Origin of the sequence: Streptomyces sp. JHA26, from assembly GCF_002005565.1 — a bacterium.
Lineage (GTDB): Bacteria > Actinomycetota > Actinomycetes > Streptomycetales > Streptomycetaceae > Streptomyces.
In genome coordinates this window covers 1-57671 of the sequence record NZ_BDJC01000029.1, presented here as the reverse complement: position 1 = coordinate 57671, position 57671 = coordinate 1, and the positions used below count along the sequence as shown (strand labels likewise).

General features: G+C 72.4%; 46 protein-coding genes (1 of these 46 running past the window's edge). 36 read left to right on the top strand and 10 right to left on the bottom strand.

Annotation, left to right across the window (positions count from 1 at the left end; genetic code table 11):
- From JHAT_RS19075 to JHAT_RS19065, 3 genes are all read right to left on the bottom strand, one after another.
- Positions 1-2309 carry the 5' portion of a TIR domain-containing protein gene (locus JHAT_RS19075; protein ID WP_077799418.1) on the bottom strand. The gene continues 643 nt to the left of window position 1, outside the view, so only the first 2309 of its 2952 coding nucleotides appear in the window; the start codon lies at positions 2307-2309; its stop codon lies beyond the left edge, outside the window.
- A gap of 35 nt (positions 2310-2344) precedes the next feature.
- A complete protein-coding gene (locus JHAT_RS19070; RefSeq protein WP_375603573.1) occupies positions 2345-3166 on the bottom strand; it encodes a D-2-hydroxyacid dehydrogenase in 822 nt (273 codons plus the stop codon).
- Between the two features lie 239 nt (positions 3167-3405).
- Positions 3406-3729, bottom strand: a complete 324-nt coding sequence (locus JHAT_RS19065) for a DUF427 domain-containing protein (RefSeq protein WP_077799416.1) — start codon at positions 3727-3729, stop codon at positions 3406-3408.
- Between the two features lie 89 nt (positions 3730-3818).
- On the opposite strand from JHAT_RS19065, the gene JHAT_RS19060 reads away from it, so the two are divergent.
- From JHAT_RS19060 to JHAT_RS19040, 5 genes are all read left to right on the top strand, one after another.
- Positions 3819-4358, top strand: a complete 540-nt coding sequence (locus JHAT_RS19060) for a TIGR00730 family Rossman fold protein (protein WP_077799415.1) — start codon at positions 3819-3821, stop codon at positions 4356-4358.
- A 27-nt stretch (positions 4359-4385) separates the two neighbouring features.
- Positions 4386-5075: an SDR family oxidoreductase gene (locus JHAT_RS19055; protein WP_171990970.1), complete on the top strand. Its 690-nt coding sequence runs from the start codon at positions 4386-4388 to the stop codon at positions 5073-5075.
- Positions 5076-5134: 59 nt separating this feature from the next.
- Positions 5135-6136 carry a methionine synthase gene (locus JHAT_RS19050; RefSeq protein WP_077799413.1) on the top strand — a complete coding sequence of 334 codons (1002 nt, stop codon included), beginning with the start codon at positions 5135-5137 and terminating at the stop codon, positions 6134-6136.
- Positions 6137-6151: 15 nt separating this feature from the next.
- Positions 6152-8344, top strand: a complete 2193-nt coding sequence (gene ligA / locus JHAT_RS19045; RefSeq protein ID WP_077799412.1) for an NAD-dependent DNA ligase LigA — start codon at positions 6152-6154, stop codon at positions 8342-8344.
- A 262-nt stretch (positions 8345-8606) separates the two neighbouring features.
- Positions 8607-10826 (top strand): bifunctional diguanylate cyclase/phosphodiesterase, encoded by a 2220-nt coding sequence (locus JHAT_RS19040; RefSeq protein ID WP_077799411.1) that lies wholly within the window; start codon positions 8607-8609, stop codon positions 10824-10826.
- Positions 10827-10916: 90 nt separating this feature from the next.
- On the opposite strand, the gene JHAT_RS19035 is transcribed toward JHAT_RS19040, so the two are convergent.
- On the bottom strand, positions 10917-11507 hold the full coding sequence (locus JHAT_RS19035) for a TetR/AcrR family transcriptional regulator (RefSeq protein ID WP_077799410.1): 591 nt from the start codon (positions 11505-11507) through the stop codon (positions 10917-10919).
- 84 nt (positions 11508-11591) lie between these two features.
- On the opposite strand from JHAT_RS19035, the gene JHAT_RS19030 reads away from it, so the two are divergent.
- The 5 genes from JHAT_RS19030 to gatB all read left to right on the top strand — a co-directional run bounded on the left by JHAT_RS19030 (position 11592) and on the right by gatB (position 15742).
- Positions 11592-11963: a DUF4267 domain-containing protein gene (locus tag JHAT_RS19030; protein WP_077799409.1), complete on the top strand. Its 372-nt coding sequence runs from the start codon at positions 11592-11594 to the stop codon at positions 11961-11963.
- Between the two features lie 217 nt (positions 11964-12180).
- Positions 12181-12477, top strand: a complete 297-nt coding sequence (gatC, locus tag JHAT_RS19025) for an Asp-tRNA(Asn)/Glu-tRNA(Gln) amidotransferase subunit GatC (RefSeq protein ID WP_003973500.1) — start codon at positions 12181-12183, stop codon at positions 12475-12477.
- Positions 12478-12482: 5 nt separating this feature from the next.
- Entirely contained in the window at positions 12483-13976 is a 1494-nt protein-coding gene (gatA, locus tag JHAT_RS19020) for an Asp-tRNA(Asn)/Glu-tRNA(Gln) amidotransferase subunit GatA (protein WP_077799408.1), read from the top strand.
- Positions 13973-14212 (top strand): hypothetical protein, encoded by a 240-nt coding sequence (locus tag JHAT_RS19015; RefSeq protein WP_043504295.1) that lies wholly within the window; start codon positions 13973-13975, stop codon positions 14210-14212. The genes gatA and JHAT_RS19015 overlap by 4 nt, the downstream gene beginning before the upstream one ends.
- Before the next feature lie 15 nt (positions 14213-14227).
- Complete coding sequence (gatB, locus tag JHAT_RS19010) at positions 14228-15742, top strand: Asp-tRNA(Asn)/Glu-tRNA(Gln) amidotransferase subunit GatB (RefSeq protein WP_077799407.1); 1515 nt, start codon at positions 14228-14230, stop codon at positions 15740-15742.
- Between the two features lie 77 nt (positions 15743-15819).
- Here the strand turns inward: gatB and JHAT_RS19005 are convergent, their stop codons facing one another.
- On the bottom strand, positions 15820-16623 hold the full coding sequence (locus JHAT_RS19005; RefSeq protein WP_077799406.1) for a cyclopropane-fatty-acyl-phospholipid synthase family protein: 804 nt from the start codon (positions 16621-16623) through the stop codon (positions 15820-15822).
- A gap of 400 nt (positions 16624-17023) precedes the next feature.
- On the opposite strand from JHAT_RS19005, the gene JHAT_RS19000 reads away from it, so the two are divergent.
- The 6 genes from JHAT_RS19000 to JHAT_RS18975 all read left to right on the top strand — a co-directional run bounded on the left by JHAT_RS19000 (position 17024) and on the right by JHAT_RS18975 (position 24296).
- Positions 17024-19270: an MMPL family transporter gene (locus JHAT_RS19000; protein ID WP_077799405.1), complete on the top strand. Its 2247-nt coding sequence runs from the start codon at positions 17024-17026 to the stop codon at positions 19268-19270.
- Positions 19248-19823, top strand: a complete 576-nt coding sequence (locus JHAT_RS18995; RefSeq protein WP_077799404.1) for a GNAT family N-acetyltransferase — start codon at positions 19248-19250, stop codon at positions 19821-19823. The genes JHAT_RS19000 and JHAT_RS18995 overlap by 23 nt, the downstream gene beginning before the upstream one ends.
- Positions 19824-19858: 35 nt before the next feature.
- Positions 19859-20452: a hypothetical protein gene (locus JHAT_RS18990; RefSeq protein ID WP_077799403.1), complete on the top strand. Its 594-nt coding sequence runs from the start codon at positions 19859-19861 to the stop codon at positions 20450-20452.
- A gap of 193 nt (positions 20453-20645) precedes the next feature.
- A complete protein-coding gene (locus JHAT_RS18985) occupies positions 20646-20831 on the top strand; it encodes a hypothetical protein (protein ID WP_077799402.1) in 186 nt (61 codons plus the stop codon).
- Positions 20832-20935: 104 nt separating this feature from the next.
- The gene (locus JHAT_RS18980; RefSeq protein ID WP_171990969.1) at positions 20936-24052 is read left to right on the top strand and encodes an AAA family ATPase; all 3117 of its coding nucleotides are present in this window, start codon (positions 20936-20938) and stop codon (positions 24050-24052) included.
- 37 nt (positions 24053-24089) lie between these two features.
- Positions 24090-24296 carry a DUF6191 domain-containing protein gene (locus JHAT_RS18975; RefSeq protein ID WP_077799400.1) on the top strand — a complete coding sequence of 69 codons (207 nt, stop codon included), beginning with the start codon at positions 24090-24092 and terminating at the stop codon, positions 24294-24296.
- Between the two features lie 10 nt (positions 24297-24306).
- On the opposite strand, the gene JHAT_RS18970 is transcribed toward JHAT_RS18975, so the two are convergent.
- Both JHAT_RS18970 and JHAT_RS18965 read right to left on the bottom strand, forming a co-directional pair.
- The gene (locus JHAT_RS18970) at positions 24307-25503 is read right to left on the bottom strand and encodes a sorbosone dehydrogenase family protein (RefSeq protein WP_077799399.1); all 1197 of its coding nucleotides are present in this window, start codon (positions 25501-25503) and stop codon (positions 24307-24309) included.
- Between the two features lie 55 nt (positions 25504-25558).
- On the bottom strand, positions 25559-26557 hold the full coding sequence (locus tag JHAT_RS18965; protein ID WP_077799398.1) for an aldo/keto reductase: 999 nt from the start codon (positions 26555-26557) through the stop codon (positions 25559-25561).
- 75 nt (positions 26558-26632) lie between these two features.
- On the opposite strand from JHAT_RS18965, the gene JHAT_RS18960 reads away from it, so the two are divergent.
- From JHAT_RS18960 to serA, 6 genes are all read left to right on the top strand, one after another.
- Complete coding sequence (locus JHAT_RS18960; RefSeq protein WP_077799397.1) at positions 26633-27574, top strand: 2-hydroxyacid dehydrogenase; 942 nt, start codon at positions 26633-26635, stop codon at positions 27572-27574.
- Positions 27575-27963: 389 nt separating this feature from the next.
- Complete coding sequence (locus JHAT_RS18955) at positions 27964-31047, top strand: bifunctional diguanylate cyclase/phosphodiesterase (RefSeq protein WP_171990968.1); 3084 nt, start codon at positions 27964-27966, stop codon at positions 31045-31047.
- A gap of 242 nt (positions 31048-31289) precedes the next feature.
- On the top strand, positions 31290-33134 hold the full coding sequence (locus tag JHAT_RS18950) for an acetolactate synthase large subunit (protein WP_107481958.1): 1845 nt from the start codon (positions 31290-31292) through the stop codon (positions 33132-33134).
- Positions 33135-33166: 32 nt separating this feature from the next.
- Positions 33167-33691: an acetolactate synthase small subunit gene (ilvN, locus tag JHAT_RS18945; RefSeq protein WP_055421816.1), complete on the top strand. Its 525-nt coding sequence runs from the start codon at positions 33167-33169 to the stop codon at positions 33689-33691.
- Positions 33692-33810: 119 nt separating this feature from the next.
- Positions 33811-34809 (top strand): ketol-acid reductoisomerase, encoded by a 999-nt coding sequence (ilvC, locus tag JHAT_RS18940; protein ID WP_019329769.1) that lies wholly within the window; start codon positions 33811-33813, stop codon positions 34807-34809.
- A 430-nt stretch (positions 34810-35239) separates the two neighbouring features.
- Complete coding sequence (gene serA / locus JHAT_RS18935; RefSeq protein WP_077799394.1) at positions 35240-36829, top strand: phosphoglycerate dehydrogenase; 1590 nt, start codon at positions 35240-35242, stop codon at positions 36827-36829.
- Between the two features lie 2 nt (positions 36830-36831).
- Here serA and JHAT_RS18930 read toward each other — a convergent pair whose 3' ends face one another.
- A complete protein-coding gene (locus tag JHAT_RS18930; RefSeq protein ID WP_171990967.1) occupies positions 36832-38385 on the bottom strand; it encodes an MFS transporter in 1554 nt (517 codons plus the stop codon).
- A gap of 83 nt (positions 38386-38468) precedes the next feature.
- Here JHAT_RS18930 and JHAT_RS18925 point away from each other — a divergent pair, with 83 nt between their 5' ends.
- Complete coding sequence (locus tag JHAT_RS18925; RefSeq protein ID WP_077799392.1) at positions 38469-39074, top strand: TetR/AcrR family transcriptional regulator; 606 nt, start codon at positions 38469-38471, stop codon at positions 39072-39074.
- On the opposite strand, the gene JHAT_RS18920 is transcribed toward JHAT_RS18925, so the two are convergent.
- Complete coding sequence (locus JHAT_RS18920; protein ID WP_077799391.1) at positions 39055-40317, bottom strand: CdaR family transcriptional regulator; 1263 nt, start codon at positions 40315-40317, stop codon at positions 39055-39057. The two genes, JHAT_RS18925 and JHAT_RS18920, sit on opposite strands and share 20 nt — an antisense overlap.
- Positions 40318-40482: 165 nt before the next feature.
- Here JHAT_RS18920 and JHAT_RS18915 point away from each other — a divergent pair, with 165 nt between their 5' ends.
- The 12 genes from JHAT_RS18915 to JHAT_RS18860 all read left to right on the top strand — a co-directional run bounded on the left by JHAT_RS18915 (position 40483) and on the right by JHAT_RS18860 (position 54340).
- A complete protein-coding gene (locus JHAT_RS18915; protein ID WP_077799390.1) occupies positions 40483-41409 on the top strand; it encodes a proline dehydrogenase family protein in 927 nt (308 codons plus the stop codon).
- A 49-nt stretch (positions 41410-41458) separates the two neighbouring features.
- Positions 41459-43090, top strand: a complete 1632-nt coding sequence (pruA, locus tag JHAT_RS18910; protein ID WP_077799389.1) for an L-glutamate gamma-semialdehyde dehydrogenase — start codon at positions 41459-41461, stop codon at positions 43088-43090.
- Positions 43091-43395: 305 nt separating this feature from the next.
- Positions 43396-43527, top strand: a complete 132-nt coding sequence (locus JHAT_RS35745) for a hypothetical protein (RefSeq protein ID WP_077799388.1) — start codon at positions 43396-43398, stop codon at positions 43525-43527.
- An 88-nt stretch (positions 43528-43615) separates the two neighbouring features.
- Positions 43616-44668, top strand: a complete 1053-nt coding sequence (locus JHAT_RS18900; RefSeq protein WP_077799453.1) for a 3-isopropylmalate dehydrogenase — start codon at positions 43616-43618, stop codon at positions 44666-44668.
- Between the two features lie 260 nt (positions 44669-44928).
- Positions 44929-46017, top strand: a complete 1089-nt coding sequence (locus tag JHAT_RS18895) for a branched-chain amino acid aminotransferase (RefSeq protein WP_077799387.1) — start codon at positions 44929-44931, stop codon at positions 46015-46017.
- A 241-nt stretch (positions 46018-46258) separates the two neighbouring features.
- Entirely contained in the window at positions 46259-46963 is a 705-nt protein-coding gene (gene ureA, locus JHAT_RS18890) for an urease subunit gamma (protein ID WP_077799386.1), read from the top strand.
- Entirely contained in the window at positions 46960-48672 is a 1713-nt protein-coding gene (locus JHAT_RS18885; protein WP_077799385.1) for an urease subunit alpha, read from the top strand. The genes ureA and JHAT_RS18885 overlap by 4 nt, the downstream gene beginning before the upstream one ends.
- 51 nt (positions 48673-48723) lie before the next feature.
- Positions 48724-49743 (top strand): agmatine/peptidylarginine deiminase, encoded by a 1020-nt coding sequence (locus JHAT_RS18880; RefSeq protein ID WP_077799384.1) that lies wholly within the window; start codon positions 48724-48726, stop codon positions 49741-49743.
- Positions 49744-49754: 11 nt separating this feature from the next.
- Positions 49755-50363: a TetR/AcrR family transcriptional regulator gene (locus JHAT_RS18875; protein WP_077799383.1), complete on the top strand. Its 609-nt coding sequence runs from the start codon at positions 49755-49757 to the stop codon at positions 50361-50363.
- Positions 50364-50671: 308 nt separating this feature from the next.
- Positions 50672-52276 (top strand): citramalate synthase, encoded by a 1605-nt coding sequence (gene cimA / locus JHAT_RS18870; protein WP_077799382.1) that lies wholly within the window; start codon positions 50672-50674, stop codon positions 52274-52276.
- Between the two features lie 61 nt (positions 52277-52337).
- Positions 52338-53693, top strand: a complete 1356-nt coding sequence (locus JHAT_RS18865) for a hypothetical protein (RefSeq protein WP_077799381.1) — start codon at positions 52338-52340, stop codon at positions 53691-53693.
- A gap of 71 nt (positions 53694-53764) precedes the next feature.
- Entirely contained in the window at positions 53765-54340 is a 576-nt protein-coding gene (locus tag JHAT_RS18860) for an isochorismatase family protein (RefSeq protein ID WP_077799380.1), read from the top strand.
- Here the strand turns inward: JHAT_RS18860 and JHAT_RS18855 are convergent.
- Positions 54327-54884 carry a YceI family protein gene (locus JHAT_RS18855; RefSeq protein ID WP_077799379.1) on the bottom strand — a complete coding sequence of 186 codons (558 nt, stop codon included), beginning with the start codon at positions 54882-54884 and terminating at the stop codon, positions 54327-54329. The two genes, JHAT_RS18860 and JHAT_RS18855, sit on opposite strands and share 14 nt — an antisense overlap.
- A gap of 149 nt (positions 54885-55033) precedes the next feature.
- Between JHAT_RS18855 and JHAT_RS18850 the strand changes: the two genes are divergently transcribed.
- Positions 55034-57364: a polysaccharide lyase 8 family protein gene (locus JHAT_RS18850; RefSeq protein ID WP_077799378.1), complete on the top strand. Its 2331-nt coding sequence runs from the start codon at positions 55034-55036 to the stop codon at positions 57362-57364.
- The last annotated feature ends 307 nt before the right edge of the window (positions 57365-57671 follow it).

Genomic DNA, 57671 nt, shown 5'->3' with positions numbered 1-57671 from the left:
GCGACGTGTTCGACGGTCTCCACCTCGTCGCCCACGCAGTGCCGGCCGAGCCGGGAGCGGCAGAGCTCCTCGAACAGGGCGCAGTCCGTCTCGTGGACGTGGGGGTCGTGTCGCATCTCGAAGCGGATGCGCGCCCCTCGGTCCGGGCGCACCGACACCCACGAGGAGCTGCCGTCCGGCCTGACGAAACGGGCCCGGGACGCCCACAGTTCCCAGTCGGAGAACAACCCCGAGTAGATCAGGGCGCCCACGACCGACGCGTAGGCGTGGTCGGCGAGGGCCCGGGCCCGCAGCACCGTGCGGCCCTTCAGCGCGTGCCACGCGGCCTCGTCCGGACGGCGTGTGACGGCGCTGGGCAGGCAGAGCAGCCCGCGGGCCTCGTCGCGTACCAGGGAGCCACTGGAGAGCAGCTCCTCGATCGCGGCGTGCATGATGTCCTCTTCGTGCTTGCGCTCGGCGACCCTGTCGTTCTCCAGGAGCGGGATGCGCAGGCCGAGGACCTCGTCCTCGACCAGGGTGCCCCTGCCGTCCGCCACCTGCTGGGCCGCGATCACCAGCATGGAGGCGTAGGCGCCGACGATCGTGGGCTGGAGCAGCACGAGATCACCGAAGCGGAGCCTGCGCAGCAGTCCCTCGGAGTCGAGCCCGGCCAGCAGGACGCGGAACTCCTCCAGCGTCGGCTCCGGCAGGTCCGCCCGCGCACAGGACTGGCAGAACTCCCGGTACAGCAGGCGGGTCTGGCTCATCACCCGGCCCGCCGTGGCCTGCTGGAGCACGTACGAACGGAGCTGCTGGAAACGCGTGTTGGAGGTGATGGTCGGCACGGAGTCCCAGTCGACGGCGCCGAGGATCAGCTCCCGCAGCTCACGGATGTTCGTACCGTCCCGCGCACTGGTCTGCACGGTGCCGAGGTGACGCAGGACCTCGGGCCGGTCCCCGTCCCCCGCGAGGTCGAGGCTGAGCCCGCCCCGGTCCGCACGGGCGATCACGACGATGCGCTGCGGGCCGCTCTCCGTCGTGGACCCCAGGCGCAGCAGCGTCTCCCACTCGCGGATCTCGTCGAGCGGGTTGCCGGCGTTGCGGTTGTCCAGGACCAGCAGGGCGACCTCGATCCCCACCGCTTCCACGGGCTGGACCAGCCGGTAGACCGACTGTCCGGCGAAGTCCCAGAGGAAGACCTCCCGCACGACGGTACCGAGCTCGTCCTCGACGACGGTGCGGTCCATGAGGGAGACCTGGGTGCCGTGGGTCGACTCGGTCGCCCTGAACTCCTTGCCGCACAGCGCCCGGCTGAGCGCGGTCTTCCCCACGCCGGTGTTGCCCAGGAGGGCCACGCGGCAGTTGGCGTAACGCGCCGCGCCCGACTCCGCGACCAGCTGTTCGACGAGGGCCGTGTCGTACGTGCGCAGGGTGAGCTCGCGGTCCTCGCGCCCGGTGCTGACCAGGTACGGCAGCGTGGGATGGAAGCGTCCGCTGCCGTACCAGTGGTGATGCGCGGCGACGTCCTGGAGGACGTCGATGAGTTCCATGGTGTCCGCGCGGTAGACCCACAGGTGCGCCGCGTCGTCCTGCACCGCGAGCAGTCGTCCGTCCGGCGACAGGGACAGGTCGTGCGGCGTGGCGGTGAGGCCCCGCACCGTGTGCAGCAGGCGTAACTCCCGCCGGTCCCACACCCGGACCGTTCCGTCGCTCGACGCGGTGTAGAGGACCGCGGTGGCGGGGCTGTCGATCACCCTGAGGACGAACCCCTGGTGAGCCGCCACCTCCCCGGCCGGTTCCCCGCTGTCGAGGTTCCACGCGCGGAGCATGCCGTCGCGTCCGGCGGTGTAGAGCAGCCCGTCGTCCTCGTTCCAGCGCGCGTCCTCGATGCGCCCCTGGTGCGCCGGGACGGTGCGCAGCGCGCGCCCATCCGCGGCGTCCCACCAGCGCACGGTGCCGTCGTAACTGGCGGAGTAGATCAGCGACTGCCCGCTCGCCCAGCCCACACCGTGCACGTCGTCGGTGTGGCCGGTGAGCGTCAGCTCCTCCGTGCCGTCGACGGGATCCACCACGTGCACCGTGTTGTCACGGCCCGCGACGGCCAGCCGGGCCCCGTCCTCGCGCCAGGCCGCCGTCCACAGTGCCTTGTGCGACACGACGTGCCGGGAGCGCTGCTCCCCGTCCGCGTCGACCAGGTGGACCGCGCCCGACTGGGTGGGCACGGCCAGGAGGTCTCCGCGCGGGGACCAGGCCACCCGGGTGATCACCTCACCGCCGACGGACAGGCGCCAGGCGTCCTCCAGTTTGCCCGTCCCCTGGTTCGCCTGCATTGATTCAGCCCCCAAAAACGATGTCGGACGGTCGGTCAGTAGCCGCGGGCAGGGTTCACGGCGAGTTCCGGTGTGCGCCCCTCCAGAACCGCGCGCCAGCAGGACGCGAAGTCCGCGGACACGTCGTCGGGAGCCGTGACGCCCGCCGAATGCGACGTGACGACCGTGCGGGGCAGCTTCCACACCGTGCTGTCCGGCCCCGGCGGCTCCTCGGCCAGGACGTCGAGGACGGCCGCCCGCACCCTGCCGTCGTCGAGCGCCTCGCCCAGGGCCGTGAGGTCGACGGTGGCGCCGCGACCGACGTTGACGAACGTGGCTCCCCGCATCGCGCCGAACGTTCCGGCGTCGAAGAAACCCGCGGTGCGAGGGGTCAGCGGAAGGGCGGACACCACCCAGCGGGCCTCGCCGATCCGTGCCACGGCGTCGCCCGGGGTCACCGACTCGTCGAACGCCTGGGGGGCCCGCCCGGGACTGCGGGACACGCCCACCGTCCGGATGCCGCAGGCGCGCAGCAGTGTGCCCACCCTCGCGCCGATGCGTCCGGCACCGTAGATCAGCGCGGTCCGGCCCTCGGCCAGTTCCGACGGCAGGCGCCGCCACTCGGCACGACGCCGCTGGTCGAGGTGTGCCGGGATCTCCTGGCACTCGGCGAGGATCCAGGCGAGGACGTACTGCGCGATGCGGTCCCCCATGCGGCCGACCGTCCGGGTGAGCAGGACCCCTTCCGGCCAGGGGGCGGAACCCAGGAGCCCGTCCACACCGGCGTTGGTGCTGTGGAACCAGACGAGCCGCTCCGCGCCGAGGGTGTCGGGCAGCCGTGGGCCCACGTAGACACAGGGGCCGGCGGGGGTGGCCACGGCGTCCGCGCCGTGAGGGGGGACGGCTCCGGAGGCCGGTGTCCCGTGACGTCGCACCGGTCGCCGCGTGATCTTCCGCAACTCCTCGAGCACGGAGTCCGCCACGCCGGCGTCCGTCAGAACGTGCGCGCGCTCAAGGTCCTCGCTCCGCAGCATGTGCCCCCGTCGCTCCCTGTCGTCGGTAGTGAACGCGCGTCAAGTGATCGCCTCAAGAGGGTAGTTGATCGCGCGTCCGGCGATCAGGAAACCTCCGTCTCGTAGAAGCACAGGTGGTCCTTGATCTCCGCCACGTCCGGCTTCGGGTCCGGGTAGGCCCAGGCGAGGTCCGGCGCGTCCGGCAGGGACCAGTAGGACGCGTCGCCCTTGAAGGGACAGTGCGTGCGGGTGTCGGACGGGGTCAGCAGGTCCAGGCGCACGTCCCGGGGCGGGATGTAGTACCGCTCCGGAAGACCCGTCTCCCGCAGTACCAGCGCCTCGTCGCTCTCCGCCAGTACCTGCCCGTCCCGCACGACGCGCACGTGCCGGCCGCTCGGCTCGACGGTGATGCGGTGTCCCTCGGTCATGATCGTCCTCCTCGGTGTCCGGCTCTCCTGGTGACAGCACGACCGTGGGCCGAGTTCTTCCCGGCGGGGCGGGAACGTACCGTGGCCGTATGAACATCTGCGTCTTCCTCTCCGCCGCCGACCTCGACGAGCGCTACACGCGCCCCGCGAAGGAGTTCGGCACCCTGCTCGGCAAGGGTGGCCACACGCTCGTGTGGGGCGGTTCGGACACCGGGCTGATGAAGGTCGTCGCCGACGGTGTGCACGAGGCCGGAGGCAGGCTCCTGGGCGTCTCCGTGGACTTCCTGGCGGCCAAGGCGCGCGAGGGGGCCGACGAGATGGTGATCGCCGGGGACCTCGCCGAGCGCAAGCGGCTGCTGCTGGAGAAGGCCGACGCCGTGGTGATCATGGTGGGCGGTACCGGCACCCTGGACGAGGCGACGGAGATCCTGGAGCTGAAGAAGCACGGGCACACCGACAAGCCGGTCGTCCTGCTCAACACGGCGGGCTTCTACGACGGCCTCAGGGAGCAGTTCCGCCGGATGGAGGACGAGGGCTTCCTGCCGCGCCCCCTGTCCGAGCTGGTGTTCTTCGCCGAGGAGCCGGTCGGCGCGCTCGCCTACCTGGAGGAGAGCCGGGGCGTGGAGTGAGCCCGCGGTGATGCGAGCATGGCGGGCATGGCTACACATGTGATCACCGGAGCGGGCTCCGGCATCGGCGCGGCCGTGACCCGCCGCCTGCACGAGCGCGGCGACGAGGTCGTGCTGCACGCGCGCGACGCGGGCCGCGCCAAGGAACTGGCGGCCGCCTTCCCCGGCGCGAAGACGCTGGTCGGCGACCTGGCGGACCCGGACAAGCTCTCCTGGGCCTTCTCGCACCAGACGCTGCCCGACCGCGTGGACTCCCTGCTGCACATCGCGGGCGTGGTCGACCTCGGCCCGGTCGGCGACCTCACCCCGAAGACCTGGCGCCACCAGCTCAACGTCAACCTCGTCGCCCCCGCCGAGCTGACCCGCCTCTTCCTGCCCCAGCTCCGCGTCGCCCAGGGCCACGTCCTCTTCGTCAACTCCGGCTCCGGACTCAACGCCCACGCCGGCTGGTCCGCGTACGCCGCCTCCAAGCACGGCCTGAAGGCCCTGGCCGACTCCCTGCGCCAGGAGGAGCACGCGAACGGCGTCCGCGTCACCTCCGTCTACCCCGGCCGCACCGCCAGCCCCATGCAGGCCAAGGTCCACCGGCAGGAGGGCAAGGAGTACGACCCCTCGCGGTGGATCGACCCCGAGTCGGTCGCCACGACGGTCGTCATGGCCCTGGACCTGCCCAAGGACGCGGAGGTCAACGACCTGACGGTGCGTCCCGGACGGTAGTCCCCGGCGGGGCGGCGGGGGCGGGGGCCGTCCCGGCCGCCCCTGCGTACGCTTCCCCTGTGAACGACAACCTCCACCTCGGCCCCGCCACCGGCGTCGGCTCCCTCCCGGGGGACGACGCGCGCGAGGCCGTCAAGACCGCCACCGGCACCTTCGAGGACTTCCCCTTCCTGCCCGAGCTGCCCGCCCGCGGCCCCGGCGCCGACATGATCGGCCGCAGCGCCGGAATGCTCGTCGAGCTGTACGCGCGCGTGGAGCCCAGCGGCTGGCGCCTCGGCGACCGGCCGGGCCGGGACACCAGGCGGGCCCGGGCCTGGCTGCGGGAGGACCTCGACGCGCTGGAGGAGTTCACCCAAGGGTACGAGGGGCCGCTGAAGGTCCAGGCCGTCGGCCCCTGGACGCTGGCCGCCGCCCTGGAACTGCGCAACGGCGAGGCCGTCCTGTCCGACGCCGGTGCCACCCGCGACCTCGCCGCCTCCCTCGCCGAGGGCCTGCGCCTGCACCTCGCCGAGGTCCGGCGCCGCGTGCCCGGCGCGACGCTCGTGCTCCAGCTCGACGAGCCCTCCCTCACCGCCGTGCTGCGCGGCCGGGTGCGCACCGCCAGCGGCTACCGCACGCACCGGGCCGTGGACCGGCAGGTCGTGGAGGCGACCCTGAGGAACACCGTCGGGGCGCACGGCGACGGTCCCGTCGTGGTCCACTCCTGCGCGCCCGACGTCCCGTTCGCCCTGCTGCGCCGGGCCGGCGTCGCGGGGATCTCCTTCGACTTCTCCCTCCTCACCGAACGTGACGACGACGCGATCGGCGAGGCGGTGGAGGGCGGCACCCGGCTGCTGGCCGGTGTCGTGCCGGGGACGGACGGCCCGTTGTCAGACCCTGCCGGTAGCGTCATGGGTGTCAGGACGCTGTGGCGCAGGCTGGGGCTGCATCCGGGACTTCTCGCGGAGGCGGTCACGGTGACACCGTCGTGCGGACTCGCGGGCGCGTCCCCCGAGTACGCCCGCCGCGCGCTCGCCCACTGCGTCCGGGCGGCGAGATCCCTCGCGGACGACCCAGAGTAACGGGAGGACGACACGGTGGCCGGCGACAAGCAGGCGGAGACGACGAACGTGCCCGCCGAGGCGCGCGAGAAGCACGTGCGGCTCGCTGAGCAGATCGAGGAACACCGCTTCCGGTACTACGTGAAGGACGCCCCCGTCATCAGCGACGCGGACTTCGACCGGCTGCTGCGTTCCCTGGAGGCGCTGGAGGAGGAGCACCCGGAGCTGCGCACCCCGGACTCGCCGACCCAGAAGGTCGCCGGTTCCTACGAGACGGAGTTCACCTCCGTCGAGCACCGCTCGCGCATGCTCTCGCTGGACAACACCTTCAACGACGACGAACTCGCCGCCTGGACCGAGCGCATCGCCAGGGAGCTGGGCGAGCAGGAGTACCACTTCCTGTGCGAGCTGAAGGTCGACGGACTGGCCGTCAACCTCACCTACGAGCGCGGCCGGCTCGTCCGCGCGGCCACCCGCGGCGACGGCCGCACCGGCGAGGACATCACGCCCAACGTCCGCACCATCGCCGAGATCCCCGAGCGCCTGACGGGCGACGAGGTCCCCGACCTCGTGGAGGTCCGCGGCGAGGTCTACTTCCCGATGGAGAAGTTCCAGGGGCTCAACGCCCGCCTGGTCGAGGCTGGCGACAAGCCCTTCGCCAACCCCCGCAACGCGGCGGCCGGTTCGCTGCGCCAGAAGGACCCGCGCGTCACCGCCTCCCGCCCACTGCACATGGTCGTCCACGGCATCGGCGCCCTGGAGGGCTACACGGGCATGACCCGCCTCTCCCAGGCGTACGACCTCCTGGCGTCCTGGGGCCTGCCCACCTCCCCGCACAACAGGGTGGTCGACGACCTGGGCGGCGTGCGGGAGTTCATCGCGCACTACGGCGAGAACCGGCACTCGGTGGAGCACGAGATCGACGGCGTCGTCGTCAAGCTCGACGAGATCCGCCTCCAGGGACGCCTCGGCTCGACCGCGCGCGCCCCGCGCTGGGCCATCGCCTACAAGTACGCGCCCGAGGAGGTCAACACCAGGCTCGTCGACATCAAGGTGGGCGTCGGCCGCACCGGCCGCGTCACGCCGTACGCGCAGGTCGAGCCGGTCACCGTGGCGGGCAGCGAGGTGGAGTTCGCCACCCTGCACAACCAGGAGGTCGTCAAGGCCAAGGGCGTCCTCATCGGCGACACGGTGGTGCTGCGCAAGGCCGGTGACGTGATCCCCGAGATCCTCGGGCCGGTCGCCGACCTCAGGGACGGCAGCGAGCGGGAGTTCGTCATGCCGGCCGCGTGCCCCGAGTGCGGGACGCCGCTGAAGGCCATGAAGGAGGGCGACATCGACCTCCGGTGCCCCAACGCCCGGACCTGCCCCGCCCAGTTGAGGGAGCGCGTCGCCTACCTCGCCGGCCGGGAGTGCCTGGACATCGAGCACTTCGGCGGCGTCGTCGCGGCCGCGCTCACCCGGCCGCTGGAGCCGGCCGACCCGCCGCTGGTCGACGAGGGCGACCTCTTCGACCTCACCGTCGAGAAGCTGCTGCCCATCAAGGCGTACGTCCTCGACCCGGACAGCGGGCTGCCCAAGCGCGACCCCAGGACCGGCGAGGAGAAGGTCGTCACGGTCTTCGCCAACCAGAAGGGCGAGCCGAAGAAGAACACCCTCGCGCTGCTCAAGCACATCGAGGAGGCCAAGAGCCGCCCGCTCGCCCGCTTCCTCAACGGGCTCTCCATCCGGCACGTCGGCCCCGTCGCGGCCCAGGAGCTGGCCCGCCAGTTCCGTTCCGTCGACCGGATCGAGCAGGCCACCGAGGAGGAGCTGGCGAACACCGACGGCGTCGGTCCCGTCATCGCCGCCTCCCTCAAGGAGTGGTTCGCCGAGGACTGGCACCGCGAGATCGTCCGCAAGTGGAAGGCGGCCGGAGTTCCGCTGGAGGAGCAGTCGGCCGGCGAGGACGAGGGCCCGCGCCCGCTCGAAGGACTCACCGTCGTCGTCACCGGCACCCTGGAGAACTTCACGCGCGACGGAGCCAAGGACGCCCTGCAGAGCCGGGGCGCCAAGGTGACCGGATCGGTGTCCAGGAAGACGTCGTTCGTGGTGGTGGGTGACAACCCCGGGTCCAAGTACGACAAGGCGGTGCAACTCAAGGTGCCGGTCCTGGACGAGGACGGGTTCACCGTCCTGCTCGAGGAAGGACCCGACGCGGCCGCCGGCGCCGCGCTTTCGGCCGAGTAATAGCGGTTGAAGACCACCCGATCGGCGCATACCAGATGCATACGGGTGGCCGGGTGGCATTCGGGCAACCGTCGACGACCGGTGCCCCTGGAAGCCTTCCGCGGCCTACTGTTGTGGGGTGCACCTGCCGTGCCCAGCCGCGGTCGGGGGCATCCCCCTGCCCCAAGGAACAGGGGGAAGGGTTCTCCAACGCGGAGCCGTTGAGGGCTGTCGGGCGCAGGGCCGCGTGGCGTGGGCACCGCCGGCTGTGAGAGGGACGGGAATGGAACCGACCGAGAGCGCCGCCGCGGGCTCACGGCTGCGCCCGCGGCGCCTGGTGGGGACCTGGCACGTGGGCCGACGGCCCGGGCAGCGCGGTGGCGGCGCACGGCACCCCGCGGGGGAGGCCCCGGGTGCCGCGCCGGCGGCCACCGGCACGCCCGCGCTGTCCGGCACCGGCACCGAACGGCACGGGTCCCGGCCCGCGTTGCCCGCGGCGGTCGTGACCGCGGCCGGATTAGTCCTGGGCGCCGGCTTCTGCGGGACGTTCGCCGAGGGCCGCGCCCTCTTCCCGTCCGGCACCGCCGGCTGGTCCCTCGCCGTGCTGACCGGCATCGTCGTCGGCCACCTGGTCATGCTCGGCCGTTCCCGCTGGTGGGGCGGCACCGGCTCGGGCGCCGCCCTCACCCTCTCCGTCCTGCTGCTCTACGGCTGGGTTCCGGCCGGCCTGGTCAGCCTCGCCGTCGTCGTCCTGGTCGGCGTGGCCCGCCGGGGCCGCTGGCGGCAGGGCGTCCTGCACGGCGCGGTGGACATCCTCGGCATCGCCGCGGGCGCCCTGCTGCTGGGCGTCTGCGGCTCCGTACCGTCCGTCGAGCAGCCCTGGGACCCGAACACGTGGGGGGTGTACGCGGTCCCCGAGGTGGTGCTCGTCGCCGTCGCCTACCTCGCCGTCACCCGTGGTCTGCTGTGGTACCTGCACACGCCGCGCGCGGGACTGGCCACCGTCGCCCGCACCACCCTGGTCAGACACGGCCTGGTGGCCGTCGCGCTGCTCGGCATCGCACCGCTGGTCTGCGTGGTCGCCGTCGCCAAGCCGCTGCTGCTGCCGCTGTTCTCCATCCCGCTGATCGCCCTCGACTCCACGCTGTGGATCGCCCGGGCCCGGGCGGAGGAGCAGTTGCGCGACCCGCTGACCGGACTGCCCAACCGGCAGTGGCTGCTGGAGCGGACCTGGGCCGCGCTGGACGACGCCGAACGGGTCGGCGCCCGCGCCGCCCTGATGCTGATCGACCTCGACCGTTTCCGGTCGGTCAACGACACCCTCGGACATCTCGCCGGTGACCGGCTGCTGTTGCAGACCGCCGACCGGCTGCGGCTGGCGCTGCCGCGCGGGGCGGAGGCCGCGAGGCTGGGCGGTGACGAGTTCGTCGTCCTGCTGCCGGTCGCCGACTCCACCACCTCGGCGACCCGCCTCGCCCGGGGACTCGTCGCCGCGCTCAGCTCCCCCCTCGACCTGGACGGGCTCACCCTGGTCCTGGAGGCCAGCGCCGGGGTCGCCGTCTTCCCCGACCACGCGCTGGACGCCGAGGGACTGCTGCGCCGGGCGGACGTGGCGATGTACCAGGCGAAGCGGGACCGCACGGGGGTGGAGGTCTACGAGTCCAAGCGCGACTCCAACACCCCGGACCGGCTGGGGCTGCTGGGCGATCTGCGCCGGGCCCTGGACGCCCACGAGGTCCGGCTGCACTACCAGCCCAAGGTCCGCTTCGACGGGCAGGTGGCCGGCCTGGAGGCCCTGGTCCGCTGGGTGCACCCCGAGCGCGGCAGCGTGCCGCCCGATGAGTTCATCGCCATCGCGGAGTCCTCCGGCCTGATGCCCCACCTGACGGAGTACGTGCTGGAGACGGCGCTCGGTCAGGTCGCCCGGTGGCGGGCCCAGGGCCTGTTCGTGCCGGTCGCGGTCAACGTCTCCCCGCGCGACGTGCACACCCCCGGCTTCGCCGGCTCGGTCGCCGCACGGCTGGCCCGGCACGGCGTCCCGGCGGGGGCGCTCCAGCTGGAGATCACGGAACACGTCCTGCTGGAGGACCCGCAGCGTGCCGCCGACACCCTCGCCGGACTGACCGCGCACGGCGTGAAGATGTCCCTGGACGACTTCGGCACCGGTTACTCCTCCCTGGTGCACCTGCGCCGGCTCCCGGTCAGCGAGCTCAAGATCGACCGCTCGTTCGTGGCCCGGCTGGCCGTCGACACCGAGGACGCCGAGATCGTGCGCTGCACCGTCGACCTCGCCCACTCCCTCGGCCTGCTGGTCGTCGCCGAGGGCGTCGAGGACGACGAGACCTGGGAACGACTGCGCGACCTGGGCTGCGACGCCGTACAGGGCTGGCTGGTCGCGGCGGCGATGCCGCCCGAGGAGACGACGGCGTGGCTGCGCGCCCGGGGCTCACGCGGCTGGGTCCGCCCCGCGGCGGCGCTGCCCGCGGCGGCCGCCGACGAGTGACCCGGCCCGCCCTCGGGCGCCCTGCCGGCGGAGCTCTCCCCGCGCAGGACGTCCGCCGGCGGTCCTGTGCCGGCCGCGGCACCGCCCGGCTCAGTGCGCGGTGCCCCGCGCCGCGAAGCGCCCGACCAGCAGGGCCAGCCGGCGTTCGTGGGCTCCTTCCGGCAGCCGGCCGTCGCGCGTCAGGGTCACCAGCCCGTGCAGGCAGGCCCAGTACGTCTCGGTGAGCAGCACCGGCTCGTCGCCCTCCGCCGCGAACGGCTCCACGGCCCGCAGCAGCTCGCCGAACGCCTCCTGGAGGGCCGCCGGGGCCTCGGGCGTGGCGAACGGCAGGTCGACGCGGTGCGTGAACATCGCGTCGTAGAGCGCGGGCCGCCGCCGCCCGAACGCCGTGTACGCCTCCCCGACCGCCGCCAGCCTCTCGCGCGCGCCGCCGGCCGCCGCGGCGGCCGCCCGCAGCGCGACGGTGAACTCCTCGCAGCCCCGCACCGCGACCGCCGCCACGATCGCGTCCTTGCCCTCGAAGTGGCTGTACAGGACCGGCTGGCTGTACTCGACCTCGGCGGCCAGCCGGCGGGTGGTGACCGCGTCCCAGCCCTCCGCCTCGGCCAGCTCCTGTGCGGCCGTCACGATCAGCCGCTCGCGTTCCCCTCGTTCGCGCTCCCGGCGCGTCCGGATCGTCATACCGTCATGCTAGCGACGCTAGCCATTCTGTCGACGCTCTGCTAGCTTCGCCCTTGTCCCTAGCGTTGCTAGCAAGGAGAAGCCGTGACCGTCACCGCGTACACCCTGGCCGTCGTGCTCGACCTGTTCTGCGTGTTCCTCGGCTACCGCTTCCTGTTCCGGCCCGCCTCCGCCGCCACCGGCTACGGCGCCCCGGCCGATCCGGGCGGTGACGCCGGTGCGTACCTGACGGTCAAGGGCCTGCGGGACGGCACCTTCGGTCTGGTGGGCCTGGCGCTGCTGGTCTTCGCGGGCGCCGGTGCCGAGGCGTGGTTCATGCTGTGCGTGGCCCTAGTGCCGCTCGGCGACACGCTCGTGGTGCTGCGTCACGGGGGTACGAGGGCCGTGGCCTTCGGGATCCACTTCGCCACCGCCGTCGTCGTCCTGATCAGCGCCGGCCTGCTCTTCGCGGTCTGAGCGCGTCCCCGCCGTCACGAGGGGGTCCGAAGATGTCGCTGTTCGTGATGTCGCTGGTCGTCACGGCGACCACTTCCCGGGCAGCGCGGCCCGGGATGCGCGACGCGGGGGAGTGACGTCCGGGGAAACCGTTTAACGGCCACGCGGCCCGGCCCCATAGGATTGGGGCCGAACCGATCGGCCCGAAACACACGCACTCACCCCAGAGGAACGCTGCATGCCTGGCATCACGCGCGAGGAGGTCGCCCACCTCGCCCGGCTGGCGCGTCTGGAGCTGAAGCCCGAAGAGCTCGAGCACTTCGCGGGACAGCTGGACGACATCATCGGCGCGGTCGCCCGCGTCAGCGAGGTCGCCGACCAAGACGTACCGCCGACCTCTCACCCGCTCCCGCTGACGAACGTCATGCGGCCGGACGAGGTCCGTCCGTCGCTCACGCCCGAGCAGGCGCTCTCCGGCGCCCCGGCCCAGGAGCAGCAGCGTTTCAAGGTGCCGCAGATCCTGGGGGAGGAGTAACCGCCATGAGCGACATCATCAAGCTCACCGCGGCCGAGATCGCCGCGAAGATCGCCTCCGGCGAGCTGACCGCGGTCGAGGTCACCGAGGCCCACCTGGCCCGCATCGAGGCCGTCGACGAGAAGGTGCACGCCTTCCTGCACGTCGACCGCGAGGGCGCGCTCGCCCAGGCCCGTGCCGTGGACGAGAAGCGGGCGCGCGGCGAGAAGCTCGGCCCGCTGGCCGGCGTCCCGCTCGCGCTCAAGGACATCTTCACCACCGAGGGCGTGCCCACGACCGTCGGTTCGAAGATCCTCGAGGGCTGGATCCCGCCGTACGACGCGACCGTCACCAAGCGCCTGAAGGACGCCGACGTCGTCATCCTCGGCAAGACCAACATGGACGAGTTCGCCATGGGGTCCTCCACCGAGAACAGCGCCTACGGCCCGACCGGCAACCCCTGGGACCTCACCCGGATCCCCGGCGGCTCCGGCGGCGGCTCCTCCGCGGCCCTCGCCGCCTTCCAGGCGCCGCTGGCCATCGGCACCGACACCGGCGGCTCCATCCGCCAGCCCGCGGCCGTCACCGGCACGGTCGGCGTCAAGCCCACCTACGGCGGCGTCTCCCGCTACGGCATGGTGGCCTTCTCCTCCTCCCTCGACCAGGGCGGCCCCTGCGCCCGCACGGTCCTGGACGCGGCCCTGCTGCACGAGGTGATCGCCGGGCACGACCCGATGGACTCGACCTCCATCGACGCTCCGGTCCCCGCGGTCGTCGAGGCCGCCCGCAACGGCAGTGTGCAGGGCATGCGCGTCGGCGTCGTCAAGCAGTTCCGCGGCGAGGGCTACCAGGCCGGCGTCATCCAGCGCTTCGACGAGTCCGTCGAGCTGCTGAAGGAACTGGGCGCCGAGATCGTCGAGCTGGACTGCCCGTCCTTCGACCTCGCCCTGTCGGCGTACTACCTGATCGCCCCCTCGGAGTGCTCCTCCAACCTCGCCCGCTTCGACGGCCTGCGCTACGGCGCGCGCGTCGGCGACGACGGCACGCACTCCGCGGAGGAGGTCACCTCCCTGACCCGCGAGGCCGGTTTCGGTCCCGAGGTCAAGCGCCGCATCATGCTCGGCACGTACGCCCTGAGCTCCGGCTACTACGACGCGTACTACGGCAGCGCCCAGAAGGTCCGCACCCTCATCACGCGGGACTTCGAGAAGGCCTTCGAGCAGGTCGACGTGATCGTCTCCCCGACGACCCCGACCACCGCCTTCGCGATCGGCGAGCGCGCCGACGACCCGATGGCGATGTACCTGGCCGACCTGTGCACCATCCCCACCAACCTGGCGGGCAACGCGGCCATGTCGCTGCCCTGCGGCCTCGCCCCCGAGGACAACCTGCCGGTGGGCCTGCAGATCATCGCCCCCGCCATGAAGGACGACCGGCTCTACAAGGTCGGAGCGGCCGTCGAGGCCGCCTTCGTGGAAAAGTGGGGCCACCCGCTGCTGGAGGAGGCTCCGTCGCTGTGAGCAAGCTGTCGAAGGCCAAGGGCTTCAAGAAGTCCAAGAACGGCCTGTACCTGTCCATGGCCACCACCGCGTTCGGCGCGTTCAGCGTCGCCAAGCAGGCGAAGCTCGCCCGCGCCGAGAGCGACACGCTCCGTCTGGTCGACGCCGCCGTGTCCGCCGCCGCCATCGTCACCGGCCTCGCCATCCTCTACCGCGAGCTGAAGCGGCTGGGCGACGACGACGTCCTGCTGGGCTGAGAGGGAAGTTTCACCGTGACCACCACGACCGACCTGGTGTCGTACGAGGACGCGCTGGCGTCGTACGACCCCGTCATGGGCCTCGAGGTCCATGTCGAACTCGGCACCAAGACCAAGATGTTCTGCGGCTGTTCGACGGCCCTCGGTCAGGACGCCAACACCCAGACCTGCCCGGTCTGCCTCGGCCTGCCCGGCGCGCTCCCGGTCGTCAACGCGACCGGCGTCGAGTCCGCCATCAAGATCGGCCTCGCGCTGAACTGCGAGATCGCCGAGTGGTGCCGCTTCGCCCGGAAGAACTACTTCTATCCGGACATGCCGAAGAACTTCCAGACCTCCCAGTACGACGAGCCGATCGCCTTCGACGGCTACCTCGACGTGCAGCTGGAGGACGGGGAGACCTTCCGCGTCCAGATCGAGCGCGCCCACATGGAGGAGGACACCGGCAAGTCGACGCACGTCGGCGGCGCCACCGGCCGCATCCACGGCGCGTCCCACTCCCTGCTGGACTACAACCGCGCCGGCATCCCGCTCATCGAGATCGTCACCAAGCCGATCGAGGGCGCGGGGGAGCGTGCGCCGGAGGTCGCGCGGGCGTACGTCCGTGAGCTGCGCGAGGTCATCCGCGCGCTCGGCGTGTCCGAGGCCCGGATGGAGATGGGCCAGATGCGCTGCGACGTCAACCTGTCGCTGCGCCCGCACGGCACCGAGAAGTTCGGCACCCGCAGCGAGACGAAGAACGTCAACTCGCTGCGGTCCGTGGAGCGCGCCGCCCGCTTCGAGATCCAGCGCCACGCGGCGGTCCTGAGCAGCGGCGGCACGATCGTCCAGGAGACCCGCCACTTCCACGAGGACACCGGGTCCACGACCTCGGGCCGCGTGAAGGAGGAGGCCGAGGACTACCGGTACTTCCCGGAGCCCGACCTGGTGCCGGTCGCCCCGTCCCGCGAGTGGGTCGAGGAGATCCGGTCCGCGCTGCCCGAACTGCCGCTGGTGCGCCGCAACCGGCTCCGCGAGGAGTGGGGCATCTCCGGCACCGACATGCAGGCCATCCTCAACGCCGGCGCGCTGGACCCGATCGTCGCCACGATCGACGCCGGCGCCGACGCGGCCTCCGCCCGCAAGTGGTGGATGGGCGAGCTGGCCCGCAGCGCCAACGAGTCCCAGAAGTCGCTGGACGAGCTGGCGATCACGCCACAGCAGGTGGCCCGGGTCACCGAGCTGGTCACCAAGGGCGATCTGAACGACAAGCTGGCCCGCCAGGTCATCGAGGGCGTCCTCGCCGGTGAGGGCACGCCGGACGAGGTCGTCGACAAGCGCGGCCTGAAGGTCGTCTCCGACGAGGGCGCGCTGACCGCCGCCGTCGACGAGGCCATCGCCGGCAACCCGGGCGTCGCGGACAAGATCCGCGGCGGCAAGGTGGCCGCGGCCGGTGCGCTGGTCGGCGCGGTCATGAAGGCGACCCGGGGTCAGGCGGACGCGGCCCGCGTCAAGGAGCTGATCCTGCAGAAGCTGGGCGTCGACGAGGGCTGACCGGCGAAGACGGTCGAGAGGAGGGGGCGCATCGGTTCGATGCGCCCCCTCGCTCATGGGGTCGTGCCGTCACGCGGTCAGACGCGGCGGCCCACCACGCGCGCGAAGCCCAGCGTGCGGCCCCGGTCCGTGCGCAGCATCTCCGCGCTCTCCCGGCTCATCCGCACGTGGAACTCCTCCGTGCTCTCCTCGGCGACGACGTCGCACCAGAGCAGCCACTCACGCCAGCCGTCCTCCAGCCAGTCGGCCGTCTCCACGTCCACGGCCCCGCTGCGGGTCCAGTGGCGGCGCCACCAGGCGGGACTGTGGAAGCACCAGAACGCGGGGTCCCAGTACGGCTTCATGTGCTCCGGCGGCTCGGTGCCCTCGATCTCCTCGGGCACCGACGGGACGACGACCCCGATCCGCCCGCCGGGCTTCAGCAGCCGGGTCAGCGTCGGCAGGTAGAGATCGTCGGTGCCGAAGTACTGGTACGCGTCGACGGAGACGATCGCGTCGAAGCTCTCCTGACCGAAGGGCAGGTCGTGGGCCTCGGCGAGGACCGGGAACACCCGGTCGGCGACGCCCGCCTCCGCGATGCGGCGCGCGTTGTCGTCCGGCTTGATCCACAGGTCGGCCGCGGTGACCTGGACGCCGTACTCCCTGGCCAGGAAGACCGACGTCATGGCACGTCCGCAGCCCAGGTCGAGCACGCGGGCGCCGGGGCGCAGGGTGTCGAGGCCGAGGGCCGGGGCGAGCCACTCCAGCAGCCACAGCGCGTGCGGGCCCATCGCGTTCTCGACGGTCCAGCGGGCGTCGTAGGCGCTGCTGCGGGGGTACCGGGGCAGGGTGAGGCGGTTAGCGAGGTCGTCGTGCGGGGTGTTCGATGTGATGTCCGACATCGGTGAACGGGCTCCTTGGGGCCGTGAAGAGGGAAAGGGTCTCGTCGGAGATCGGACGGACAAGCATCAAAGCACCTGCTTCGGTCGGCGGCGGGCTGCCGGGGAACGTCGGAGCGGCGGACGATAGCAGCCGGTCCCGCACCCCCGCATCCGGGTTTCCGGGCCGCGGACGTCCGGGCGGAGGACCCCGAGCAGGGCGACGAGGCCTCGTGGGAGGTGCGGCCGCCGCTCGCGGAGATGTGAACGGAGGTGTGAACAAGGACACGAAAGCGACAAACGATCAGTTGTGCCTGCAAGAGTGTCCGGTGCGTAGCTCATGCGCTCTTTGCGGGACGTTCGGTCCGTGTACGGCTGTTCCCGGTCAAAGATCCACACCTCAGTCACTCCGGGAGCGCGTTCCGTGGCAGCCCTCGCACGCTGGTGTGTCCGACGCCGGCTGATCACCGTTCTGCTCTGGCTCCTCGCCCTCGGCGGGGTCTCCGCCGGAGCCTTCGCCGCCGGCTCCGCGTACTCGAACGACTACGGCGTCCCCGGCACCGACTCCGACCGTGCCTTCCGGCTGCTCGCCTCGGGCTTCCCCGGCCTCGGCGGCGACAGCGACACGATCGTCTGGCACACCACGTCCGGCACGGTCCGCGCGGCCGACGTCGAGCAGACCATGACCCGCACCCTGGACCGCATCGCGGAGCTGCCCGGGGTGGTCTCGGTGACCAACCCGTACGACGACCCCGACTCGGATCGGATCAGCGAGAACGACCGCACGGCGTACGCCACGGTCACCTTCGGCGCCGAGGCCCAGGACATCGACGCGGCCCAGGCGCGCGCGGTCGTCGACACCGCCAGGGCCGCCGAGGCCGACGGACTCCAGGTCGAGCTGGGCGGCAGCGCCGTCGCGCTCACCGGATCCACCGGCGGCCACCTCGCCGAGGCCGTCGGCGTGGCCGTCGCCGCGGCCGTGCTGTTCCTCGCCTTCGGGTCCCTCGCCGCCTCCCTGCTGCCCATCGCCACGGCACTGGTCTCCGTCGGCACCGCCTACGCGGGCATCACCCTGCTCGGCCACCTCATGACCGTCGCCGACTTCGCGCCCATGCTGGGCACCCTCATCGGGCTCGGCGTCGGCATCGACTACGCGCTGTTCATCGTCACCCGGCACCGGCGGGGGCTGAAGCGCGGCCTGTCCGTCACCGAGGCCGCCACCCGTGCCGTCGCGACCACGGGACGCGCGGTCGTCTTCGCGGGTGCCACCGTGTGCATCGCCCTGCTCGGCATGCTGGTCCTCCGGCTCGGCTTCCTCAACGGTGTGGCCGTCGCCGCCTCGCTGACCGTCGTGCTCACCGTCGCCGCCTCCGTGACGCTGCTGCCCGCCCTGCTGTCGTACGTCGGCCCGCGCGCCCTGAGCCGCCGCGAGCGGCGCAGACTCGCCGAGCACGGGCCCGAGCCCGAGCTGCCGACCGGGCTCGCCGCCCGCTGGTCGGCGTTCGTCGAGCGCCACCCCAAGCTGCTCGGCGCCCTCGCGCTCGTCGTCGTCACGGTCCTCGCCCTGCCCACCCTCGGACTGCGCCTGGGCACCTCCGACCAGGGCAACGACCCCCGGGGCACGACCACCCGCCAGGCCTACGACCTGCTCGCCGAGGACTTCGGTCCCGGCGTGAACGGACCCCTCACCCTGGTCACCAAGGTGAGGGGCGCCGAGGACCGGCTCGCCCTGGACAACCTGGACGCCTCCCTGCGCACCACCGAGGGGATCTCCTCGGTGACGCCGGTGACGTACAACTCCGGCGGCGACACCGCGTACCTCGGCGTCGTACCCGATTCGGCGCCGCAGTCGCAGAGGACCAGCGACCTCGTCGAGCGGCTGCGCTCCGAGGTGCTGCCGCGCGCGGAGACCGGCACCTCGCTCGACGTGCACGTCGGCGGGGTGACGGCGGGCTACGACGACTTCGCCGGGGTCATCGTCGGCAAGCTGCCCCTGTTCGTCGGCGTCGTCGTCGGGCTCGGCTGCCTGCTGCTCCTGCTGGCCTTCCGCTCCGTCGGCATCCCGGTCAAGGCCGCCGCGATGAACGTCGCCGCCGTCGCCGCGTCCTTCGGCATCGTCGTCGCGGTCTTCCAGTGGGGCTGGGGCAGCGAGCTGCTCGGGCTCGGCAGCGCGGGCCCGATCGAGCCCTTCCTGCCCGTGATCATGGTCTCGGTGCTGTTCGGGCTCTCCATGGACTACCAGGTCTTCCTGGTCGGCCGCATGTACGAGGAGTGGCTGGAGACCGGCGACAACCGCCGTGCCGTCCGCGTCGGCCTCGCCGAGACCAGCCGGGTGATCAACTCCGCCGCGGTCATCATGATCTCGGTGTTCCTCGCCTTCGTGCTCAGCGGCGACCGGGTGATCGCCATGTTCGGCATCGCCCTCGCCGCCGCCGTCGCCCTGGACGCCTTCGTGCTCCGCACGCTCCTGGTGCCCGCGCTGATGCACCTGCTCGGCCGGGCCAACTGGTGGCTGCCGCGCCGGCTGGACGCCTGGCTGCCCCGCCTCAGCATCGAGCCGCCCGAGTGCCGCGCCGCCCATGAGAGGCTGGCCGCGGCGACGGACGCCGGGGTGGCGGACGTCCTGGCAGAGGAGGAACAGCAGCGCGATGTACGCGATACCACTGGGTGACGACGGAGCCGAACTGCGTCCCCTGGAGACCTGGCACGCCGAGGAGTTCCTGGCCCACCTGGACCGGGGCAGGGACTTCATCACACGGCACATCCCCTTCGGCGCCAAGGCCACCGACGTCGAGTCCGCCCGCGAACTGCTCCAGTCCTACGCCGACCGGCACGCCGCCGACAGCGGCTTCCTGCACGGGCTGTGGCTGGACGGCACGCTCGTCGGCGGGCTGCTCTTCCGCGTCTTCGACGCGGCCACCGGCGTCTGCGAGATCGGCTGCTGGCTGGAGCCCGCCGGAACGGGCCGGGGCCTCGTCACCCGCGGCGCCCGCGTCCTGATCGACTGGGCCTTCGACGAACGCGGCATGCACCGCGTGGAGTGGCACGCGTCGTCCGCGAACGCCCCCAGCGTCGCCGCCGCCCGGCGACTCGGCATGACGCGGGAGGGTGTACTGCGCGAGTCCTTCCCCTACGGGGGCGTCCGCCATGACATGGAGGTGTGGGCGGTACTGGCGCCCGAGTGGCGTGCGGCACGCGCGCGCGGCGCTCACGACGATCATTAAGGGACCTCTCAGAGAGCGTCCGTACGGTGCGAGACATGGGAACGAAGACAGTGGACGAGACCGACGGCAGGGCCGACCAGGACAAGGCGGACGAGGTGGCGAAGACCGAGGCCGCCGAGAACACGGCCGCGGACGGTGACGCCACCGCGGACGGTGACGCCACCGCGACCGGCGATCCCGAGGCGGACGCGTCCGGGACCGGCGCCGAGGCCGGTGCCGTCGAGAAGGACGGCCCCACCGGCGTCGGCCAGGGCGCCGGCGCCGTCGTCTCCGCGGGGCTGGGCATCGTCTCGCTGACCGGCAGCTGGGTCGGCACCGTGGCCTCCGCCCGCGAGTCGCTGGTCGGCCAGCTGGAGACCTCGTCGTCCTCCGACGTCGCCACGCTGATCGAGAAGGGCTACGGCAACGCCTGGCACGCCACCGCACTGTGGGGCGGCCTGTTCGCCCTGGTCGCGCTGGTCGTCGGCGTCGTCGTACTGGCCCGGCCCGCCTTCGGCGCCCCCGGCAGGCCGCAGGCGCCGTGGATCAAGTCGGTCGCCTGGGCGGGTGTCGCGCTCGGCGTCGTCGGACTGCTCCTGGCCGTCCTCAAGTACACGGACGTCCTGCTGGGGCTGCCGTCCGCCGGCTGACCCGGCCCTCTGAGGGGCCTTAGGACGTCAGCGCGCCCCCGGCGCGCGTCCTAAGGCCCCTCACCCGTGTCCGAGGCCCCCCGCGGGCACCGAAGATGCGGCACTTACCCGATGTGGCCCACCCCCCTGGGAGACGAAGGTGGAGGCATCGCAACGAGCGATTCCGAACCCGCCTTCCAGCAAGGGACACACCATGTACGAGTACGAGATCCGGCAGCTCCGCACCGCCGACCTGATCCGCGAGGCCGACGAGGCGAGGCTGGTCCGCGAGGCCGTCCGCGCCCGTCGCGCCGCCCGCCGGGACGCCCACCACGACGCCGCCCCGGCGGAGAGCCATACGTTCCGGTCGCGCCGGCACCGCTCCGCCCGGATCGCGTGAACGGGGGGACCGGGGAGGGAGGCCGCGCGGCCTCCCTCCCCGCCGTCGTTCCGGGCGCCGTCCTCCTGCCGAAAACCGGTCCCCTGCCCTCGGGCCCGCGTGCGATGCTCGGGCACGTGGAGACCAGGTCCGTCAGTCCCGTGTTCGTAGGCCGCACAGGCGAGCTGGACACGTTGCACGACTCGCTCGTCCGCGCCGGCGGCAAGGACGCCGACCCGGCGTCCCGCACCGGGGGAGAGCCGCAGGCACTGCTGCTCGGCGGCGAGGCGGGCGTCGGCAAGACCCGCCTCGTCGAGGAGTTCGCCACCGCCGCACGCCGGCAGGGCGCCGTCGTCGCACTCGGCGGCTGCGTCGAGATCGGCGCCGACGGGCTGCCCTTCGCCCCCTTCTCCACCGCGCTGCGCGCCCTGCGCCGCGAACTGCCCGCGGAGCTGGCCGCCGCTGCCGCGGGACAGGAGGAGGAGCTGGCCCGGCTGCTGCCCGAGCTGGCCGAGAGCGCCCCGGGCGCCGGCGGCGGCCGGCACGACGAGGAGAGCATGGCCCGCCTCTTCGAGCTCACCGCCCGCCTGCTGGAGCGGGTCGCCGCCCGGCACACCGTCGTCCTCGTCCTGGAGGACCTGCACTGGGCCGACGCCTCCACGCGCCACCTGATCGCCTACCTCTTCCGCACCCTGCGCACCGGCCGCCTCGTCGTCCTGGCCACCTACCGCTCCGACGACATCCACCGCCGCCACCCGCTGCGCCCGCTGCTCGCCGAACTCGACCGCCTGCGCACCGTCCGCCGCATCGAACTCGGCCGCTTCACCCGCGAGGAGGTCGGCCGCCAGATCGCCGGCATCCTCGCCCACGAGCCCGATCCGCTCCAGGTGGACGAGATCTTCGAACGCTCCGACGGCAACGCCTTCTTCGTCGAGGAACTCGCCGTCGCCGCCCACGAGGGCTGCCGCACCGGCCTCACCGACTCCCTGCGCGACCTGCTCCTGGTCCGCGTCGAAGCGCTCCCCGAGAGCACGCAGCGCGTCGCCCGGATCGTCGCCGAGGGCGGCTCCACCGTCGAGCACCGGCTGCTCGCCGCGGTGTCCGGGCTCGCCGAGGACGACCTCATCGAGGCGCTGCGGGCCGCCGTGAACGCCAACCTCCTGCTCCCCGCGCCCGACGGCGACGGCTACCGCTTCCGCCACTCCCTGGTCCGCGAGGCCGTCGCCGACGACCTGCTCCCGGGCGAACGCTCCCGCCTCAACCGCCGCTACGCCGAGGCCCTCGACGCCGACCCGACGCTGGTGCCCGCCGCCGAGCGCGTGATGCGCCTGGCCAGCCACTGGTACCGCGCCCACGACCCGGCCAGGGCCCTGCCCGCCGTCCTGGACGCCTCCGTCGAGGCCCGCCGGCGCAACGCCTACTCGGAGCAGCTGCGGCTGCTCGAGCGGGCCATGGAGCTGTGGGACTCCGTCCCCGACGACGTACGCGCCACCCTGCGGCCCGTCGACTCCACCGAGGCCTACCCGCCCTGCGGATGCCACCCGGAGACCGGACCCCTGCACTATCTGGACCTGATGGCCGAGGCCGCCGTCGCCGGGCGGCTGTGCGGGGAGCGCGAGCGCGCGCTCAAGATCACCAAGCGGGCGCTGCGCCTCCTGGAGGAGCAGGGGACCGGCCCCGACGCCCGGCCCGGCGGGCGCGACCCGCAGCGCGCCGCCTGGTTCTGGGCCCAGCGCTCCCGGCTGGTCCAGGCCCAGGGCCGCGGCGACGGCCGGCGAGAGCTCGCCATCGCCCAGGAACTCGTCCGCGGCCTGCCCCCGTCCACGGTGCACGCCGAGGTGCTGGCCATGGCCGCCACCTGGTCGATGCTGCACGATCCCGGCCCCGACGCCGTGACCGCCGCCGAGCGGGCCGTGGAGTACGCGCGCATGGTGGGCGCCTCCGACATCGAGCTCAACGCCCGGCTCACCCTCGGCGGGCTGATGGTCGAGGCGGGCCACGTCGACGCGGGACTCGCCGAGATGTACCGGGTCAGGGAGCGGGTGATGGCGCAGGGGCTGCCCAGCGTGATCGCCCGCAGCCATGTCAACCTGCCCTCCGTCCTGGAGAGCATCGGCCGCTCCGAGGAGGCGGTCGCCCTCCTGCGCGAAGGCATCGACCTCACCCGGCGGACCGGCCGGCTGGAGTCCGAGGCGTGGGTGTGGGGCAATCTCGCCGAGTCCCTCATCTCCCTGGGCCGGTGGGACGAGGCGATCGAGGCCGCGATCGCGGCCGGGGCACCCGCCCGGGGGGCCGCACCGCGCGGCGGAGCCTGTCTCAAGCGCGCCGCCGTCGCCCTCGCCCGCGGCGAGACGGCCGAGGCCGCCCGGCTGCTCGACGAGGCCCGCGCCGCCTACGGCACCGACGACCCCGCCCCCCAGTACCGGCTGCCGCTGGCCACCCTCGCCATCGGCGTCGCCGCCGCCCGGGGCCGTGTCCCCGACGCCCGGGCGGAGCTCGGCCGCGCCCTGGCCGCCGGCTTCCCGCCCGGCACCCAGCGCTACGGCTGGCCCCTGCTGCTGGCCGCCGCCGAGGCCGAGGCCGACGCCCTCGGCCTGCCGGCGGCCGAGGAGGGCCGCGTCGAGGTGCTCGAAAGCCTCGCCGGGGCCGCCAGGTCGCTCACCACGGCCGCCCCGGTCTGGCTCGCCCACGAGTGGTGGGTCCGCGCCGAACTGGACCGCGCCCGGGGCCGGGACACCGTGCGGACCTGGTCGGAGGCGGTCACCGCCTTCGAGTGCCTGGAGCGGCCCTACGACCTCGCCCGCGTCCGGTACCGGCTGGCCGGCGCCCTGCTGGCCGCGGGCGGCGACGACGAACGGGCCCGCGCCACGGAACTGCTCCGCCTCGCCCGCACCGTCGCCCGGCACCTCGGCGCCCGCCCGCTCGACGACGCCGTCACCCGGCTCGCCCAGCGCGCCGGGCTCGTCCTCGGCCGCGCCGCCGAACCCGACGGCGCGCCCGCCGACCCGGCCGCCGCACTCGGCCTCACCGGCCGGGAACGCGACGTCCTGCGCCTGGTCGCCGACGGCCGCACCAACCGCCAGATAGCCGAGGAGCTCTTCATCTCGCCCAAGACCGCCAGCGTCCACGTCTCCAACATCCTGGCCAAGCTCGGTGTCTCCGGCCGCGGCGAGGCCGCGGCGCTGGCGCACCGGCTGGCGCTGTTCCCGACCGGGACGCTCAGCACCCGTTCGGCCGAGTGAGGCCTACGCTGGAGGCACGCCGATCGAGGGAGGACGCGTGTTCGACGCTTTCGAGGACCTGTTCGCCCCGGGTCGCAAGCACACCCGGGACGAGCGGAACCGGCTCGAACTGACCCGTGAGGACGTCGGCGACGGCGACCCGGCCGACGGCCCGATAGACCTCTCGTCGGGCAAGGTCGTCGTCCACCGGCCGGTCTCCGGCAAGCCGGAGGACGACGAGGATGCGGATCCCGAGGAGGCGTGAGCGGCGCCGCCTACGTCACCTTCAGCTCCAGGATCCGGTCGTCCGCGTCCTTCACGTCGCCCCGGCCGTCCGTGTCGCTCGTGACGAGCCACAGCCTGTCACCGCCCGCCGCGACCACCGTGCGCAGGCGGCCGTACTCGCCCGTGAGGAACGCCTGCGGACCGGCCGCCGCCCGGGTGCCCCGCAGCGGGACGCGCCACAGCCGCTCGCCGCGCAGCCCCGCCATCCAGACACTGCCCTCGGCGAAGGCGACGCCGCTGGGGGAGGCCTCGTCGGTGCTCCACTGGGCGACCGGGTCCAGGAAGGCGGAGCCGCCGGACCTGCCCTCCGCCTCCGGCCAGCCGTAGTTGCCCCCGGGCTCGATCGCGTTCAGCTCGTCCCAGGTGTCCTGCCCGAACTCCGAGGCGAACAGCCGCTGCCTGCCGTCCCAGGCCAGGCCCTGCACGTTGCGGTGGCCGTACGAGTACACCGGTGAGTCGGGGAACGGGTTGCCGGGCGCCGGCTCCCCCTCCGGCGTCATGCGCAGGATCTTGCCGCCGAGGGACTCCTTGTCCTGCGACAGGCCCCGCTCGCCGCTCTCGCCCGTGCCCGCGTACAGCATCCCGTCCGGCCCGAAGGCGATCCGGCCGCCGTTGTGGATGACGCCCTTGGGGATGCCCTTGAACACCGTGTCCGGGGCGCCCAGCTGCTCTCCCGGCGGCTTCTCGGCGTCGTAGAGCATGCGCACGATGCGGTTGTCCGAGGCCGAGGTGAAGTACGCGTAGACCATGTGGTCCGACGCGTAGTCGGGGGAGAGGGCGATGCCCAGGAGGCCGCCCTCCCCGGCCGGGGACACCCCGGGCACCTCGCCGAGCTCCGTCGTCCGGCCGGTCCTCTCGTCGACCCGGGTGATCGTGGCCCCGTCGCGCGAGGAGACCAGCAGGCCGCCGTCCGGCAGCGGGGCCAGACCCCACGGGCTCCGCAACCCCGTGGCGACGGTGCGGACCACCTTCACGGAACCCTTCGCGGGTGGTGTCTCCTCGGCGGCCGGGCCGGAGGACGGCCCCGCCGTCGTACGACTCGGGGAGGCCCTCCCGCCCGCGGCCGACGGTTCACCGTCGTCGGAGGAGCAGCCGGCCGACAGCAGGAGGGCGGCGGCCAGCACGGCCGTCACGGGTCGACGTCGCACGATCGGGGTCCCTTCGAAGCGGCGGGTTCTTCCTGTCATACACCGTCGGGCCCCTCCAGGCGCCCGGTCGCCGGATCCCGGACCCGGACCCGCCTCAGTCCCACGAGCCCTGCGCCGCCGGCAGGTCCCGGATCTCCGCCAGGTCCGGTCCGGTCAGCCGCAGTGCGGCCGCCCCCGCGTTCTGCGTCACCCAGCGCTCCTGCTTGGTGCCCGGCACCGGCACCACGTGCCGCCCCTGCGCCAGCACCCAGGCCAGCGCCACCTGCGCCGGCGTGACGTCGTCGCCGTGCCGGGCCGCGATCCGGCGCAGGCCGGCCACGATCGGCTGGTTGGCGGCCATCATCTCGGCGGTGAAGCGGGGGTGCCGGGCGCGCAGGTCCTCCGGTTCGAAGCCCTGCCCGGGGGTCAGCGTGCCGGTCAGGAAGCCGTTGCCGAGCGGCATCGCGGCGAGGAAGCCGACACCCCTGCTCTCGCACCACGGCAGCAGGGTCCGCAGCGCCTCCGGCGACCATACCGACAGCTCGGCCTGCACGGCGCTCACCGGGAAGACCTGCTGCACCCGCTCCAGCTGGCGCACCGTCGCGTCGTGCAGCCGCGCCCCCGGCCGCCGGGCCGACCGGGCACCGACCGCGCAGAGCCCGAGCGCCCGCACCTTCCCGGCCCGCACCAGCTCCGCCATCGCGCCCCAGGTCTCCTCGACGGGCACCTCCGGATCGGCGCGGTGCAGCTGGTAGAGGTCGATGACGTCCGTCTGCAGCCGGCGCAGGGAGGCGTCGCAGGCGCGCCGCACGTAGCCGGGACGGCCGTTGGCCACGATGTGCTGGTCACCGACGAGCAGTCCGACCTTCGTCGACACGAAGGCGTCCGAGCGCCGCTCCTTCAACACCCGTCCCAGCAGCAGCTCGTTGGTGAACGGCCCGTACATGTCCGCCGTGTCCAGCAGGGAGACGCCCAGATCGAGGGCCCGGTGCACCGCCCTGACCGACTCGTCGCCGCGCTGCCGCGACGCGCTGTACGCCCAGTTCATCGGCATGCACCCCAGTCCGACGGCCCCCACCGCGAGTGCCGTCGCGCCGATCGTCCTGCGCTCCACCTGGTCGTGACCCTCCCTCGTCAGGCCACCCAACCTAACCTCTGCCGTCCCACGGCCCTGACATAGCCTCCTGACATGACTGCTGACGTGTGGCTGCCCATCCCGCCGGGCGAGATCGAGGGACTCCCCGAGGGCCCCGCCTACCGTTACTGGAACGGCGAGGAGGACTTCCCCGCGGACCCGGCCGACTGCGCGTTCTACGTCGTCCCCTACATGAAGCCCGGCGGGATCGAGATACGCCCGCTGCCGCGGATGCGGTCCGTCCAGGTCGTCCAGACGCTCTCCGCCGGCATCGACCACGTGGAGCCGGGACTCGGCGACCTGCCCGCGGGCGTACGGCTGTGCAACGCGCGCGGAGTGCACGAGGCCAGCACCGCCGAGCTGACCCTGACCCTGGTTCTGGCGTCGCTGCGCGGTGTCCCCGACTTCGTGCGCGCGCAGGACCGCGGCGAGTGGCTCGGTGGCTTCCGGCCGGCGCTCGCCGACCGGAACGTGCTCATCGTCGGGTACGGATCGATCGGCGCCGCGATCGAGGACCGGCTCGTGCCGTTCGAGGTCGCGCGGGTGGTGCGCGTCGCGCGCTCCGCCCGCACCACGGCGCGCGGTCCGGTGCACCCGCTCACCGAACTGCCCGCCCTCCTCCCGGAGGCGGACGTCGTCATCCTCTCCACCCCGCTCACGGAGGCGACCCGCGGTCTCGTGAACGCGGACTTCCTGGCCCGGATGAAGGACGGGGCCCTGCTCGTCAACGTGGCACGCGGTCCCGTCGTCGACACCAAGGCCCTGCTCGCCGAACTGGAGAGCGGACGCCTCACCGCCGCCCTCGACGTCACCGACCCCGAACCGCTGCCGCCGGGTCACCCCCTGTGGCAGGCTCCGGGAGTGCTCGTCAGCCCGCACGCCGGCGGACCGACGTCCGCCTTCCTGCCGCGCGCCGAGCGGCTGCTGGTGGACCAGCTGACCCGGTTCGTGAACCGGGAGCCGCTGCGCAACGTGATCCTGACGACGGGCGGGTAATCCGTTTCGGGTACCCTCCGCAACCCTCCGGGCGCGGTGGGTGCCCGCATATTCCCTGGTCGTCACGGAGAGTAGAGAAGCTATGTCCCAGAGTGACGAGACTGGTGTATCGTCCGACAGGGGACGCGCCGCGCACCGGTCGGCGCCGGGGACGGACGAGTCAGACTGTGAGGGGGGCGACGGGCGATGCACGGCCTATGGACGAACGACCCGACGCGGCGGAGCCGCCGCCGGCGACCCTGGCGCACGGCCACACACGGATGGGGCCGGCACGGCCACCACGATCATCACCAGCGCCGCCGGAGCGGCCGCAGGAGGCAGGCGCACCAGACGCCCTCGGCGCACGCGGGCCCGTGGGGCACGGCGGGGGCGCGGACCGGGAGGCCCCGGTGAGTCCGCCCACGCCCGTGTCCACCCTGGACGGAGCGCCGCGGACGCCGCCCGCCTCCGGACCGCTGCCGCCCGCGCCGGCGTCGGCCACCGGCAGGCCGGCCCTCGTCCGCCAACTCGCCCTGGCCGTGGTCTGCGCGGGGTACGCCATCGGTTCCGCGCTCGGCTGGGGTTCCGAGTACCTCGCCACGATCATGGGCGACTTCGGGCTGAGCGCCGCCGCCGGCGCCGCCGCCGTCTCCTGCTTCCTCTACGCCCGCGGCCACCGGGTCCGCTACCGGCCCGCCTGGCTCCTGTTCGCCCTCTCCTCGGCGATGGCGGCCCTGGGCAACCTGGTCTGGGGGTGGTACGAGGTCGTCCTGCGGCAGTCGGTGCCCAGCCCCAGCTATGCCGACCTGTTCTTCCTGTGCTTCGCGCCGCCCGCCATCGTGGGACTGCTGGTGCTGGCCAAACGCCCGGTGACCAAGGCGGGCTGGATCTGTCTGGGCCTGGACGCCTGGCTGATCGGCGGTTCGCTGCTGACCCTGGCCTGGAGCCTGGCCCTCGCCCAGGCGGCCAAGGCCGAGGGCGGCTCCAGCGTGGCGCACGCCGCGCTCTCGGTGGCGTATCCGCTGCTCGACATCGCCCTGATCAGCATGGTGCTCGCGCTGCACTTCAGGCGCTCGCCCATGGGGCGGTCCACGGTCAACACCGCCATCGGCGCGCTCGCCCTGACGGTGATGTGCGACGCCCTGTTCACCTCGCCGCTGATGCACAACAGCTACCGCTCCGGCCAGTTGCTCGACGCCGGCTGGTTCGCGGGTTCGCTGCTGCTCGCGTACGCCCCCTGGACCGCGTCGTGGCGGGGGCGACCGCAGGACGAGGACGGGTCCGGCGGACACACGCGCGTGGTCCACGAGCACGTGCCGGGCCGGCGCACCGCGGACCGCCGTCCGGCGCCGGTCCCCCCGCCCGCGTCCGCGCCGGGCGACGAGCCGAGCCGCTACCCGGCCGCCCGGCCGATCGCCGGCTCCCTGGCCGCGCTCACGCCCTACCTCGCCGCCGCGGTCTGCACCCTGGGCATCCTCTACAACGTCCTCAACGGCCGCAGCGTCGACCGCGTGGTGCTCCTGACCTGCGGCACTGTGGTGCTCGCGCTCGTCGTACGCCAGGGCATCATGCTGCTGGACAACATCACCCTCACCCAGGAACTGGCCCAGAAGGAGAACCACTTCCGCTCCCTGGTGCAGGGCTCCAGCGACGTCATCATGATCGCCGCGCCCAACGGCATCCTCCGCTACGTCTCCCCGGCCGCCGCCGGGGTCTACGGCCGCCCGGCGGAGGAACTCGTCGGCAGCGAACTGGCGGGCCTCATCCACCCGGAGGACCTCGGCTGCGTGGTGCACGAGGTGCGCCGCTTCCTCGCCGCGGACCCGGTCGAGGAACCCACCACGCGCATCGAGTGCCGCTTCCGGTCCGGGGACGGCGGCTGGCTCAACGTCGAGTCGACCGTCAACCGGCACCACGGGGGCCTCATCTTCAACAGCCGGGACGTGACCGAGAGAGTGCGCCTGCAGGCGCAGCTCCAGCACAACGCCGAGCACGACCCGCTCACCGACCTGCCCAACCGCGCCCTGTTCACCCGGCGCGTCCAGCAGGCCCTGTCCGGCCGCCGCGCCAGTGACCGGGGCGCCGCCCTGCGCGGGACGGCGGTGCTCTTCATCGACCTCGACGGCTTCAAGGCGGTCAACGACACCATCGGGCACCAGGCCGGGGACGAACTCCTCGTCCAGGCCGCCCGCAGACTCCAGGAGGCCGTCCGCAAGGGGGACACCGCCTCCCGGCTGGGCGGCGACGAGTTCGCGGCCCTGATCACCGGGGACGGCACCCGTGACCGGGCCGCCCGCGAGAGGCACATCCTGGAGCTCGCCGACCGCCTCAGGACCACCCTCTCGCAGCCCTACCTCATCGACGGCAACGACGTCCGCGTCAACGCCTCCATCGGCGTCGCGTTCGCCGAACCGGGGCTCGGCGCGGGCGAACTGCTGCGCAACGCCGACCTCGCCATGTACCGCGCCAAGGCGGGCGGCAAGGGACGCGTCGAGCTGTACCGGCCGCAGATGCAGCAGGACGTCGTGCGCAAGGCCGAGCTGGCAGGCCGGCTGCGGGCCGCGCTGCACGACGGCGAGTTCGCGCTGCTCCACCAGCCGGTGGTGTCCCTGACGGACGGCCGGATCACGTCCGTGTGCGCCCAGGCGCGCTGGCGCTCGTCCCAGGGCGTGCTGTTCACCCCCGCCGAGTTCCTGCGGGTGGCCGAGGACGGGGACAGGACCGCCGAGTTGGACCGCTGGGTGCTCCAGGAGGCCGTCGAGCAGGCCGCGGAGCGGGCGGCGGCCGGCCTGTCGGTGCCGGTGGCCGTGCGGATCGGCGCCCGGCGGCTGCTCGACCGCTCCATGCCGCTGGGCACCGTGGAGGCCCTGCTGACCCGGCACGGGCTGCCGCCGGGCTCCCTGGTGATCGAGCTGTCCGACACCGACCCCCGGGTCGGCCTGGACGAACTGGAGCGCAGACTGAACGCCCTGCGGCGGGTCGGCGTCCGGATCACGCTCGACGGCTTCGGCAGCGGCCACGCGGCGATCACCGCCCTCAGGCGGCTCCCCGTCGACGTCCTCAAGCTCGACCGGAGCCTGGTCGAGGGCGTGGTGGAGTCCGCGCGGCTGCACAAGATCACCAGTGGGCTGCTGCGCATCGCGACCGACCTCGGCCTCACGTCCGTGGCCGACGGCGTGGACCTGCCCGAGCAGATCGTCGCCCTGCGCGCGATGGGCTGCACGCACGGGCAGGGCATGGCCTTCTCCGGACCGCTGGACGAGCACCGGCTGCGCAGGGCGCTCGGGATCGGCCACTATCCGGTGCCGCACGGACCGGCCGAACCGGCGTTCGCGGGCGGCGGCGCCGGGGTGTACGCCGGCACCGTCGGCGCGGGCGTCGGCAACGCTTCCGCCGGTCAGGTCGCCGGCGGCGTCGGTCCCGGCCTGCCGGCCGTCCTGGGAGGTGGCACGGCCCTCCGCTCACATGGTGAGACGCCCGTCCCACCCACTTGACAGTGAGTGCGTGCCGGAGGGAAGGTCAGTGCCATGCGCACCCGAATTCTCGTACTTGGACAGCGCGTCGGCTGAAGCTGGTGACGTCCGGACCGACCCGGACCCCAGCGACCTCCACCCGGCGCGCTCCCCTCGCTTGCCTTATGGCACGAGGGGTTTTTTGTTGCACAGGCACCCGCCGAGCAACAGCCGCAGACCGCCCGAACCTCGCAAAAACCCTCAGCATCGAGAAGAGAATGCCGATGACCGAGCAGGCCACCGGGGCCCATCACCCGCAGCCGCGGCCCCGATCCGGAGGACAGTCCGCCCCCGAGCACGTCACGGGCGCGAAGTCCCTCATCCGCTCGCTTGAGGAGGTCGGGGTCGACACCGTATTCGGCATTCCCGGGGGCACGATCCTCCCCGCGTACGACCCGATGATGGACTCCGGCCGGGTGCGCCACGTGCTCGTCCGCCACGAGCAGGGCGCGGGCCACGCGGCCACCGGTTACGCCCAGGCGACCGGCAAGGTCGGCGTCTGCATGGCGACCTCGGGCCCCGGCGCCACCAACCTGGTGACGCCCATCGCCGACGCGAACATGGACTCGGTGCCGCTGGTCGCGATCACCGGCCAGGTCGTCACCAAGGCGATCGGCACGGACGCCTTCCAGGAGGCGGACATCGTCGGCATCACGATGCCGATCACCAAGCACAGCTTCCTGGTCACCAAGGCCGAGGACATCCCGAAGACGATCGCGGAGGCGTTCCACATCGCCTCGACCGGCCGCCCCGGCCCGGTCCTCGTCGACATCCCGAAGGACGTGCTGCAGGCGCAGACGACCTTCTCCTGGCCGCCGGCCACGGACCTGCCCGGCTACCGCCCGGTCACCAAGCCGCACGCCAAGCAGATCCGCGAGGCCGCCAAGCTGATCACCGCCGCGAAGCGCCCGGTGCTCTACGTCGGCGGCGGCGTCCTCAAGGCCCGCGCCACCGCCGAGCTGAAGGTCCTCGCCGAACTGACCGGAGCACCCGTCACCACCACCCTGATGGCGCTCGGCGCGTTCCCCGACAGCCACCCGCTGCACGTGGGGATGCCGGGCATGCACGGTGCGGTCACCGCCGTCACCGCGCTGCAGAAGGCCGACCTGATCGTCGCCCTCGGAGCCCGCTTCGACGACCGCGTCACCGGCAAGCTGGACAGCTTCGCCCCGCACGCCAAGATCGTCCACGCCGACATCGACCCGGCGGAGATCGGCAAGAACCGCGAGGCCGACGTGCCGATCGTCGGTGACGCCCGCGAGGTCATCGCCGACCTCGTCCAGGCCGTCCAGAAGGAGCACGCCGAGGGCAACCGGGGCGACTACACCGCCTGGTGGAAGGACCTCAACCGCTGGCGCGAGACCTACCCCCTGGGCTACGACCAGCCCGAGGACGGTTCGCTCTCCCCGCAGGCGGTCATCGAGCGCATCGGGCAGCTCGCGCCCGAGGGCACGATCTTCGCGGCCGGCGTCGGCCAGCACCAGATGTGGGCCGCGCACTTCGTCCAGTACGAGCAGCCCGCCACCTGGCTGAACTCCGGCGGCGCCGGGACCATGGGCTACGCCGTCCCGGCCGCCATGGGCGCCAAGGCCGGCATGCCCGACCGGACCGTGTGGGCGATCGACGGCGACGGCTGCTTCCAGATGACCAATCAGGAGCTCACCACCTGCGCCCTGAACAACATCCCGATCAAGGTCGCCGTCATCAACAACGGCGCCCTCGGGATGGTCCGCCAGTGGCAGACCCTGTTCTACAACCAGCGGTACTCCAACACGGTGCTGCACTCCGGTCCCGAGGACGTCAACCCGGACGCCCGCGGCACCCGCGTCCCCGACTTCGTGAAGCTGTCGGAGGCCATGGGCTGCTACGCCATCCGCTGCGAGGACCCCGCCGACCTCGACAAGGTCATCGAGGAGGCCAACTCCGTCAACGACCGCCCCGTCGTCGTCGACTTCATCGTCCACGAGGACGCGATGGTCTGGCCGATGGTCGCCGCCGGCACCTCCAACGACGAGATCATGGCCGCCCGGGACGTCCGCCCCGACTTCGGCGACGGCGAAGACGACTGAGAGCCGTCAGGACCCAGCAGAGGAAGCAGATCATGTCCAAGCACACGCTCTCCGTCCTGGTGGAGAACACGCCCGGCATCCTCGCCCGGATCGCCGCCCTGTTCTCCCGCCGCGGCTTCAACATCGACTCGCTCGCCGTCGGCGTCACCGAGCACCCCGACATCTCCCGCATCACCATCGTGGTGAGCGTCGAGGAGTTCCCGCTGGAGCAGGTCACCAAGCAGCTCAACAAGCTGGTCAACGTGCTCAAGATCGTCGAGCTGGAGCCCACCCAGGCCGTGCAGCGCGAACTCGTTCTGGTGAAGGTGCGCTCCGACAACGAGACGCGCTCCCAGATCGTCGAGATCGTCCAGCTCTTCCGCGCCAAGACGGTCGACGTCTCCCCGGAGGCCGTCACCATCGAGGCCACCGGCAGCAGCGACAAGCTGTCCGCCATGCTCAAGATGCTGGAACCGTACGGCATCAAGGAACTCGTCCAGTCCGGCACGATCGCCATCGGCCGCGGCGCCCGTTCGATCACGGACCGCTCGCTGCGCGCACTCGACCGGTCCGCATGACGACGGAGGCGGGCGGCCGCGAACCCCCCCCGGCCGCCCGCATTCCGAGATTCCGAAACTTCCCTTCCCCCCACCGGCATACGGTGGGACGCAACACCTGCACACAAGGAGAGAATCCAGTGGCCGAGCTGTTCTACGACGCCGACGCCGACCTGTCCATCATCCAGGGCCGCAAGGTCGCGGTCATCGGCTACGGCAGCCAGGGCCACGCCCACGCCCTGTCGCTGCGCGACTCCGGTGTCGACGTGCGCGTCGGTCTGCACGAGGGCTCCAAGTCCAAGGCCAAGGCCGAGGAGCAGGGCCTGCGCGTGGTGAGCCCGTCCGAGGCCGCCGCCGAGGCGGACGTCATCATGATCCTGGTCCCGGACCCGATCCAGGCCGAGGTCTACGAGAAGGACATCAAGGACAACCTGAAGGACGGCGACGCCCTGTTCTTCGGCCACGGCCTGAACATCCGCTACGGCTTCATCAAGCCCCCGGCCGGCGTGGACGTCTGCATGGTCGCCCCGAAGGGCCCGGGCCACCTGGTGCGCCGTCAGTACGAGGAGGGCCGCGGCGTCCCCTGCATCGCCGCCGTCGAGCAGGACGCCTCCGGCAACGCCTTCGCGCTGGCCCTGTCGTACGCGAAGGGCATCGGCGGCACCCGCGCCGGCGTCATCAAGACGACCTTCACCGAGGAGACCGAGACCGACCTGTTCGGTGAGCAGGCCGTCCTGTGCGGTGGCACCGCCGCCCTGGTCAAGGCGGGCTTCGAGACCCTGACCGAGGCCGGCTACCAGCCGGAGATCGCCTACTTCGAGTGCCTGCACGAGCTGAAGCTGATCGTGGACCTCATGTACGAGGGCGGCCTGGAGAAGATGCGCTGGTCGATCTCCGAGACCGCCGAGTGGGGCGACTACGTCACCGGCCCGCGCATCATCACCGACGCCACCAAGGCCGAGATGAAGAAGGTCCTCGCCGAGATCCAGGACGGCACGTTCGCCAAGAACTGGATGGACGAGTACCACGGCGGCCTGAAGAAGTACAACGAGTACAAGAAGCAGGACTCCGAGCACCTGCTGGAGACCACCGGCAAGGAGCTGCGCAAGCTCATGAGCTGGGTCGACGAGGAGGCGTAGGCCTCACGGCCGAAGGGGCCGGAGCACATCGCTCCGGCCCCTTCGGCGAACCCGGGGTAACGTCGTAGGTGACGGCGTTGTCCATCCCGTCCAGCCACGGACGGGTGATCCTTCCGCGGAGGCGCAGGACGATCCCCGCCACGCCACTAGACTGCTGCACAACATACGCGTCAGGCTCACAGCGTCGTGCGTCTTCCACGCGGCCTAGCGACCCCGGAGAAGTGCAGGCACGTCCCCACGCCGCCCGGCACGCACTCCCGCCGCACCGGGCAAAGGCCCTGGTAGCCCTCCGCTACGAGGACCCCCGTCCGGCACGCCGAGAGCACGCACCGAACGACGCGGGAACACACCCGCCCTTTCCCGGTGTCACTCCCCTCCACCGCCTGCGGCCGTCGGGACGGCCGTCCGCATTGGACTTGTGAGGACTCACGTGAGCTCGAAACCCGTCGTACTCATCGCCGAAGAGCTGTCGCCCGCGACCGTGGACGCGCTCGGCCCCGACTTCGAGATCCGCCACTGCAACGGCGCGGACCGGGCCGAACTGCTCCCCGCCATCACCGACGTGGACGCGATCCTGGTCCGCTCCGCCACCAAGGTCGACGCCGAGGCCGTCGCCGCCGCCAAGAAGCTCAAGGTCGTCGCCCGCGCCGGCGTCGGCCTGGACAACGTCGACGTCTCCGCCGCCACCAAGGCCGGCGTGATGGTCGTGAACGCGCCGACCTCCAACATCGTCACCGCCGCCGAGCTGGCCTGCGGCCTGCTCATCGCCACCGCACGCAACATCCCGCAGGCCAACGCCGCCCTGAAGAACGGCGAGTGGAAGCGCAGCAAGTACACCGGCGTCGAGCTGGCCGAGAAGACCCTCGGCGTCGTCGGCCTCGGCCGCATCGGCGCGCTGGTCGCGCAGCGCATGTCGGCCTTCGGCATGAAGGTCGTCGCCTACGACCCCTACGTGCAGCCCGCGCGGGCCGCGCAGATGGGCGTCAAGGTCCTGTCGCTGGACGAGCTGCTCGAGGTCTCCGACTTCATCACCGTCCACCTGCCCAAGACCCCCGAGACCCTCGGCCTGATCGGCGACGAGGCGCTGCGCAAGGTCAAGCCGAGCGTCCGCATCGTCAACGCCGCCCGCGGTGGCATCGTCGACGAGGAGGCGCTGTACTCGGCGCTGAAGGAGGGCCGCGTCGCCGGCGCCGGCCTCGACGTGTACGCCAAGGAGCCGTGCACCGACTCGCCGCTGTTCGAGTTCGACCAGGTCGTGTGCACCCCGCACCTGGGCGCCTCCACCGACGAGGCCCAGGAGAAGGCCGGCATCGCCGTCGCCAAGTCGGTCCGCCTCGCCCTCGCCGGCGAGCTGGTCCCCGACGCGGTCAACGTCCAGGGCGGCGTCATCGCCGAGGACGTCAAGCCGGGCCTGCCGCTCGCCGAGCGCCTCGGCCGGATCTTCACCGCGCTCGCCGGCGAGGTCGCCGTCCGCCTCGACGTCGAGGTCTACGGCGAGATCACCCAGCACGACGTGAAGGTGCTGGAGCTCTCCGCCCTCAAGGGCGTCTTCGAGGACGTCGTCGACGAGACCGTGTCCTACGTCAACGCCCCGCTCTTCGCCCAGGAGCGCGGCGTCGAGGTCCGCCTGACCACCAGCTCCGAGTCGGCCGACCACCGCAACGTCGTCACCGTGCGCGGCACCCTCGCCGACGGCCAGGAGGTCTCGGTCTCCGGCACGCTGGCCGGCCCGAAGCACGTGCAGAAGATCGTGGCCATCGGCGAGTACGACGTCGACCTCGCCCTCGCCGACCACATGGTGGTGCTGCGCTACGAGGACCGTCCGGGTGTCGTCGGCACCGTCGGCCGCGTCATCGGCGAGGCGGGCCTGAACATCGCCGGCATGCAGGTCGCCCGCGCGACCGTCGGCGGCGAGGCCCTCGCGGTGCTGACCGTCGACGACACGGTGCCCTCCGGGGTGCTGGCCGAGGTCGCCTCGGAGATCGGCGCGGCGTCCGCGCGGTCGGTGAACCTGGTCTGAGGTCACCCTCGAACGCCGGACGGGTCGAGCGAGTCGGCCCGTCCGGCGTTCTCCGTCTCCGCCTCCGTGCGGACCCGGATCCCGCGCAGTGCCCGCGCCGCGGGGACGGCCGCCACCAGCAGCAGCACCGCGCCCGCGACGGCCGCGCCCCGCATCCCGTCGGTGAACGCCTCCCGCGCCGCCGTCGCCAGCGCCTCTCCCGCGCTCCCGGAAAGGTCGCGCGCCACGGCCAGCGCGCCGCCCAGGGTCTCCCGGGCCGCGTCCGGCGCCGCCGCCGGCATCTCGCGGTGGTACACGGCCGTGCCGACCGAGCCGAGGACGGCCAGGCTCAGGGCGCCGCCGAACTCGGTGCCGGTCTCCATCAGGGAGGACGCCGCGCCCGCCTTCTCGACCGGTGCGGAGCCGAGCGCCAGGTCGGCGAGCTGCGACATCACCGCGACGATGCCGCTCGCCATGACCGCGCACGCACCCAGCAGCAGCCACAGGGAGTCGGTGCCGCACAGGGCCAGCAGACCGTACCCGGCCGCCGCGACCACGAATCCGCCCGCGACGACGTGCGCCCGCTCCACGCCCCGCTGGACCAGCCGCATGGCGAGCGGCGCGGCGAGACCGATCGGCACCGACGGCAGCAGGGCCCACAGCGCGGCCTCCAGCGCGCTCTTGTCCAGCACCGACTGGAGGTACTGGGTGGTGTAGTAGGAGGAGCCCATCATCCCGAAGGCCGACACCAGGTTGAGGACGACGGCCGGGGTGAAGCCGCGGGCGCGGAACAGCTCCGGTGAGATCAGCGGGGACGCGGCGGTGCGCTGGCGGTGCACGAACAGGGCCGCGAAGAGCAGGCCGACGGTCACCGACATCACGTACTCCACGTGCCAGCCCTCGGTCGGGATCTCCTTCAGGCCGTAGATCACGGGCAGGACCGCGGCCATCGACAGCGGCACGCTCAGCAGGTCGAAGCGGCCGGCGCGGGGGTGGCGCGACTCCGGCAGCAGCACCGGGCCGAGGACCAGGAGCAGCGCCATCGCGGGCAGGTTGACCAGGAAGACCGAGCCCCACCAGAAGTACTCGACCAGCACGCCGCTCATCACCGAGCCGAGCGCGATGCCCGCGGTCATCACCCCGGACCACAGCCCGACCGCCTTCGCCCGCTGCGAGGGGTCGGAGAACATCGTGCGGATCAGCGCCATCGTCGACGGCATCAGGGTCGCGCCGCCGATGCCGAGGACCGCGCGGGCGGCGATGAGGGTCTCGGCGCTGTGCGCGTAGGCGGCCGCGAGGGAGGCGGCGCCGAAGGCCGCCGCGCCGATCAGCAGCAGCCTGCGCCGCCCGATGCGGTCGCCCAGCGACCCCATCGTCATCAGCAGGCCGGCCAGGACGAAGCCGTAGATGTCGAAGATCCACAGTTGCTGCGTGCCGCTCGGTTCCAGATCGGCGCTGATCGAGGGGATCGCGAAGTACAGGACCGAGACGTCCATCGAGACCAGGAGGAGCGGGAGCATCAGGACGGTCAGCGCCGTCCACTCACGGCGCCCGGCACGGGGCGGGTTCGTTGTCATGGCGGCGACTGTACGCACGTCTTATACGCATGTCTAGTACGCTTGTTTAGGACGCGTGTATGGAAGGGCGGTAGGGTGACGTCATGGGACACCGTGAGGATCTGCTCGAGGGCGCCAAGCGCTGCCTGCTCGAGAAGGGGTTCGCGCGCACGACCGCGCGGGACATCGTCAAGGAGTCGGGGACCAACCTGGCGTCCATCGGCTACCACTACGGCTCGAAGGACGTCCTGCTCGCGCAGGCGTACATCGAGCTGGTCGAGGGGATGGGGGGCGCCTTCGAAGGGGAGGGCTCCGCCCTGGACGACACCGAACCGGGCTCGGTCGAGCGGTTCCGGCAGGTGTGGTCCAACATCATCGGCACCATGCGGGAGCCCGGCTCCATCTGGCGCCTCAGCATGGAGGTACTGGTCATGGGCGACCGGATGCCCGAGCTGCGCGACCACCTCGGCCGCGCCCAGCGTGAGGCCGGACGCGGCCTCGTCCCCCTGCTCATGGGCGGCAGGGAGGAGGACGTGACGGACGGGACGACGGACACCCTGGGCGCGTTCTACGTCACCCTGATGACCGGTCTCATCGCGCAGTGGACCTTCGACCCGAAGACCGCGCCCGACGCCGACGCCCTGGCCGAAGGGCTCCGGCAGGTGATCGGGGCGGCCACGGGCGGGGCCGCTACAGGCGATGTGCCTTGAGCGCCATGTGCAGCAGCAGCCGGTCCTCGCCGTCGTCCAGGTCCAGTCCCGTGAGCTGTTCGATCCGGGAGAGCCGGTAGTACAGCGTCTGCCGGTGGACGCCCAGCTCGGCGGCGGCGCGGCCGGCCTGGCCGGCGCGGTCCAGGTACACCTCGGCGGTACGGGCCAGTTCGTGGTGGGCGGGGGAGAGCAGCGCCCGCACGGCGGGGTCGTGCGCGGCCCGCGGGGGCAGCGCGGCCAGCAGGCGGAACGGGCCGATGGACGCCCACTCGGCGACCGGACCGAACCGGGTCTCGGCGAGCGCCGCGCGGGCCGCCGCCGACGCCTCCCACCAGGCGTCCGCCAGCTCGCCCAGCCCGGTGCGCGGCGCGGAGACGCCCGCGGCGAACCCGGCCGCCGCACCGGCCCCCGCCGTCCCGCGCGCCCGCTCCAGCAACCGCCCCGCCGCCGACGTCGCCGGGGTCGGCACCTCCGACGACCGCAGGCGGACCAGCACCGCCAGCGACAGGGCCGTCCCGACCCCGGGTGCGGCCGCCCCGCCCCACGGCAGCGTGCACAGCGCCACCGCCCCCGGCACCGTGCGCACCGAGGGCGCGTCGTCGGGGCCGGCGGACGGCCAGGGGGCCACGCACACCACCGTGTGCAGGGTGTCCGCGCGGGAACCGAGGGCGGCGCGCAGTTCGGTCACGGCCATGTCCCGCTGCCAGTCGCGCTCGGCGGCCAGCACGGCCCGCAACTCCCGGCTGAGGTCGGCACCGTGCTGCGCCTCGTCCACGAGCAGCGCGCCGATCCGGGCCGTCACCTCCATGGCCGCCGCGAGCTGCCGCTCCGTCGGACCCGGATCGGTGTCCAGGAGCCAGACGTACCCGAGGACGACACCCCGGTGCCGGACCGGCAGGCAGATCCGCCCCCGGTACACCCCCGCCTCCGGGGTCGGCGGGATGCGGACCGGGCCGGTCGCCCGGGTGATGCCGAAGCCCTCGAACCACGCCCGGACGGCCGCCGTCGACCGGCGGGTGAGGATCGAGCGGGTGCGCACCGGGTCCAGCGCGGAGGGGTCCAGCTCCCCCTCGCTGTCGTACGCGCCGAAGGCGATCAGCTCGAAGTCGCGGTTCTCCAGGGTCGCCGGCGCGCCCAGCAGCTCGGAGACCTCGTCGACCAGCTCCTGGTAGTCGCCCCGGGAACCCCCGGAACCTGCCGCACCTCTGGAACCCGACGTCGTCACCCGGGCATTCTGCCGCATATGCGCCGCCGCTTCATACATCTGTCTGAGAACCGTGGCACGGATGCGTGACAGCTGTCGATGGCCCACGATCGGGGGAGGTCCTTAGATTTCACGGTGGTTCTCCGTGCCGTTCCCGAAACGTCGGGTGCCGGCCCTGTATTGCTCGGTAAGTGGAGGTGCCCCGTGCTGGGTCCCGTGATTCTCGCAGCGTCGCGCAGCGACAGGATGCGACGTCTGGTCTCGGCCGCGCCGGTGACCAAGCCGGTCGTCGACCGGTTCATCCCCGGCGAGACGGTCGACGAGATCGTGCCGATCGTCCAGGACCTCACCGGCAAGGGCCTGGAGCTGACGATGGACGTCGTCGGCGAGGACATCACGAACCCCGCCCAGGCCGAGGCCGCCCGCGACGCCTACCTGGAGCTGATCGACCGGCTCGCGCCGCTGGGCCTCGGCACCCGCGCCGAGATGTCCGTGAAGCTGTCGATGTTCGGCCAGGCGCTGGACGGCGGCCACGAGCTGGCCCTGAAGAACGTCCGCCCGGTCGTCGAGGCCGCCGCCGCGATCGGCACCACGGTCACCCTGGACGCCGAGGACCACACCACCCTCGACTCGATGTTCGCCATCCACGAGGAGCTGCGGAAGGACTTCCCGCAGACCGGCTGCGTCATCCAGGCCTACCTCTTCCGCACCGAGGCCGACGCGCGCCGCCTCGCCGACAGCGGCAGTCGCGTACGGTTGGTGAAGGGCGCCTACAAGGAGCCCGCAGAGGTCGCCTACCAGCAGAAGCACGAGATCGACAAGGCGTACGTCCGGATCCTGCGCACGCTGATGGAGGGCGAGGGCTACCCGATGATCGGGTCCCACGACCCCCGCCTGATCTCCATCGCGCAGGAGCTGGCCCGCACCGCCGGCCGCAAGCTCGACGAGTACGAGTTCCAGATGCTGTACGGCATCCGGAGCGAGGAGCACCTGCGACTGGCCGCCGAGGGCCACCGCATGCGCGTCTACACCGCCTACGGCACCGACTGGTACGGCTACTTCATGCGCCGTCTCGCGGAGAAGCCGGCCAACCTCCGGTTCTTCGTCCGCTCGATGGTCACCAAGGGCTGAGCCCGCACCCGCTCGCACAACCCGCTCAAGTCAAGGAGTTACCGAACCCATGGACGCTGTGACCCAGGTCCCCGCCCCCGTCAACGAGCCGGTGCACGGCTACGCCCCCGGTTCGCCCGAGCGTGCCCGTCTGGAGGCCAAGCTCAAGGAGCTGGCCGACAACCCGATCGACCTGCCCTGCACCATCGGCGGCGTCAAGCGGATGGGCGGCGGCGAGCGCTTCGACGTCGTGCAGCCGCACAACCACAAGGCCCGCCTGGGCACGTACGCGAACGCCACGCAGCAGGACGCCCAGGACGCGATCGACGCCGCCCTGGCCGCCGCCCCGGCGTGGCGCGCGATGTCCTTCGACGACCGCGCGGCGATCCTCCTGCGCGCCGCCGAGCTGCTGTCCGGCCCGTGGCGCGAGACCATCGCCGCCTCCACCATGCTCGGCCAGTCCAAGACGGCCCAGCAGGCCGAGATCGACAGCCCCTGCGAGCTGGTCGACTTCTGGCGCTTCAACGTCCACTACGCGCGGAACATCCTGGCCGAGCAGCCCCCGGCCAACTCGCCGGGCGTGTGGAACCGCCTGGACCACCGCCCGCTGGAGGGCTTCGTCTACGCGATCACGCCCTTCAACTTCAGCGCGATCGCGGCCAACCTGCCCACCGCCCCGGCCCTGATGGGCAACGTGGTGGTCTGGAAGCCGTCCCCGACCCAGACCCACGCCGCCGTGCTGCTCATGGAGCTGCTGGAGGAGGCCGGTCTGCCCAAGGGCGTCATCAACCTGGTCACCGGCGACGGCCTGGAGGTCTCCGAGGTCGCCCTGAACCACCGCGACCTGGCCGGCATCCACTTCACCGGCTCGACCAAGACCTTCCAGCACCTGTGGAAGACGGTCGGCAACAACATCGAGAAGTACCGCACCTACCCGCGCCTGGTCGGCGAGACCGGCGGCAAGGACTTCCTGGTCGCCCACCCGTCGGCCGACCGCGCCGTGCTGAAGACCGCCCTGACCCGCGGTGCCTTCGAGTACCAGGGCCAGAAGTGCAGCGCCACCTCCCGCGCGTACATCCCGGCGTCCATCTGGAACGACGGGTTCAAGGAGGAGTTCGCCGCCGAGGTCGACTACCTCACCATGGGTGACGTCACCGACCTGTCGAACTTCCTCGGCGCCGTCATCGACGAGCGGTCCTTCGCCAAGAACAAGGCCGCCATCGACCGCGCCAAGGAGGACCCGGCCTGCACGATCGTCGCCGGCGGCTCCTACGACGACTCGGTCGGCTACTTCGTCCGCCCGACCGTCATCGAGTGCACCGACCCGGAGAACGAGGTGTTCCGCACCGAGTACTTCGGCCCGATCCTCGCCGTGCACGTCTACGAGGACGACAAGTACGACGAGATGCTGACCCAGATGGAGTCCGTCTCCGACTACGCCCTCACCGGCTCGGTCATCGCCAACGACCGCGCGGCGGCGGCGTACACGATGGAGAAGCTGCGCTACGCGGCCGGCAACTTCTACATCAACGACAAGTCGACCGGCGCCGTCGTCGGCCAGCAGCCCTTCGGCGGCGGCCGCGCCTCCGGCACCAACGACAAGGCCGGTGCCCCGCAGAACCTGATGCGCTGGACCCTGACCCGCGCCATCAAGGAGACGCTGGTCGCGCCGACCGACTACACCTACCCGCACATGGGCTGACGCCCCTGCGCAGGACGCCCGACGGGCCAGGTCACCCGACCTGGCCCGTCGGGCGTTTCGGCAGCTCACAGCGGTGTGAGCGAGGGCGCCGTCTCAGATAGTAGGAAGTCCGAGTAATCGTGCAGACAGATGCTCCGCGCTCCCTTAGCTTGGTAGGAGCCGAACGTCCCGCTCCATCGAGCGAACGGCGGTCGTGAGCCGGGCCCCGCGCAGGCAATCCCTGCGGCCCGCCGCTCCCCGCCCCTCCGGCGTCTCGTCACCCCCTTTCCCGCACTCCGCATCCGTGTCGAAGGAGTCGATCCCCCATGGCCGAGACGACCGTCCGCCGCCGAGTCCGCCACACCTCCCGTACCAGCGACTCCGACCGCAAGAACGCCGCCGCCGCCCTCCAGCGCGCCCTCGACCGCCGGGACAACGGCGGGTCCACCGGCCACTGAAGGCGGGCGGGGTCCGGAACGACACCTGCGATGTCCGCATGCCGGACGCCGCATGTCATCCCCTGGGACGAAGAGTAGGGTGCTGCGCATGTCGGCAAGCTCTCGCATCCTCAAGCTCGCAGTGATCCCCGGTGACGGCATCGGCCAGGAAGTCGTGGCCGAGGGTCTCAAGGTCCTCTCCGCCGTCCTCCCGCAGGATGTGAAGCTGGAGACCAAGGAGTTCGACTTCGGCGCCCGGCGCTACCACGCCACCGGTGAGACCCTCACCGACGCCGACCTCGAGGCCCTGAAGCAGCACGACGCGATCCTGCTCGGCGCGATCGGCGACCCGTCGGTGCCGTCCGGCGTGCTGGAGCGCGGCTTCCTGCTCAAGCTCCGCTTCGCCTTCGACCACCACGTGAACCTCCGTCCGTCGAAGCTCCTCCCCGGCGTGGCCACCCCGCTCGCCGGTCAGCCGGAGATCGACTTCGTCGTGGTCCGCGAGGGCACCGAGGGCCCGTACACCGGCAACGGCGGCACCATCCGCAAGGGCACCGAGCACGAGGTCGCCACCGAGGTCTCCGTCAACACGGCCTTCGGCGTCGAGCGCGTGGTCCGCGACGCCTTCGCCCGCGCCCAGGCCCGCCCCCGCAAGAAGCTCACGCTGGTCCACAAGAACAACGTGCTGACCTTCGCCGGCCACCTGTGGACGAACGTCTTCAACAAGGTGGCCGAGGAGTACCCCGAGGTCACCACCGACTACATCCACGTCGACGCCGCGACGATCTACCTCGTCACCGACCCGGCCCGCTTCGACGTCATCGTCACCGACAACCTCTTCGGCGACATCATCACCGACCTCGCCGCGGCCGTCTCCGGCGGCATCGGCGTCGCCGCGAGCGGGAACATCAACCCGTCCGGCGAGTTCCCCTCGATGTTCGAGCCGGTCCACGGTTCCGCGCCCGACATCGCCGGCCAGGGCAAGGCCGACCCGACCGCCACGGTCCTGTCCGTCGCCCTGCTGCTGCGCCACCTCGGTCACGACGCCGAGGCGGCACGGATCGAGGAAGCCGTCGCCGCCGATCTCGGCGAGCGCGTCGGCAAGCCCGCCCGCAGCACCTCCGAGATCGGCGACGCACTCGCCGCACGAGTAGCCGGCTGACCGGGCCGCGCACTCGAAACACAACCTTTCGAAGCCGTCGGGTCCGGAAAACAAGGCACCCGGCGGCTTTCACCTGTCCCCGCCGGGTGCGACCATCGACCCAGGGCCGCATTCACCCCGTTTCAGCCGACGCGGACCCGCGCGCGATAATCGGACGCGGAGCCGCGGCATGAGGGAATGCTCGGACGTCCCACCACCGGCCGCCGGCCGTACGGGCGTGAACGCGGCCCGTCACGACAACCGGTGAAGGACATCAACCCATGACGACGCCCACGATCGAGCTCAAGCCCTCCGCCAGTCCGCTCTCCGCCGCCGAGCGCGAGGCGATCCTGGCCAACCCGGGGTTCGGCCGCCACTTCACCGATCACATGGTGACGATCAAGTGGACGGAGGGCAGGGGCTGGCACGACGCGCAGCTCGTTCCGTACGGGCCGGTCTCCCTCGACCCGTCCTCGCACGTCCTCCACTACGGCCAGGAGATCTTCGAGGGGCTGAAGGCCTACCGCCAGCCGGACGGTTCGATCGCCCTCTTCCGCCCCGAGGCCAACGCCCGCCGCTTCCGCAACTCCGCCCGCCGCATGGCCATGGCCGAGCTGCCCGAGGAGCTGTTCATCGCGGCGCTGGACGCACTGCTCACCCAGGACGCCGACTGGGTGCCGCCGCACGGCGGCGAGGAGGCCCTCTACCTGCGCCCGTTCATGTTCGCCTCGGAGACCGGGCTCGGCGTGCACCCGGCCAACGAGTACCTCTTCATGCTGATCGCCTCCCCCTCCGGCGCCTACTTCGCCGGCGGCGTGAAGCCGGTCACCATCTGGGTCTCCGAGGACCACGTCCGCGCCGTCCCCGGCGGCACCGGCGACGCCAAGACCGGCGGCAACTACGCGGCCTCCCTGCTGCCCCAGGCCGAGGCCGCCGCGCACGGCTGCGACCAGGTCGTCTACCTCGACGCGGTGACCCGCACCAAGGTCGAGGAGAGCGGCAGCATGAACATCGCCTTCGTCTACGGCGACCGCATCGTCACCCCGGAGCTGACCGGGTCGATCCTGGAGGGCATCACCCGCGACTCCCTCCTCCAGGTCGCCCGCGACCTCGGCTACACCGCCGAGGAGGGCGTCGTGACCCTGGAGCAGTGGCGCGAGGACGCCAGGTCCGGTGCCCTGACCGAGGTCTTCGCCTGCGGCACCGCCGCCGTCGTCACGCCCATCGGCCACGTCAAGACCAGGAACGACGCCTGGACCCACGGCGACGGCACCCCCGGCCCGGCCACGCTGCGCCTGCGCGAGGCCCTGCTCGGCATCCAGCGCGGCGTCACCGAGGACGCCCACGGCTGGATGCACCGGCTCGGCTAGGACCTCACCCTCTCCGGTCGTCGACAGGGCGGCTCCGGGATCCGTGGACGCGGACCCCGGGGCCGCCCCTTCGCGTTCCCGGGCCGGAAGCCGGCGGCCCGTCCCCCTCCCGTGACCGCCCGATGGTTAGAACGTTGTTCAATGTGATGTCCGTCGAGGTTGTCGGATCACCTTCCCCTTCCCTGCATTCCGTGTTTAGAGTGCTGCTCTAAACATCGGGAAGGCGAGGAGGGGTCGCGTCGTGAGACTGACACCCACGGAACGGGACCGGTTGCTGCTCTTCGGGGCCGCCGAACTGGCCCGCGCCCGCCGGGCCAGGGGGCTCCGGCTGAACGTCCCGGAGGCGACGGCCCTGATCGCGGACACCGTGTGCGAGGCCGCCCGCGACGGCGCGCGCCTCGCGGAGGCCGTCGAGCGCGCCCGGTCCGTGCTCGGCCCCGACGACGTGCTGCCCGGCGTCGCCGACGTGGTCACCGAGGTGCACGTGGAGGCGGTCTTCGACGACGGCTCCCGGCTCGCGGTCGTCACCGACCCCATCGGCGGCACCCTGGGCGACGACGGCCCGGGCGCGCTGCTGCCCGGCCCGCAGCACTCCGACCCCGAGGCGCGGGTGCGGCTGACCGTCACCAACACCGCCGGCGTCCCGGTCTCCGTCACCTCCCACTTCCACTTCTTCGAGGCCAACCCGCGCCTGGACTTCGACCGCGAGCGGGCCTACGGCATGCGGCTGGCCGTGCCCGCCGGGTCGTCCGTCCGCTTCGGGCCGGGGGAGAGCGCCGAGGTCGGCCTGGTGCCCATCGGCGGGCGACGCGTCGCGATCGGGTTCGCCGGTCTGGTCGACGGTCCGCTGGACGCGCCGGGCGCGAAGGAGGAGGCCCTGCGCCGGGCCGCCGCCTGCGGCTACCTCGGCGTCACCAAAGCACCTGATCAGGAGGTCGAGCGATGAGCCGTCCCGGAGGCCACCCCGCCGAGGCCCGCCGCCTCTCCCCGTACGAGTACGCCGCCACCCACGGTCCGCGCGCCGGCGACCGCGTCCGCCTCGGCGACTCGGGACTGACGATCCGCGTCGAGTCCGACGCCCAGAAGCACGGCGACGAGTTCCTCGCCGGCTTCGGCAAGACCGCCCGCGACGGACTGCACCTCAAGGCCGCCGCCGTCCGCGAGACCTGCGACGTCGTCATCAGCAACGTCGTCGTGATCGACGCCGTGCAGGGCATCCGCAAGGTCTCCGTCGGCATCCGAGAGGGCCGGATCCACGCGATCGGCCGGGCCGGCAACCCCGACACCCTCGACGGCGTCGACGTCGTGGTCGGCACGGGCACGTCCATCGTCTCCGGCGAGGGCCTCATCGCCACCGCCGGAGCCGTCGACACCCACGTCCACCTGCTCTCCCCGCGCATCATGGAGGCGTCGCTCGCGTCCGGCGTGACGACGATCATCGGCCAGGAGTTCGGCCCGGTCTGGGGCGTCGGCGTCAACTCGCCCTGGGCGCTGAAGCACGCGTTCGGCGCGTTCGACGCCTGGCCGGTCAACATCGGCTTCCTCGGCCGGGGGTCCTCCTCCCACGAGGCGCCGCTCGTCGAGGCCCTGGCCGAGGGCGGGGCGAGCGGCTTCAAGGTGCACGAGGACATGGGCGCCCACACCCGCGCCCTCGACACCGCGCTGCGCGTCGCCGAGGAGCACGACGTCCAGGTCGCCCTGCACAGCGACGGCCTGAACGAATGCCTCTCCGTGGAGGACACCCTCCGCGTCCTGGAGGGCCGCACCATCCACGCCTTCCACATCGAGGGCTGCGGCGGCGGACACGTCCCCAACGTGCTGAAGATGGCCGGCGTCCCCAACGTCATCGGCTCCTCCACCAACCCCACCCTGCCCTTCGGCCGGGACGCGGTCGCCGAGCACTACGGCATGATCGTCTCCGTCCACGACCTCAAGACCGACCTGCCGGGCGACGCCGCCATGGCCCGCGACCGCATCCGCGCCGGGACGATGGGCGCCGAGGACGTGCTGCACGACCTGGGCGCGATCGGCATCACCTCCTCCGACGCGCAGGGCATGGGCCGGGCCGGCGAGACGGTCCGCCGCACCTTCGCCATGGCCGGCAAGATGAAGGCCGAGTTCGGCGCACCGGACGACGACAACGACAACGAGCGCGTCCTGCGCTACATCGCCAAGCTGACCGTCAACCCCGCCATCGCCCACGGCCTCGCCCACGAGGTCGGCTCGATCGAGGTCGGCAAGCTCGCCGACATCGTGCTGTGGCGCCCGGAGTACTTCGGCGCCAAGCCGCAACTCGTCCTCAAGTCGGGCTTCCCGGCCTACGGCGTCGTCGGCGACCCGAACGCGGCCACCGACACCTGCGAACCCCTCGTCCTCGGCCCCCAGTTCGGCGCGCACGGCGCCACACCGGCCGACATCTCGGTGGCCTTCGTCGCGCAGGCCGCCCTCGACCTGGGCCACGACACCATGCCCACCCGCCGGCGCCGGGTCGCCGTGCGCGGCACCCGCGGCATCGGACCGGCCGACCTGCGCCTGAACTCCCGTACCGGGCGGGTCGACGTCGACCAGCGCACCGGCCTGGTCACCCTCGACGGCGACCCCGTCCGCTCCGAACCGGCCGAGTCCGTCTCCCTCAACCGCCTGTACTTCCTCTGACCCCCTGGCTCCTCCGACCTCCTGGTTCCTCCGACCTCCTGGGACACCTCCATGACCTTCCGCATGCCCCCCGAGTGGGCCCCGCACGAGCGCACCTGGATGGCCTGGCCCGGCCCCAACCCGACGTTCGGCGACGGCGCCGGGCTGGCGGACGCCCGCGCCGCCTGGGCGTCCGTCGCCCGTGCCGTGCGCCGCTTCGAGCCGGTGACGATGGTGCACGGCCCCGGCCAGGGCGAGGCCGCGCGCGAACTGCTCGGCCCGGACGTCGACCTGGTGGAACGGGAGCTGGACGACGCCTGGATGCGGGACGTCGGCCCGACCTTCGTGACGGACGGGCAGGGCGGTCTGGCCGCCGTGGACTGGGTGTTCAACGGCTGGGGCGCCCAGGACTGGGCCCGCTGGGAGCACGACTCCGAGATCGCCCGCCATGTCGCGGACCTCGCCGGGGTCCCCGTCCTGGGCAGCACGCTCGTCAACGAGGGCGGCGCGATCCACGTCGACGGCGAGGGCACGGTCCTGCTGACCGACACCGTCCAGCTCGGCGCGGGCCGCAACCCCGGCTGGACCCGCGAGCAGGTCGAGGCGGAGATCCACGCCAGGCTCGGCACCAGCAAGGCGATCTGGCTCCCGCACGGCCTGACCGGCGACTACGGCACGTACGGCACGCAGGGCCACGTCGACATCGTCGCGGCCTTCGCGCGGCCGGGCACCGTCGTCGTGCACAGCCAGCGCGACCCCGCCCACCCCGACCACGCCCGCTCGCAGACGTACCTGGAGATCCTGCGCGGCCGGACCGACGCCCGGGGCCGCCGTCTGGAGGTCGTCGAGGTCCCCGCCCCGACCGTCCTGAAGGACGAGGAGGGCGACTGGGTCGACTACTCGTACATCAACCACTACCTGTGCAACGGCGGCGTCGTCCTGTGCGCCTTCGACGACCCGAACGACGAGGTCGCCGCGGACATCTTCCGGCGGCTGTTCCCCGAGCGCGCGGTGACACCGGTGGACGCCCGTACGATCTTCGCGAACGGTGGAGGCATCCACTGCATCACCCAGCAGCAGCCGAGGACCTGAGAGGAGCCGGGATGGCCGGTGCGGCCAGGACGCGCAGGAACGCGCCGCCGCGCGAGGAGGTCCTCGCCGCCGCCATGGAGATGATCGCCGAGCGCGGTCTGGAGAAGCTCACCATGGCGGCGCTCGGCCGCGAGGTCGGCATGAGCAGCGGTCACCTCCTGTACTACTTCCACTCCAAGGACGAACTGCTGCTGCGCACCCTGGAGTGGAGCGAGGGCCGTCTCGGCGCGGAGCGCGCCCGCCTGCTCACACGGACCGGCACGGCCCGCGAACGCCTCGACGCCTACGTCGACCTGTACGTGCCCGACGGCCACCGCGACCCGCACTGGACGCTGTGGCTGGAGGTGTGGAACCACGCGCAGGACGCCGACGGCGACGCCCGCGACCGGCAGGCCGCCATCGAGGGCGCCTGGCACCGCGACCTCGTCGCCCTGCTCGCCGAGGGCGTCTCGCGCGGCGAGTTCCGCCGTGTCGACCCCGACCGCTTCGCGACCCGCCTGCGGGCCCTCCTCGACGGCTTCGCCGTCCACGTCGCGATCGGCCTGCGCGGGACGGACCGCGCGCAGGTCCTCGGCCACGTGGGGGAGTTCCTCGCCGACGGCCTCCACGCGCAGGCCTGACGCGGACGCGCTCCGCTCACATCCTGAGACGGACGGTGAGAAGGGGGGCGGACTGTGCCAGACTTCCCCCGTGCTCTCGTTCGCCATGATTATTGGCAGCAGGCGCGCCGGTCCGCAGTGACCACCACGTACGACCAGGTACGGGTGGACACCGTCGTCCTCGACCCGCGCGCAGACCTCTCGCACCCGCGAGGGGTTTTTCGTTTTCCGGCCCACCCCCAGCCGGGAAGAGAGCGCGAGGGATCATAGGTGGACGGCGGAGCCGGTCATTCCGGTTGACCGAGATCCCTTACAGGAGCCTTCAGATCATGACCGCACCCAGCGAACTCGACGATTCGTTCCACGTCTTCGACACCACCCTGCGCGACGGCGCGCAGCGCGAGGGCATCAACCTCACGGTCGCGGACAAGCTGGCCATCGCACGGCACCTGGACGACTTCGGGGTGGGCTTCATCGAGGGCGGCTGGCCCGGCGCGAACCCACGCGACACCGAGTTCTTCGCCCGCGCCCGGCAGGAGATCGACTTCCGGCACGCCCAGCTGGTCGCCTTCGGCTCCACCCGCCGCGCCGGAACGACCGCCGCCGAGGACCCCCAGGTCAGGGCGCTGCTGGAGTCCGGCGCCCAGGTGATCACGCTGGTCGCCAAGTCCCACGACCGGCACGTGGAGCTGGCGCTGCGCACCACGCTCGACGAGAACCTGGCCATGGTCGCGGACACGGTCTCCCACCTGAAGGCCCAGGGCCGCCGGGTCTTCGTCGACTGCGAGCACTTCTTCGACGGCTACCGCGCCAACCCCGAGTACGCCAAGGCCGTCGTCCGCGCCGCCGACGAGGCGGGCGCCGACGTCGTCGTCCTGTGCGACACCAACGGCGGCATGCTCCCGGCGCAGATCCAGGCCGTGGTCGCCACGGTGCTGGCCGACACCGGCGCCCGGCTCGGCATCCACGCCCAGGACGACACCGGGTGCGCGGTCGCCAACACCCTCGCGGCCGTCGACGCGGGCGCGACCCACGTCCAGTGCACGGCCAACGGCTACGGCGAGCGGGTCGGCAACGCCAACCTGTTCCCGGTCGTCGCGGCCCTGGAGCTGAAGTACGGCAAGCGGGTGCTGCCCGAGGGCCGGCTGCGCGAGATGACCCGCATCTCCCACGCCGTCGCCGAGGTCGTCAACCTCACCCCCTCCACCCACCAGCCCTACGTCGGCGTCTCCGCCTTCGCGCACAAGGCCGGCCTGCACGCCTCCGCGATCAAGGTCGACCCGGACCTGTACCAGCACATCGACCCCGAGCTGGTCGGCAACACCATGCGCATGCTGGTCTCCGACATGGCGGGCCGCGCCTCCATCGAGCTCAAGGGCAAGGAGCTCGGCATCGACCTCGGCGGCGACCGGGAACTGGTCGGCCGGGTCGTCGAGCGGGTCAAGGAGCGCGAGCTCAAGGGCTACACGTACGAGGCCGCGGACGCGAGCTTCGAACTCCTGCTGCGCACGGAGGCCGAGGGCAGGAGGCTGGAGTACTTCGAGGTCGAGTCCTGGCGCGCGATCGTCGAGGACCGCCCCGACGGCACCCACGCCAACGAGGCCACCGTGAAGCTGTGGGCCAAGGGCGAGCGGATCGTCGCCACGGCCGAGGGCAACGGCCCGGTCAACGCCCTGGACCGCGCCCTGCGGGTCGCACTGGAGAAGATCTACCCGGAGCTCGCCAAGCTCGACCTGGTCGACTACAAGGTCCGCATCCTGGAGGGCGTGCACGGTACCCAGTCCACGACCCGGGTCCTCATCTCCACGTCCGACGGGGCGGGCGAGTGGTCCACGGTCGGCGTCGCGGACAACGTCATCGCCGCCTCCTGGCAGGCGCTGGAGGACGCGTACACGTACGGCCTGCTGCGTGCGGGGGTCGCACCGGCCCGGTGAGCGGGCACCCACTTCCCTTCACCGATGTCTCATTGACGGGGATTCGGGTACTTTCGAACGTATGGCGGACTCTCGTACACAAGTCCTCATACGCCTGCTGGTCGTGCCGGTCGTCGCCGCCCTGGCGGTGCTGATGGCCGGTGCGCCCGGCGCCCGCGCGGACACGGACGTGTCCGAGATCGGCGCGGCCCTGCGCGAGAGTCCCGTGTACGTGGACCCCTCCGCCTCCGACCTGCTGTCGAAGGCGGACGCCGAGGCGCTCGCCGACAAGATCGAGAGCGCGGACGAGCCGGTCTTCGTGGCGGTCCTCCCGGCGGACTACCCGACGCAGAACCTCTTCCGGAACCTCCGCACGGAGACCGGCATCACCGGCCTGTACGGCGTCCGCCTCGGCGACCGCTTCGACGCGCGCGCCGACAGCAGCGTGCTGAGCCGGCAGGGTGTGCGCAACCTGGTCACGGCCGTGCAGGGCGCCGGCGACCCCAAGGCCCAGCTGAACGACTTCGTCGACGACGCGCTGCGCAGCGTGCGCGGCTCCGCCCCCGCGTCCTGGGACCCGGGCGGCTCCACCGCCCCGACGGGCGCCCTGATCGGCGTCGGCGCGGTCGTGGTGGTCGGCGGCGCGGGCGCCTACGCGCTGGTGCGGCGCAACCGGCGCCGCCGCGAGCAGGAGCAGCGGGCGGCGCTGGAACGGCTGCGGGTGGTGGTCGACGAGGACATCACGGCGTTCGGCGAGGAACTCGACCGCCTGGACTTCCACCCCGCCGAGCCCGGCGCGGACGACGCGATGCGCGCCGACTACGAACGCGCCCTCGACGCCTACGACCGGGCGAAGACGTCCATGGCGGACGCCCGTCGGCCGGAGGACGTCCGCGGCGTCACCGAGACCCTGGAGGACGGACGCTTCTCCCTCGCGCAACTCGCCGCCCGCCGCGAGGGCAGGCCGCTGCCCGAGCGCCGCCCGCCCTGCTTCTTCGACCCGCGCCACGGCCCGTCCGTCGCGGACGCCACCTGGACCCCGCCGGGCGGCGCGACCCGGCAGGTGCCGGTCTGCGCCGCCGACCAGGCCCGGCTGTCCGACGGCCTGGACCCGATGATCCGCGAGGTGGACACCGACTACGGCCGCCGCCCGTACTGGGACGCGGGCCCGGCCTACGGCCCCTGGGCGGGCGGCTACTTCGGCGGCGGCATCCTGCCCGGCCTGCTGGTCGGCACGATGCTGGGCAGCATGATGGCGGGCCCCGCCTACGGGGTCGGTTACGGCGACGGGTACGGCGACTTCGGCGGCTCCGGGGGTGGCTACGAGGGCGGTGACGTCTCGGGCGGCGACTTCGACCCCGGTGACTTCGGCGGCGGCTTCGGCGGCGGAGGGGACTTCGGCGGCGGCGGCGGAGGGGACTTCGGCGGCGGCTTCTGAGGCCGGGTGCGGAGCTGCCGGCCGGGTGAAACGGGCGGCGCGCGGGCGGGACGCCCCGCTACGGTGAGCCCGTGACCGCCACCAGCGCACTCCTCGTCATCGACATGCAGAACGCCACCGTCGCCATGGCCCACCGGGCCGCCGAGACGGTCGCCGCGATCGCCGCACTGAGCGCGCGGGCCCGGGCGGTCGGGGTGCCGGTGGTGACCGTGCGCCAGCAGGGCGAGGGCATGGCCCCCGGCACCGAGGGGTGGGAGGTCGTGCCGGAGCTGGCCCCGCGGGAGGGCGAGGCGGTCGTGGACAAGACGACCCCGGACAGCTTCCTCGGCACCGACCTCGACGCGATTCTCACCGCGCGCGGTGTCACCGAGGTGGTCGTGACCGGGTTCGCCACGGAGGTCTGTGTGGACACCACGGCGCGGCAGGCGCTGAGCCGGGGCTACGACCTGGTCGTCGTCGCCGACGGGCACACCACCTCGGTGCGGACCGCGGCGGACGTCGATCTCGTGCCGGCGGACCGTTCGATCGCGCAGGCCAACGCCGTCTACCGCATGATCGGCTGGCCCGGCCGCCGTATCCGGGTCCGGGCCGCCGCCGACGTGGACTTCGGAGCCCCCGAGGGGGCGCGGGACGTCAGGCCTGCCTGATCGCCGAGATGTCGAAGGTCAGCTTGATCTTGTCGGAGACCAGGACGCCGCCCGTCTCCAGTGCCGCGTTCCAGGTCAGCCCCCACTCCGAGCGCTTGATCTCCGCCTTGCCCTCGAAGCCGACGCGCTCGTTGCCGAACGGGTCCTTGGCGGCGCCGTTGAACTCCAGGTCGATGGTGACCGGCTTGGTGGTGCCGAGGATCGACAGGTCACCGGTGACGCGGTAGTCGTCGCCGCCGAGCGACTCCGCCTTGGTGGAGCGGAAGGTCATCGTGGGGAACTCGCTCGTGTTGAAGAAGTCCGCGCTCTTCAGGTGGCCGTCACGGTCGGCGGACCCGGTGTCGATGCTGTCCATCGTGATGTCCAGGGACGCCGTGGAACGGGACGGGTCGGTGCCGTCCAGGTGCAGCGTGCCGGTGAAGTCGAGGAACTTGCCCTTGACGTTGGTGACCATCGCGTGGCGCGCCGTGAAGCCGATCGTCGTGTGGGCGGGGTCGACGGTGTAGTCGCCGGTCAGGGTGGAGAGGTCGGGGGTGGTGGTCATGACGTCCTCCGGGAATGGCGTTGAAGTTGAATGTTCAACCAGTCCAACGGGTTCGACTCTAGAGCTATTCCGTGCCGCCATCAACCGTTCGTGCCCTACGAGTTCGGTACCGTTCCCCTCTCGTCCCCGGCGTGATAGACGGCATGAGCATGACCTCACAGCGCCCCACCGCACCCACTCGTCGCACGGTCCTGCTCACGGCGGCCGCGGCCGCCGCCCTCATCGCCGCCCCCCGCGCCGCGGCCGCCGCGGCCGACCCCTACGACGCCCTCCGCCGACGCTGGCTCGAGATCGCCCTCGGCACCGGCTACGACCCGGCCGCCGAGCCCTACGCCTCCCGCCTCGCCGAGACCGGCGCACGCGCGCGCGAGCACCGCGCCACCATGGCCCCCACCCCCACCTCCCTGTGGCCCGGCCACCCCTTCGATCCGCCCACCGGCGTCACCTTCGCCTACGGCCGCCTGTGGACGATGACCGAGGCGTACGTGCAGCAGGGCACCGGCTCCACCGGCGACCCCGCCCTCCTCGCAGACATCCTGCGCGGCCTCGACCACCTGTCGGCCACCGTCTACAACCCGTCCACCACGCGCTACGGCAACTGGTGGGAGTGGCAGATCGGCAGCCCGCGCCTGCTCATGGACATCACGGCCGCCCTGTACGACCCCCTCGGCGCCGACCGCGTGGCCGCGGCCTGCGCGGCCGTCGACCACTTCGTCCCCGACGCGATGCTCGGTGACTACACCGGCACCTCCACCGGCGCCAACCGCGTGGACCTGTGCCGTTCCGTCGCCCTGCGCGGCGTCCTGGGCCGCGCCCCCGCCAAGATCGCCCTCGCCCGCGACGCCCTCTCGCCCGTCTTCCCGTACGTCACCGAGGGGGACGGCCTCTACGCCGACGGCTCCTTCGTCCAGCACACCTGGGTCGCCTATTCGGGGACGTACGGCCAGGTCATGCTGGACGGACTGGGGCGGCTGTTCACCCTGCTGGCCGGCTCCGAGTGGGAGGTGACCGACCCGGCCGGGCAGATCGTCCTGGACAGCGTCGAGCACGCCTACGCGCCCCTGATCCACGACGGACTCGTCATGGACACCGTCAACGGGCGGGCCATCAGCCGGGGGTACCTCACCAGCGACGACCTGCACGTCATGCGCAGCGACCACTTCCACGGGCAGCAGCTCATCGCGGCCATGGCGGTCCTCGCGGGCGGCGCGAGCGAGGCCGAGCGCGAGCGCTGGCACGCGCGGATCAAGGGCTGGATCGCCCGGGACACCGTGACGCCCGTCCTCACCGCACCCCAGTTCGCGGTGGCCGACCTGGCCCGGCTGCAGGCCGTCGCCGACGCGCCCGTCGACGCGGCGCCCGAGCCCGCCGGGCACCACCTCTTCGCCGCCATGGACCGTGCCGTGCACCGCCGCCCCGCCTTCACCGCCGGCCTCTCCATGGCCAGCGACCGCATCGCCCACTACGAGTGCGGCAACGGCGAGAACCCGCGCGGCTGGCACACCGGTTCCGGGATGCTCACCTGGTGGGCGAACGGCAGCCGGTCCGACCAGTACACCGACTGGTTCTGGCCGACCGTCGACTGGTACCGGCTGCCCGGAACCACCGTCTCCACCAAGCGCCTGCCCGACCGTGCGGGCGGCGAGTGGGGCGCCCCCAAACCGGACGTGCGCTGGGTCGGCGGTACGACCGACGGCGAGTACGCGGCCGTCGGGCAGCACCTCAAGGGCCTCGGCTCGACCCTCGAAGCCCGCAAGTCCTGGTTCTTCCTCCACGACGCCGTGGTCTGCCTGGGCGCCGGCATCACCTGCGCGGACGGCGTCCCCGTCGAGACGGTCGTCGACAACCGCAACCTGGGGGAGGGCGGCACCCAGGCCCTCACCCGGGGCCGGGACTGGGCCCACCTGGAGGGCCACGGCGGCTGGATCGTGCCCGACGGCGGCCTGCGGACCCTGCGCGAGGACCGCACCGGCGCCTGGTCGGACATCAACACCACCAGCACCACCGAGCGCCGCACCCGCCGCTGGCAGACGCTCTGGCTGGACCACGGCACGGACCCGGACGGCGCCGGGTACGTCTACGTCCTCATGCCGGGAGCGGCCCGCCGGACGGTCGCCCGGCGGGCCGCCGACCGCGGCTGGATGACGGTCCTCGCCAACGACGAGCGCTGCCAGGCCGTCGCCGTGCCCCCGCTCGGCCTGACGGCGGCGAACTTCTGGCAGCCCGGAACGGCCGGCCCGCTCACCGCGACGGCGGGGGCGAGCGTGCTGCTCCGCCGCCGGGGCCGTACCGCTACCCTCTGCGTGAGCGAGCCGCCCCGCACGGGCGCCCCCCTGGAGATCGTCTGGGACCACCCGGTGCGGGGCGTGGTGAGGGCCGACGAGTCGGTCCGGATCGTCACCGCCGGCCGCCGACTGCGCCTCCGTGTCACTCCAGGGGTGGTATGTACCACCCACGAATGTGAGGTGACTCTCAGCTGACGACTTTGTGTGACCCCTACAAGGCTCAGGCCCTCTGAGCAGTCGAAAAGGCTGCATGTTGTCGAGGTTCTGTTCAGGGGTACCAGGAAAACACGTCGGAGACTGTACGGAGTCGACGGCTCGCTTTCCTCGTTCCCCTTCGTAGAGTCGCTACATGACCGTTTTGGATGAGGCGCCGGGTGAGCCGACGGACGCGCGCGGGCGAGTGGCCGAACTGCACGAGATCCGTGCGCAGGCGCTGGCCGGGCCGAGCGAGAAGGCGACGGCGGCGCAGCACGCCAAGGGCAAGCTGACGGCGCGTGAGCGC

Bases quoted from the DNA above. Each gene is read 5' to 3' on its own strand.
- JHAT_RS19005 (WP_077799406.1), bottom strand. From the start codon at position 16,623: ATGTCGGACATCACATCGAACACCCCGCACGACGACCTCGCTAACCGC.
- JHAT_RS18995 (WP_077799404.1), top strand. From the start codon at position 19,248: ATGTACGCGATACCACTGGGTGACGACGGAGCCGAACTGCGTCCCCTG.
- gatA (WP_077799408.1), top strand. From the start codon at position 12,483: ATGAGCGACATCATCAAGCTCACCGCGGCCGAGATCGCCGCGAAGATC.
- JHAT_RS18855 (WP_077799379.1), bottom strand. From the start codon at position 54,884: ATGACCACCACCCCCGACCTCTCCACCCTGACCGGCGACTACACCGTC.
- cimA (WP_077799382.1), top strand. From the start codon at position 50,672: ATGACCGCACCCAGCGAACTCGACGATTCGTTCCACGTCTTCGACACC.
- JHAT_RS18990 (WP_077799403.1), top strand. From the start codon at position 19,859: ATGGGAACGAAGACAGTGGACGAGACCGACGGCAGGGCCGACCAGGAC.
- JHAT_RS18875 (WP_077799383.1), top strand. From the start codon at position 49,755: ATGGCCGGTGCGGCCAGGACGCGCAGGAACGCGCCGCCGCGCGAGGAG.
- JHAT_RS18985 (WP_077799402.1), top strand. From the start codon at position 20,646: ATGTACGAGTACGAGATCCGGCAGCTCCGCACCGCCGACCTGATCCGC.
- JHAT_RS18850 (WP_077799378.1), top strand. From the start codon at position 55,034: ATGACCTCACAGCGCCCCACCGCACCCACTCGTCGCACGGTCCTGCTC.
- JHAT_RS18880 (WP_077799384.1), top strand. From the start codon at position 48,724: ATGACCTTCCGCATGCCCCCCGAGTGGGCCCCGCACGAGCGCACCTGG.
- JHAT_RS18950 (WP_107481958.1), top strand. From the start codon at position 31,290: ATGACCGAGCAGGCCACCGGGGCCCATCACCCGCAGCCGCGGCCCCGA.
- JHAT_RS18895 (WP_077799387.1), top strand. From the start codon at position 44,929: ATGACGACGCCCACGATCGAGCTCAAGCCCTCCGCCAGTCCGCTCTCC.
- pruA (WP_077799389.1), top strand. From the start codon at position 41,459: ATGGACGCTGTGACCCAGGTCCCCGCCCCCGTCAACGAGCCGGTGCAC.
- JHAT_RS18920 (WP_077799391.1), bottom strand. From the start codon at position 40,317: ATGCGGCAGAATGCCCGGGTGACGACGTCGGGTTCCAGAGGTGCGGCA.
- JHAT_RS19055 (WP_171990970.1), top strand. From the start codon at position 4,386: ATGGCTACACATGTGATCACCGGAGCGGGCTCCGGCATCGGCGCGGCC.
- JHAT_RS19040 (WP_077799411.1), top strand. From the start codon at position 8,607: ATGGAACCGACCGAGAGCGCCGCCGCGGGCTCACGGCTGCGCCCGCGG.
- JHAT_RS18925 (WP_077799392.1), top strand. From the start codon at position 38,469: ATGGGACACCGTGAGGATCTGCTCGAGGGCGCCAAGCGCTGCCTGCTC.
- JHAT_RS18930 (WP_171990967.1), bottom strand. From the start codon at position 38,385: ATGACAACGAACCCGCCCCGTGCCGGGCGCCGTGAGTGGACGGCGCTG.
- JHAT_RS18885 (WP_077799385.1), top strand. From the start codon at position 46,960: ATGAGCCGTCCCGGAGGCCACCCCGCCGAGGCCCGCCGCCTCTCCCCG.
- JHAT_RS35745 (WP_077799388.1), top strand. From the start codon at position 43,396: ATGGCCGAGACGACCGTCCGCCGCCGAGTCCGCCACACCTCCCGTACC.
- JHAT_RS18960 (WP_077799397.1), top strand. From the start codon at position 26,633: ATGACTGCTGACGTGTGGCTGCCCATCCCGCCGGGCGAGATCGAGGGA.
- JHAT_RS19060 (WP_077799415.1), top strand. From the start codon at position 3,819: ATGAACATCTGCGTCTTCCTCTCCGCCGCCGACCTCGACGAGCGCTAC.
- JHAT_RS18970 (WP_077799399.1), bottom strand. From the start codon at position 25,503: ATGACAGGAAGAACCCGCCGCTTCGAAGGGACCCCGATCGTGCGACGT.
- gatC (WP_003973500.1), top strand. From the start codon at position 12,181: ATGCCTGGCATCACGCGCGAGGAGGTCGCCCACCTCGCCCGGCTGGCG.
- JHAT_RS19065 (WP_077799416.1), bottom strand. From the start codon at position 3,729: ATGACCGAGGGACACCGCATCACCGTCGAGCCGAGCGGCCGGCACGTG.
- JHAT_RS18900 (WP_077799453.1), top strand. From the start codon at position 43,616: ATGTCGGCAAGCTCTCGCATCCTCAAGCTCGCAGTGATCCCCGGTGAC.
- ilvN (WP_055421816.1), top strand. From the start codon at position 33,167: ATGTCCAAGCACACGCTCTCCGTCCTGGTGGAGAACACGCCCGGCATC.
- JHAT_RS19035 (WP_077799410.1), bottom strand. From the start codon at position 11,507: ATGACGATCCGGACGCGCCGGGAGCGCGAACGAGGGGAACGCGAGCGG.
- JHAT_RS18980 (WP_171990969.1), top strand. From the start codon at position 20,936: ATGCTCGGGCACGTGGAGACCAGGTCCGTCAGTCCCGTGTTCGTAGGC.
- JHAT_RS18865 (WP_077799381.1), top strand. From the start codon at position 52,338: ATGGCGGACTCTCGTACACAAGTCCTCATACGCCTGCTGGTCGTGCCG.